A 56,796-nucleotide genomic window follows, 5' to 3' on the forward strand; every position below is an offset into this window, starting at 1 on the left:
CTCAGCCGCGGCCGAGGTTCCGGAGGGCCTCGGCGAGGCTGACGACGTCGGCGTACTTGGCGTCGAGGTCCAGCAGGTTGGCTTCCTGCAGCCGCGGGTCGCGGTCTCCGCAGGCATCGGCCACCACCATCGGCCGGAAGCCGTGCTGGAGGGCGTCGGTCGCCGAGGCCCGGACACACCCGCTGGTGGTCAGCCCGCAGATGTAGAGCGTGTCGATACCCCAGGTGCGCAGCGTGGAGGCGAGGGACGTTCCGAAGAAGGCGCTGGCGTACTGCTTGACCACCACGACATCCCCGTCGCGCGGCGCTGGGTCGACGGCGAACGCACCGAGCGGGCCGTCTCCTTCGAAGAGCGCGAGGGCCGGCACCTTGCGCCGGAACAGCCCCCCGTCCGCGCCTCCGGGCGTCAGGCGCACGGTCGTGAAGACGACGGGCACGTCGGCATCGCGGGCGGCCGAGACCAGTTCGGCGGCTGCCCGGACGGCATCGTCGACGGGAGCCCGCAGGATCGACCCGTCGTCCAGGTAGGCGCGGACGATGTCGACGACGAGGACGGCCGGCGAGTTCCCCGGTCCCAGCCTCGCGGCGAAGCCGGACGCGAGGTAATCGGCGCGGAGGTCGGTCATGCGGTCACCGTCCTGACGTCGACCGGAGGAGCGGGCGCCGGCAGGCCGGTCTCCGCAAGGCAGCGATCGAGGATAGTCGCCAGCGGCGGACCCATGTCGAACAGCGGCGGCTCGCCGCGCTCCTCGGTGAGGCGGGCGCGGAGTTCGCGGGTGCGGTCGGCGTCGACTGCACCGTCGGGGTCGCACACCACGCCGTAGCCGTCCCGGGCACCTTCGACCGTCACCAGCCCGCGGCGGACCTCGAGGCCCACCAGGTCGGTCGGGCGCTGGTACGGGTCGCCCCAGCCCCCGCCGCCCCAGGTGACGAAGTGCAGCACATCCCCTGGAGCGACCGGGATGTCATGGCACTTGCTGGGGAGGATCCGCACGGTTCCGTCGGGGTGTTCGAGCCACTTGCGCCCGCGGGCGCCGGGGCGGCCGCCGTTGACCCCCCACGGGTAGGTCAGCCACCGGTCGTCGTGGATGGCGATCGTGCCGGGCTCGGCGAAGCGGTAGGCGACGTCGACGGCGTTTCCGCCGCGGCGGAGCCCGGCACCGCCGGAGTCGGCGACGGTGTCCCAGCGCTCGATGCGCAGCGGGTAGTAGGCCTCGAGGTACTCGCAGGGGATGTTGACGAAGGACGGCCAGAGGGAGTGGCCGTCCGGCCCGTCGCCGATCGGTCGGCCGGGGATCCCGCCGAATCCGATCGAGTACAGCTGGAACCACTCCCCTGCTTGTTCGCCGGCGGTGCGGTAGCCGGAGTACATGAAGTGCGGGGAGGACGAGAAGCCGGCGGCGTTGAGGATTGCGGGATTCTTCTGGCCCAGCAGCCCGCCGAAGAGGTCGAAGACCCGCCCGATGCCGTGGTTGCGGGCGTTGAGCGCCGCGGGCCTGCGCGGCTTCCAGAAGGAGTCTTCGGGGATGGTCACGTCGATGAGCGGATAGAAGCCGTCGTTCCAGAGGATCTGCGGATCGGCGACGGTGATGACGTAGATGCCGAAGAACATCCGTACGAGGTTCTCGTTGATGTAGTAGTTGACGGGGCCGACGGCCTGCGGCGCGGCCTTCCCGAAGTCCAGGTGGATCTTCTCGCCATGGCGGGTGAGGGCGATCGTCAGCTCGTAGGGGCCGTATCCGCAGCCGTCGTCGCAGATCCAGTCGGTGAACTCGAGCGTCTCGCCGTCCTCGAACAAGGTGGCCAGCAGGGCCTTCATGGCCTGGTAGTTGCGCTCCAAGAGGGCATCGAGCGCGGACAGGTAGACCTCGACGCCGAAGCGCTCGCAGAGCTCGGAGATCCGCCGGGAGGCGGTGCGGCAGGCGGCGACGAGCCCGTTGAGGTCGGCCCGGTTCCAGTCGGGCATACGGACCTGGTTGAGGATGACGGCAAGCGCGTCCTCGTTGAGGTCGCCGGCGTCGTACAGCTTGAACGGCGGTATGACGACGCCCTCTTCGTAGATGGTCCGGGCGTCGGACGGCATCGACGAGGGTGTCTTGCCGCCCACGTCGGCCATGTGACCGAACATCGAGGCCCAGCCGACAAGGCGGCCTTGGTGGAAGATGGGCAGGACCACCAGCCAGTCGTTGGCATGGCTGATCGCCGCGCCGCAGGCGTAGGGGTCGGAGGTCAGGAGGACGTCGCCTTCGCCTATCGTGCCGCCGAATCCGTCGAGGAAGTCCGGGACGGACAGCCCGAACTGACCGACGACCATGCGCCCTTCGGGATCCGCGATGAGCGGGAACTCGTCGTGCTGTTCGCGGATACCCGGGGACAGCGCCGTACGGAAGAGGACCTCGTCCATCTCGTGGCGGGCATTGCGCAGCGCGTTCTCGATGATGTCCAGGGTGACCGGGTCGACCGGCACCGCGGCCACGGGAGCGGTGTTGCTCTGGATGATGGTGGCCACGGCTACTCCCTGGCGTCGGCGGTGTCGGTGGGGTCGAAGCCGGCGGGCGCCGCGGCGGGGCGGATCAGCAGGCAGCCTCCGGCGTCGACCGTGGCGGTGTGCCCGGGGAGGACGAGCGTGGTGGAGTCCATCTCGGTGACGATGGCCGGCCCCGGGACCACGTTGCCGGCCTGGAGCTTGTCCCGGTCGTAGACGGCCGCACGGGTGTACGCGCCGTCCGCCCACACTTCGGTCTCGCGGACGAAGGCGCCGCCGGGGTCGGTGCCGCCGGCCGCCAGCGCGCGTCCGGCGATGTTCGGACGCGGGCCGGTGACGGCCACCCGCAGGTTGATGATCTCCTTTTCGTTGCGCAGGAGGAAGGAGAACAGCCGCTCGTGCTCGACGTCGAAGGCCTCGCCGACTGCGGCCAGGAGGTCGTCCGCCTTGAGCATGGCGTCCGTGAGAGTGACCGGGATTTCGAACCCTTGGCCGTGGTAGCGCACGTCGATCTCGTGGACGGTGTGCTGGAGGGCGCGCGGCACGCCGTCCGCGGCCAGCCGGGTGCCGGCCGCATCGGCGAGTTCGGCGAGCAGGGCGCGCAGGTCGTCGGAATCCAGCATGGAGAATCGCCGCACCACGGTGCGGGCCGCCTCGCTACGGGGGCTGGTGGTCGCGTCGCCGTAGGCGCAGAGGACTCCCGGAGACGGCGGCACGATGACCGGCCAGGCACCGGTCAGCTTGCCGAGCGCGTTGGCGTGCAGCGGGCCCGCGCCGCCGAAGGCGACCAGGGCGAAGTCGCGCGGGTCGTAGCCCTGTTGGACGCTGACCAGGCGCAGCGCGCCGAACATGTTCTCGTTGACAATGTCGACGATGCCCGCGGCGGCGGCCTCGACGGATTCCAGCCCCATCGCGTCGGCGACCTCGGCCACCGCGCGGCGGGCGGCCTTCCGGTCGAGGGTGATCTCGCCGCCGGCGAGTTCGTCCGGCAGGTAGCCGAGGACCACGTTGGCGTCCGTGACGGTCGGCGCGGTCCCGCCGTGCCCGTAGGCTGCCGGACCGGGGCTGGCTCCGGCCGATTGCGGGCCGACGCGCAGGGCCTTGGTGAGTTCGGGGACGTGGGCGATGGAACCGCCGCCTGCGCCGACGGTGCGCACGTCCACGCTGGACGCGCGGACGTTGAGGTCGCCCACCGTTGTGTCGCGGCCGATCCGCGGCGTGCCGTCGAGGACCAGGGCGACGTCGGTGGACGTTCCGCCCATGTCGAAGGTGAGCAGGTCTCGGTAGCCCGCCTGTTCGGCGAACCACACGGCGCCGGTGACACCGCCTGCCGGTCCGGACAACAGGAGCGCCACGGGATCCTGGGCTGCCTTGTCGGCGGAGGTCAGGCCGCCGTCGCTGCGCAGGATCGACAGCGGCGCCTCGATCCCGCTGTCCCGCAGGGCCGCGTCGAGGTTGCGGACGTAGCGGGCGACTTCGGGCTGTACGTAGCTGTTGGCGACGGTGGTGATCGTGCGTTCGTACTCGCGCATCTCCGGGAGGACCTGGCTCGACAGCGAGACGGGTACCCCGGGGATCTCGTCGGCGGCCAACGCGGCCAGGGCCTTCTCGTGAGAGTCGTCGGCGTACGAGTTGACCAGCGCGATGGTCAGGGCTTCGATGCCGGACGCGGCCAGCCGCCGCAGTGCCCGGCGCGCCGAGTCGACGTCGAGGGGTTCGACTTCCCGGCCGTCCGCGGCTATGCGCCCGGCGACCTCCACGGTGTGCTCCAAGGCCGCCAGGGGCTCGGGTTTGGGCCAGACGATCCAGCCCGCCAGGCCTCCGGGCACGTAGGAGCGGGCGATTTGCAGGATCTGCCGGAAGCCCGCCGTGGTGACGAGTCCGACCCGCGCGCCGCGGCCCTCGAGGATCGCGTTGGTGGCGACGGTCGTGCCGTGCAGGACCTGGTCGACCTCGGCGAGGGGGATCCCGGCCTCGCCGCACGCCTTGCGGATGCCTGCCAGGACGCCCTCGGACTGATCGCGAGGCGTGGTCGGTGTCTTCGCGCGGAAGGTGGCGCCGGTGGCCTGGTCGACGAGGAGCACGTCGGTGAACGTGCCTCCGACGTCGACGCCGAGGCGGTATCCCATGGGGTTCTCCGGGGGTGGGGCGGCGCCCGGGACGGTCGGGCGGCCGCACGGGCGGATCGTGTGGGGTGTCAGACGACGCCGCGGGCGGCCAGGTCGTCGAGCTGGGCCGCCGTGAGGCCGAGCAGGTCTCGGTACACGTGGTCGTTGTGCTGCCCCAGTTCCGGCCCGAGGTGCCGGACGCGGCCGGGTGTGGCGCTGAGCTTCGGGAAGACGTTGTGCAGGGGGAACTCGCCGAGTTCCGGGTGCATGAGCTTGACGATCGCCTCGCGGGCCGCGAAGTGCGGGTCGGCGAACATGTCCTTGGCGGTGTAGATGCGTCCCGCCGGGACTCCTGCCTCGTTCAGTGTCGTCAGCAGGTCCTCTGCGGCGTGCTGCGCGGTCCACTCGGCGATGATGCCGTCCAGGTCCTCCATGTTCGCGCCGCGCGCGGCATGGCCGGCGTACCGGTCGTCGGCCGCCAGGTCGGGGCGGTTCATGGCCGCGGCGAGCCGGGTGAAGACGGTGTCTTGGTTGGCGGCGATCAGGATCATGTCGCCGCCCTTGGCCGGGTACACGTTGCTCGGCGAGACGTTCGGCAGGACCGGTCCGGTGCGTTCGCGCTGGTATCCGCCGATCGCCCATTCGGGCAGCAGCGACTCCATCATGCCCAGGACGGCTTCGTAGATGGCCGAGTCGACGACCTGTCCCTGGCCCGTCCGTTCGCGGTGGTGGAGGGCGGACAGGGCGCCGATGGCGGCGAAGACCGCGGCAAGCGCGTCGCCGATCGAAATGCCGGTGCGCGAGGGGTTCTTGTCGGGGTCGCCGGTGATGCGCCGCAGGCCGCCCATGGCCTCGCCGATGGACCCGTAGCCCGCCTGGGGCGCGTAGGGTCCGGTCTGGCCGAAGCCGGTGACCCGGACCACGATCAGTCCGGGATTGGTGCGGGCGAGGTCCGCCGGGTCCAGTCCCCAGCGTTCCAGGGTGCCGGGCCTGAAGTTCTCGACGAGGATGTCGGCGCCGTCGATGATCTGCCGGGCCAGCCGCTGGCCTTCCGGGTCCCGCAGGTTGCAGGTCACCGACATCTTGTTGCGCGCGACGACCGGCCACCACAGCGACTTGCCATAGGGGCGTTCGCGGCCCCACTGCCGCATCGGGTCGCCGGTCCCCGGCGGTTCGAGCTTGATCACGTCGGCGCCGAAGTCGCCGAGCAGTTGTCCGCAGAACGGGCCGGCGAGAAGCTGGCCCATTTCGACCACGCGCAGCCCGGCAAGGGGACCGCTCGGTTCCTCCGCACTGCGCGGGGACGGGTCAGTGGTGTTCATCGGGGCTCCGGGATCGAGTCAGGAACGAAGTGGGTCGGCGGGTGTTCTGCCGGCTGTCCGGCCGGGTGTTCGCGGGTCCGCATAAGTACGTCTTTCGCCGCGGCGATGTGTGCGGTCATCACCGCACGGGCCCAGCGCCCGTCCTTCGCCCGGAAGGCCTGGACGAGTTCGCGGTGATGCGCGCAGCTGCGCCGCAAGTCCTCGGGGCTGTAGCGGTGGTAGGTGCTCAGGACCAGCGGTACGCGGACCACGGAGCGCAGGACAGCGGCCAGGCGCCGGCTGCTTGCCGCCGCCTGAATGCAGTCGTGGAAGTCGGCGTTGATCCGGGCCACCGCCTCCAGGTCGGGCTGCGCCCGGCGCGCCTGCTGTTCGAGCTGGTCCGCCAGTCCGGCGAGGCGGACCAGGTCCTCCTCGCCGACGCGGGTGGCGGCGCGCTCGGCGGCGTGGGCTTCCAGTTCGCTCCGCAGGTCATAGAGCTCCTCCAGATCGTGCGGAGTCCAGTCGGTGACGCGGGCGCCCTTGTGGGGCGCGGTATCCACGAGGCCTTCGGCGGCCAGGCGCCGCAGCGCCTCCCGGACAGGTGTCCGGGAGGCGTTCAGCTCCTCGGCGAGACCGGTCTCCGTGAGCCGGGATCCGCCGCGGCGGGAGCCGTCGAGGATGCCGGCGCGAAGGGCTTCGTACACGCGGTCCGCGGCACGGTCCATCCGGCACCCCCTTGCCGAGTTGTATGCAACTTAGGCTCGCCGCTTGCCTTGACACAAGACTTTGGCAGGGAAATTCTCATAGGAGCACGTGAAGATGCCTCATATTGCATACGATCTGGAGGGCCGGATGGAGATCCTCGAAGTGGGACCGCGCGACGGGCTGCAGAACGAGCCGGTGGTCCTGGCGGTCGCGGACAAGGTCGAGCTGATCGCGCGGGCAGTCGCCGCGGGTGCGCGGCGGGTCGAGGCGGTGAGCTTCGTCAACCCCAAGCTGGTCCCGCAGATGGCGGACGCCGCGGAGGTCATGGCCGAAGTCCCCCGGCAGGAGGGGGTCTCCTACAGCGGACTGGTGCTCAACCCTCGCGGCCTTGACCGGGCCCTCGCGGCCGGGGTGGACGAAGTGAACGTCGTCGTGGTGGCCACCGAGACGTTCAGCCGGCGCAACCAGAACCGCGGCGTCGACGACATGTTGGCGGCGTGGGCGCAGATCGCCGGCGACGCCCGAGCGGCAGGGGCGCGCACCACGGTGACGATCGCGGCTGCGTTCGGCTGCCCGTTCGAGGGCGAAGTCGCCGCCGAGCGCGTGCTGGACATCGCGCGCCGCGCGGCCGAGGCGGGGCCGTACGAGATCGCCCTGGCCGACACGATCGGCGTGGGCACACCGGACCGGGTCCGCGTCCTCCTCGACGGCCTCGCCGAGGCCGCCCCGGGCGTCCGGCGCCGCTGCCATTTCCACAACACACGGAACACCGGCTATGCCAATGCCCTCACGGCTGTTGCCCTCGGCGTCGACACTCTGGACGCAAGCATCGGCGGCATCGGCGGATGTCCTTTCGCCCCCGCCGCGACCGGCAACATCGCCACCGAGGACCTGCTGTACGCCCTCGACCGGATGGGCGTGCCGACCGGCCTCGACCTCGCCTCGGTGATCGCCGCGGCGGACTGGCTGGCCGGTCGCCTGGGCAAGGCGGTCCCTGCGCAGCTGGGCAGGGCGGGCGTGTTCCCGGCGACGGGCTGACCGGCTCGGCTGCTTCCGCGGTCAGACGTCGTCCGGCGTAGGCGGAAGAGATCGCAGAAGCGACGACTTGGCCGCCGCGACGTGCGCCCGCATGGCCGATTGCGCCCACCGCGCGTCACGGGCCTCCAAGGCGTCCACCAGGTCGCGGTGGTGTGCCGCGCTGCGGGCGAGCTCGGATTCGGCGTACCGGTGGAAGGTGGTCAGGACGAGCGGCATCTGCACGACCGCGCCCAGCATGGTGAGCAGGCGGGGACTGTCGGCGGCCGTACGGATCAGCATGTGGAACTCGGTGTTGAGACGGGCCAGGAGTTCCAGGTCGCGGTCCTCGCCGGGGGCCGCAGCGGCTTCCATGGCCGCGGACAGTTCGCGCAGCCGGGTGACGTCGGCGTCCGTGACCCTCGTCGCGGCGCGTTCGGCGGCGAAGGACTCCAGGATCAGCCGCAGATCGTAGATCTCCGCCACGTCCGCACGCGTCCAGTTCGTCACCCTGGCGCCGCGGTGCGGGGCGACCTCGACGAGGCCTTCGGCTTCGAGGCGGCGCAGAGCCTCCCGCACCGGGGTGCGGCTCGTGCCGGTGGCGTCCGCGAGTTCGGACTCGCCCAACCGCTCCCCCGGGCCGAAGCTCCCGTCCAGGATTCCGGCGCGCAGCACCTCGTATGCGTGATCCGCGGCACGGACCATGGTCGACCACCTCCGGCCTGCATGCTACGGAGTGCGCAAGGCTGCGCGGCGCTGCGGGATGCGCCCGCGCGCCGCGCAGCCGGCCACGAAGGCAGCAGTGCGGCGCACCGCGCCGCCATTGGCCGTTCGCGACAGGTTCGCCGCACCCCGGCCACCGCCCCCGGCAAGCCGTATGGCCGAAGTCCTGCGGTGCGAATCCCTGCGGCATGACGGATCCTGCATGGCAGTCGCGTACGGCATGTTCCGCACAGCGGAAAGTCGTTGACACCTGAGGAACAGGCACGTGAATCTTCCGCAACCGGCTCAGGCCGTATCAACGAACTCCCCACGCACCTCAGCGGAAGGACGTCCTCAATGGCGCGTCGACGCGCTCTTCGGAGCCGCATTGCCCGAGTGGCCGCACTATCGGCCTTTGCAGTGGCGGCCACAGTGCAGGGCTCGGCACAGGCCGGCGCCCCGCAAGACCCGACCGACCCGGGCACCCTGTTCAAAACGCTCCAGGACCCCAATGCGCGGCTCTTCCTTCAAACCCTCGGCCGTGCTGACGGCCAGGACATGGTCTACCGGATCAGCGGTTCCGTACTGAGCCAGGTCCGCGGCAACGCGTACGGACCGGCGCTTCCCCACGGGAAGGTGCTCTTCGGATTCGAGGGCTTCAACATCCGCCAGCTCTACCGCAAGCCCGGCACCAATGACATCTACCAGTTGTCCCGGGAGATCGTCTTCTACACGGACCCCGCGACGGGCCAACGGCTCACGGAGTGGACCAACCCGCTCGACGGCAAGACGCGCCCGCTGCCTCCGGTGGACAACGAGCACGTCAACGGGCACTACCGCATCAAGGACGGCAAGCTCTTCTCCGTCTTCGGCGGCACCGAGGTCCCGCTGACGAACGCCACGGCCCCGAAACAGATCCACGACCAACTCGTGTGGACCACAGACGCGCCTCCGCTGTACAGCCTCCAGCAGCGCTACCAGATCCCCGAGACGTTCGGCCTGACGAACAACTTGTACGCCTCGTGGGAGATGTTCGACTTCATCGTCGACCGCGACGAGGCCCGCCGCCACGACGACCGCAACCACGTGCCCAAGGGGGCCATGGAGGTCGTGAACTCGTGGACCCGCAACGGCCCTTACATCCCCGCCATGTGCATTCCGGAGAAGGACAGCCCGGGCAACCTCGTGTACCACGCCCGGAGTTGGACGCTCGACTCGTTCGAGAAGCTGGACCCGTGGATCAAGGAGACCGTGCGCGCCGAATACCCGATCTACCAGCGCTCCCCTGACACCGTGAACCCGGCACCGAACGACACCACCTGGACCGCCTTCTACGCCCAGGAGCTGGCCCCCAAGGGCCTGACGTGGAAGCAGTGGTGCGACAACGGCTCCTGATCGATATGGGCCATCGCGGGCCGCCTGCGCTACCGGCGCAGGCGGCCCGCCGCCTGTCGTCGACGGATCCTCGGCCTCCAGCGGCACTTCTCGTGCCTGTCGGCCTTTGGTCGCCACCGGGCAGGTGGTGCCGGGCGTGCGGATATCGCTGGTGGATGTGCCAGGACACCGCCGCGCACACGTGGCGGACGTTGGCGGACCAAGCGCTGACGGGCGGATGCGGACAAGGCAGGCGACCGTTGCCGCCTGCCCTGTCCGCTCGGGCTACAAGGTTCGTCAGCTCACAGTCACCTGCAGCAGGTTGCCCAGGCTGCCGTTCGCGGCGGTGGTGTGGCCCTTGACCTGGCCGCTGACCGCCTCGAGGTAGTGGCGGGTGACAACAGGAACGACATAGGCGGTTTCGGTGTCGTACTGCTGCACCGCGGACCAGCCGGCCTTGGCCGCGGCCGGGTCGGTGGTCCCCACAGCTGCGTCGAGGAGTTGCTGCATTTTCGGGTCCGCGACCTTGTTGAAATTCGTCGTGGACTTATCGGCGTAGATGCCGTAACCGGAGTGGTTGGGGTTGTTGCCCGTCGGCAGCGTCGTCAGTAGCAGGTCCCCGAAGTTGTTGGTGAGGAGCTTGCCGAAGTAGACGTTCTCTTCCTGTACTTCGAGCCGGACCTTGATCCCGACGGCCTGCAGGCTCTGCTGGATGATGGTGGCCGCGTCCTTGGTGTAGGACTCGGGGGACAGTGCAAGGGCGAGTTCTTCGCCCTTGTAGGAGGACTGCGCCAGTTCGGCCTTCGCTTCGTCGATGCGGGGTGCGCCGCCGTACTTCTGTCCGACCGCAGCGTCGAAAGCGGGAGCCCCCTGAGGCAGGCCGGTGTTGACGGGCACGGCGGTTCCGCGGAAGACGTCGTCGACGATCTTCTGGCGGTTCAGCGCGAGCGCCATGGCCTTGCGGAAGTGCACGTCAGCGGTCGCCCCGTCCTTGAGGTCGGGGTAGATGAACATCTGGATGGCGCTGCTCGGCGGTTCGCCGACCACGATGCCGTTCTTGCCCTTGACCTGGGGCACCTGTGCGGGCGGCAGGTCGGCGGAGATCTGCGTGGTGCCGTTGACCAGGTTGGTGATGCGTGTGGTCTCGTCCTTCACCGTGGCGATGACGACCTGGTCGAGCTTGGGGGCGCCCTGGAAGTACGCGTCGTTGCGCGTCAGGCTGATCTGCCGGCCCCGGTCCCACTTGGCGAGGCGGAACGGCCCCGAGCCGTTCTCGGTCGTGGCGTAAGTGGCACGCGGCTCGTAGGGGGTCGATGCGCTGAGGATAGGGATGATCGCAAAGTTCGCGGCCATCGGCTCATAGGGCGTCTTCAACGTGAAGACCACGGTGAGAGGATCCGGCGCCGCCACGCCGGCCACCGCGGCCAGGGTGGAGCGCCAGATGGACCCGGCCTTGGGGTCCTTGGGGTTCATGATGGTCTCGTACGTGAACTTCACGTCTGCCGACGTGAGGTCCTGCCCCTGATGGAACTTCACGCCGGCGCGCAGCTTGAAGGTGTAGGTGCGCCCGTCGGCCGACACGACAGGCAGGTCGGCAAGTTGCGGCCCTACCTGGCCGCCGCCGCGGTTCTCCAGCAGCGTGTCGTAGAGCGCGTAGGTCAGGCGCAGTTGCGTGGAGGTGTTGTAGGCCAGAGGGTCGAGGTCCTGCGGCTCGGAAGCGGAGTCGACGCGGAGGGTCCCGGGCGCGGCTGCGCCGCCGCTGCTGTCACCCCCGCATCCGCTGAGCGCGAGTACCGCGGACAGTGCGCCGGCGACGGCGAGCACGGCGAATCGGGGCATACGTCTGGTCATCATCGGTCTCTTTTCCGGGGTCGGGGCAGGCTGGATCGACGCGGGGCACCTGAGCGGGCCGGCGGGCACCCGCCGAGGGGTGGAAGTGGTGGGAGCGGTCAGGTGGCGGCGTGGCAGGCCACCATGTGCTCGCCGTGGACTTGCGCGGCCGGGACCTGTTCGGCGCAGACCGGCATGGCGAGCGGGCAGCGGGTGCGGAAGTGGCAGCCGCTGGGCCGGTCGGCGGCATCGGGGACTTCTCCGCGGGCCGGCGCCGTGCGCCGGTGCCCGGGGTCGCGCCGCGGGACCGACGCGAGCAGGACCTGGGTGTACGGGTGCCGCGGGTTCTCGACCAGTTCCGCCGCCGGTGCCGACTCCACGATGCGGCCGAGGTACATCACCGCGATGCGGTCGGCCAGGTGCGCCACCGTGGGCAGGTCGTGGCTGATGTAGAGCAGCGCGAGTCCGAACCGGTCGCGCATGTCGGCGAACAGGTTGACGATCTGCGCACCGACGCTGACGTCCAGGCTCGCCGTCGGCTCGTCGGCGACGAGGAACTCGGGTTCCAGGGCCAGGGCCCGGGCGATCACCACGCGTTGGAGCTGGCCTCCGGACAGCTCGTGCGGATACCGGTCCAGGTGCTCCGGGGACAGGCCGACCAGGCCGGCGAGGTCGTGCACCCGGGCGCGCCGGTCGTCCGCCCGGCCGAGCTGGTGGTAGCGCAGCGGCTCGGCGATGACGTCCCGGATGAGCCGACGGCGGTTGATGGCCGCATACGGGTTCTGGAAGACGAGTTGCCGCCGTCGGCGGAGTTCGCGGAGCCGGTCGCCCGTGGCGGCGGTGACGTCGTCGCCGTGGAAGCGGATGGCTCCGGCGTGCGCCGTCTCCAAGTGGAGCAGAGCCTTGCCGAAGGTGGATTTGCCGGATCCGGACTCGCCGATCAGGGCCACAGTTTCCGATGCGCGGACGGCAAGGGACACACCGTCGACGGCGTGCAACTGGCGCCGACCGGTCCGCAGGCGTTCGCGGAGGCCGGTGTGCACGGGGAAGCGGACCGACAGGTTGTCCGCAGCGATGACGGGTTCGGCGGCGTCGGGCGCGTTCATGCCTTGACTCCTTCTACGGCAGTGCCGCCGCTGAGGGCGCTTGCTGCGTGCCGGTGGCACCGTGCACGTACGTCGCCGGGTCGCGGCAGCGTGTCCGACGCCTGCCCGGCCGGGGCCGTGCCGTGCGCTGTCCGGGCAGCGGGCATAAGCGGCACCGGCAGCAGCTCGGGCAGGTCGCGGTCGCAGACCTCGCCGAGGTGCTCGTCGCAGCGCGGTGCGAACGGGCAGCCCGGCGGCGGGGCGGCGAGGTCGGGGACCCCGCCGCGCATGGTGGGGAGGCGGCTGCCGCGCGACTCGCGGACCCGGTCGAGGTCCGGAGCCGATTTGAGCAGCGCCCGTGTGTACGGGTGGGCCGGGCTGTCGAACAGTCCGCGGATGGTCGTGTGCTCGACGAAGCGTCCGGCATACATCACGTGGACGCGGTCGCAGAGGTCGGCCACGAGTCCGAGGTTGTGGGTGACCAGGACCATGCTCATGCCCAGCTCGGCACGCAGGTCGCGGATGAGCTCCACGATCTGCGCTTCGACCGTGACGTCCAGGCTGGTGGTGGGTTCGTCGGCGAGCACCAGGGCCGGGCGGCCGGCGAGGAACGCGGCTGCGATCATGCAGCGTTGCAGCTGTCCCTGGCTGAATTCGAAGGGATGGCTGCGCGTGCGGTGCGCGGGGATCCCGACGCGGTCGAGCATCGCCGCGACGTGTGCCCGGCGCTGCTCGCGCCCGAGTTCCGGGCGGTGCAGAGCCACCAGGCGGCCGAGCTGGCTGCCCAGGGTGTATGCCGGGTTGAACGCGTTGACGGGGTCCTGGAAGACCATCGACACCGTGCCGCCGCGCACTCTGCGCATGGCGGCGGGGTCGTGGGCCAGCTGGACGCCGTCGACGGCGATGCCGCCGCTGACCGCGGCTCCGGATCCGTGCAGGCCGAGCAGCGCACGCAGCAGGGTGCTCTTGCCGGATCCGGATTCGCCGACGATGCCGACCGATTCACCGCGTCCTACCGTCAGGTCCACGTCGACGACGGCGCGGACCGGCGCGGCCGGATCGCCGTACGCCACGCCGAGTCCGGTGACGGCGAGCAGGTCGGTCGTCTTGGTGGGGGCTTGGATCACCGGATCTCCTCCTCGAGTTCGCCGTCCGCACTCCGTCCGGCCGGTTCTGTGGCGGCTTCGGGCTGCGGCGCGCGGCGGCGCGGCTTGCCGTGGAAGGTGCGGCGCATGCGCGGGTCCAGCAGGTCGCGCAGCTCGTCGCCGAGCAGGGTCAGGGCCAGGACCGCGGCCGCGATACCGAGCGTGGGGAAGAGAATGAGCCACCAGGCGCCGAGCAGCAGTTGGCTGCGGGCATCGGTGAGCAGCGTCCCCCAGCTGGCGTCCGGAGGCTGGATGCCGAGCCCCAGGAAGGACACCGACGCCTCGACGATGATCGCGACGGCAACCGAGAAGGCAGCCTGGACGACGATGGGTGTGGCGATATTGGGCAGCAGGTTGCCGAAGACCAGGTCGCGGCGGCGGGCGCCCAGGCAGCGGGCGGCGGTCATGTAGTCCTTGCGCACTTCGGCGAGTGCTGACGCTCGGGCGAGGCGGACGAAGACCGGGGTGAGCGCGATGCCGATGGCGATGGCCATGATCGCGACGTTGTCGAGTTCGACCGGGCCGACGGCGATGCCCTTCTGGGTGAACACCCCCGACAGGACGGGGACCAGGACCAGCAAAGGGAAGGCCATCACGACGTCGGTGAGCCGCATGGTGAGGATGTCGAACCGGCCGCCGGCGCGCAGCGCGGCCGCCATGCCGATCAGCGTGCCGACGACGGTTGCGGCGGCGGTGCAGACCAGCGCCACCAGCAGGGAGATCCGGGCGCCGGCGACGAATCGGGCGAGGACGTCGCGGCCGGTGTTGTCGGTGCCCATCCAGTGGTCGCCGCTCGGTGCCGTGAGCGGCGCGGCCGTCTGGGCATTGGGGTCCGGCGCGAGCCACGGGCCGACCAGGACGACTGCGGCCAGCAGGACGACGAGGACCGTCGCACAGATCCCTGCGGGGCGCCTGGTCATGAGGCGGGCGGCACGGCCGACGGGGGCGGCTGCCGCCCGAAGGCGGCCGAGGACGCGTTCCGGCCCGGCTGCGGGCCCGGAGGGAAGGGAGCTTTGGGCGGGGATCATGCTTCCCCCTTGCGGTATCCGGCGCGGATGCGCGGGTCGATGGCGCCGTACAAGAGGTCGACCGCGAGGTTGACCAGGACGAAGACCAGCGCGATCACGAGCATCACGCCGACGGTCACCGAGTAGTTGCGTTCGCCGAAGGAGGCGACCAGGAGGCTGCCCATGCCGTTGATGCCGAAGACGTTCTCGACGATGACCGAGCCGCCCAGCAGCAGGCCGGTCACGACGCCGAGTTGGGTCACCACGGGCAAGAGAGCATTGCGCAGGGCGTCGGCGGCGACCACGCGTCGCTCGGGTACGCCGAAGGCGCGGGCGGCGGTGATGTACTCCTGGGAAAGGACGTCGAGCATTCCACTGCGTGTGGTGCGGGCGACGACTCCGATCTGCGGAAACGCCAGCGCAAGGGCCGGAAGAAGCAGGTGTCGGAAGGCTTCGACGGGATCGGTTCCGTAGGCGACGAAGCCCTGGTACGGCCAGACGCCGGTGACGTACCAGCCGAACAGCAGGACGAACCCCATGCCCAGGACGAAGCTCGGAACGGCGAGTCCGCCCAGGGAGAGGATCCGCACCAGGTGGTCGGCGGCCCCGCCGCGGCGCAACGCAGCCAGTACCCCGAGCGGGACGGCGATGACGATCACGAGAACCAGTGCGGTGAGGGCAAGTTGCACCGTTGCGGGAAATCGGTCGGCGAGCAGCTCCGTGACCGGCTGGCGCGTGGTGTACGAGTCGCCGAGGTCGCCGCTCAAGGCCTCTTGAAGCCAGAGGACGTACTGCTCGGGCAGGGAGCGGTCGAGGTGGAGTTCGTGCCTGATCGCGTCGACCTGTTCCTGGGACGCGCCGACTCCGGCGAGAGTGATGGCCGGGTCACCGGGAGCGGTGCGCAACAGCGCGAAGGCGATCAGGGACACCGCGAAGAGCACGGGCACGGCCTGTGCCAAGCGCAGCAGCGTCATGCGGATCATGGGCGCTCCCCGGTGCCGTGGGCGGCCGGCGGACGCGTGGCGCCGCGCCGTCCGGAGGCTGGTCCGGACACGTCGACGAGGAACCAGCTGTGCCCGTCGGGTGCGACGAACGAGCAGCCGGGCTCCCCGAATTCGTTCGGGCGTACCGCGGTGACCCGGGTCGCACCGGCCCGGGCGGCCTGGGCCGCCATGCCTTCGACATCGGCGACGCGGTAGCTGAAGCTGGCGGGGCCCAGGTTGCCGGTGGCCGTGCGGCGCGGCGCGTCCGCCGGTTCGACGCCGTCGCGGACGGCGGTGTCCGGCGCGAAGACCGCGATCTTGAGCCGCCCGCTGCGCGCCCGCGCAGGCTCGGCGCCCGACCGCGGGTCGTCGAAGTCGTAGACGGCGATCGTGTCGCCGTCGGCGCGTTCGAAGATCTGCTTTCCGCCGGCGTCCTCGTCTCCGGAGACGTGGCCGTCGGTGACCCGGAGCAGCCCGAGCCCTTCGTCGTAGAAGCGGAGCAGTTCGGGATCCCCGTGGTGGACGAGGCCCACATGCGTGAACTGGCTGGCGGGGAAACGGGCGTCGACCAGGGCTCCATAGTGGGGGACGGTGTAGCCGTGGCGTTCGAAGAGCACCTGGCGGCTGTCCGGCCGGGCGAGGACGGCTTCGCGGATCAGCGGCAGACGGGCATGGAAGGGCCGTACACCGGGACCGTCGGCGACCCCGCCGCCGAACACCTGTTTGGCGGAGAAGACCGCGCGCACGCTTTCGCCGGCTTCCTCGGCAAGCTCGGCGTGCGACTGCAGTTCAAGGAGTGCCGTGGTCATCTGGACCGTCCACCGGCCGCCGGGGGTGCGGATCGGAGCCGTTCCGGCCCCCGGCCCCAGGGGTTCGGCCCACTCCATGAGTCGGATCAGACCGTGGTCGCTGCAGCCGTGGTACATGCGCAGCGACCGCACGGCGCTGGGGACGCCGTACAGGCTCTGCGCGGTGTCCGCGTCGGCTTCGCCGTACGGGCCCGGCCGGAAACCGAACAACTGCCAGTACTCGGCGGCGTTTTCGAGGTCCGTCACGCCGTGCGTCGCCTCGAAGACGCCGCCGACGGGTCGGTGGTCCGGATGGTGCATGAAGGCCTCTCGGCGTAGAGACGGGTGCGCGGGAAGGGGACGGGTGCGTGTCACGCGTCGGTCCCCACGGCGGCGCGCAGTCGGTCCAAGTCGGTGCGGGCGAACCGGTCGAGCCGGTCGGGAACCGCGAACAGCGAAGCCCCGGCGTGCCGTCGGGCGGCGACCCAGGACGTGAGGTCGGCCGCGCTCGACTCCTCGCCGCCGGCCACCACCAGGTCGGGCAGCAGGTGCTTCTCGGCGAGGCGGGCGGCCTCGCGGCGGTCGCCGCCGGCGTGCGCCTCCCGGACCGCGGCGGCGGCATCGGCGAGGCCTGCGGCCGTCCAGTGGCCGGCGAATTCCGGCCACACGCAGTGGTCGACGTGGTAGCTGGTCACCCACGAGCGATGGCGTTCGTCGTCGCCGGACGGCCACAGGGACTGCACGCACACCTCGAATCGGCCTGCCTGCCGGTCCGCGTCGAGGTCCCGGCCGACCGCGGCGGCACCGGCGCGGGCCTGGTCGAGCGCCCAGTGCAGAAACGCCGGTGTCGTCATCTCGAGGACGATTCCGTCGGCGCGGGCGCCGGCCAGGCGCAGCATGCGCGGTCCGTCGGCGGCGAGGACGACGGGGATGCGCCGCTCGGGAAGGGTGTCGATCAGCGCGCCCTGGACGCTGATTGCCTTGCCGCGGTAGGTGACCGCGCCGTGTTCGTCCGCTTCGGCGCCGTCCACGGGTTCTCCCCACAGTGCGCGGAGGATCTCCAGGGTGTCCCCCATGCGGGTGCGCGGGGCTTGCCACGGAAGGGCGTGGACGCGGCGCACGAGCTCGGCGACCCCGGCACCGAGGCCGAGGGTGAAGCGGCCGCCGCTGATCCGGTCGATCCACGCCGCCCCCGAGGCGAGCAGCGTCGGGCTGCGGGTCGGCGCTGCCACGATGCGGGTCATCAGCTGCGCCTCGGTCGTGGCCTGGGCCACCAGCGCGAGCGGGGCGAAGACCTCGCCGGCCGACCAGTCGGCGAGCGAGAGCACGTCGTACCCAGCGGCCTCCGCTTCCCGCGCTCGGGTGAGCAGTTCCCCGGGTCCCGTGCGGCCGCCGGAGCGCGGCGCGTGGTTCACCATGGCGGTGAACCGGGCGGGAGAAGCGGACTGGTGCAACGTGGTGCCTTCCTGGGCGGATGCGGATGCGGGTGCGGGTGCGGGTGCGGGGGCCGGCAGGGGCGCGGCGGCGGAGCGGGCCACGGGCTTTCCGCGTCTGGAAACGCTGTTCCGAATTGCCACGAGCGTAGGTGTGCTCATGGGCGGTGGCATTGGCCGAAAACGACATGTAGTTTGCCGAGAGCGACATCCGGGGCGGGCCGGTGACAGACTCGCGGCCCCCGGGTGCCGTGCCCTCGGGAGGTCCGCCGTCGGCTGCTCCGAGGGCGGCTTCACGGAACGGAGAAGACGTTGACGGTTGCGGTTGTGCTGGCCCCGCCCAGGGCGCTGGCGTCGAGTGTGGTGACCGCGCGCGACCTGCTGTGGGCCGCCGCGCGCGGCAGCCGGGGCGGCGTCGGTCACCAGGTGCTCACGGTGAGCTTGGACGGCCGCCCGGTGCAGTGTCAGGGCGGCACCGTGGTCACCGCGGACGCCGCTCTCGCGGAGGTGCCGTCGTGCAGCCTGGTCTTCGTCGCGGCCTTCACCGGCGATGTCGACGTCGCGATCGCCGCCGCGGGACCGATGCTGCGCTGGCTGCGTGATCGCGACGGTGAGGGTGCCCTGCTCACCGGAGGCGGGACCGGTGCCTGCCTGCTCGCTGCGTCCGGGGTCCTGGACGGCGGCGAAGCCACGACCTTCCCGCCGTACGTCGTCGCCTTCCGCCGGCTCTTCCCGAAGGTGCGGCTGCGGCCCACCCGGCCGATTGTCCGGTCCGGACGCGTGACCACCGCCCACGGCCTGGTGTCCAGCATGGAACTGCTGGCTCAGACGTCCGAGCAGATCTACGGCCGCGCGTCGGCCGACCGGGTGGCGAACCGGTTCGTCTTCGACGTGCCCGAGGAGCATCGGACGGCCGTACCGGGGACCCGGCACGAATCGGCGGCAGCCGCTCGCGCGCGGCCGGCCGTCCCGTCCCAGCGCTCTGCCGATCCCGTCGTGGTGGCCGCGCAGTTCTGGCTCGAAGAGCACATCGGCGAACCGGTCACAGTCACCGAGCTCGCCCGGCACCTGGACATGACGCCCCGGACCGTGGAGCGGCGTTTTCTGGCCGCCCTCGGCACCGGCCCGCGCCAGTACTTGCGGCAAGTACGCATGGCCCAGGCCGAGTTGCTGCTGGCCGAGTCGACCGTCAACATCTCCGAGGTGGCGCGGCTCGTGGGCTACCAGGACGTGTCGGCGTTCTACCGCGCATTCGGCAAGGTCACGGGTCGGCGGCCCGGCGATCTCCGCCGGATGCCCGTGTGACGGGCGTCCCGACTGCCGTCCGCGGCGGGGCCCGCCGGGCCGCCCGTCGCGGCGGCCCGGCGGGCGGCTCTCAGCCGCGGCGGACGTACCGCCCTGAGGGCTCGCCGACGACCTCGCCGTCGCGGTAGGCGATGCGGCCGCCCACGATGGTGGTCTGAGGCCAGCCCCGCAATTCGACTCCGTCGAAGGGGCAGTGGTCCTGTCCCGAGAGCAGCAGGTCCGTGGTCACGGTCTGCTCCTTGTCCACGTCGACGATCACGATGTCCGCGTCCGCACCGACCATGAGCGAGCCCTTGCCGGTGAGGCCGTAGGCCTTGGCCGGGTTGGCGGAGACCAGTTCGGCGATCCTCCGGAGCGGCAGGCCGCGCTTGTGGTGGCCCTCGGAGAGCAGCACCGGATAGAGCAGCGCCGTACCGCCGAACCCCGGCAGCGCAGGCCACAGTTCGTCGCCCTTGTGCTCCTCCATGCAGCAGGCGTGGTCCGAGGCGATCCAGTCGACGGTGCCGTCCAGCACGCCGGCCCACAGCGCCTCGTTGTCGTCGCGGGTGCGCAGCGGTGGGTTCACCTTGGCGCCCAGGCCGGCGCCCGCGGCGTCCAGACTGGCGTGGTCCAGGCACAGGTGGTGCAGGGTGACCTCGGCGCGGACGTCGAGGCCGGGGTGGGTGCCCCGGGCTATGCGCGCCGCGTCCAGGGCGTCGGCGCTCGACAGGTGGAGCAGGTTGATCGAGCAGGCGGCGGCCTGGGCAAGGGTGGTGGCCTCGCCGATTGCGACGCGCTCGGTCAGCGGCGGCCGGCCCTGGTGGTAGGCCTCCAGCGTCTGGGGATCGCCGTTTTTGCGGACGCGTTCGATGAACAGCCGCATCAGTTCGGATTGTTCGCAGTGCAGCGACAGGGAGATCCGGCGGTTCGGGTCGGTCGCGCCGGCGGCGGCCACGCCTTCCATGAGCTCGAACAGGTGCCCCAGGTCGTACTCCTGGCCTTCCTCGGCCATGCGGAACGACTTGGTGTCGCGCGAACTCGAGGCGAGGTTGAAGCCCTTGTAGAACATGTAGTACTTGAACGACGTCACGCCGTGCTCGGCGATCAGCGACGGGATCTCGCCGATCTGGTCCGTGGTCATCGGCGCGAGGTGGAAGCCGTAGTCGGTGAAGGCCCGCCCGGACACGGCCTTGAGCACCTCGGGGAAGATCTCCGCGTAGGGGCCGGTCCGGTTCAGGTAGTGCTCGCCGGTGCGGAAGTACGAGAGCACGGTGGTGGCGCCGCCGACGAGCGAGGACCGTGTCTCCTCGTAGGCGTCCAGAGCCAGATCCCGGTAGATCCCCATGTGGTAATGGGCGTCCACCGCGCCGGGCATGAGCACACGCCCCGTCGCATCGATGATCTCGTCGGCCTCGGCGGCTGCGAGGTCTGCTCCGAGCGCGGCGATGACGCCGTCGCGGACCGCCAGGTCCGCACGGATTTCACCCACACCCGGTTGAACGACGGTGCCGTGCTTGATGATCAGGTCGTAGCGTGCCATGGGTCTCGGCTGCCGCAGGGGGCAGCCCACTCCTCTCAGATTGCGCGGGCGAGCGGTCGGGACGAGGCGGTGGTGCCGCCCGGTGCCGGCGTCCGGGGAAGGGAACCGGGCGTACGGCCCGGTGCCCGCTCAGCGGGTGGGGGGCATGCAGTGGGCGGGCGCTCCGAGGCGCCGCGAGAGCCGGCCGGTGGCGTCGAGTAGCTGCTCCAGGCACTGGCCGACCACGGACGCGAAGCGGTCGGCAGGCCCGCAGACGCTGACGACGGCGACCGGAGCGGCCCGGTGGTCGAAAACCGGGGCGGCCACCGAGCCGGCTCCGGGCTGGCGTTCGCCTGCCGAGCGGGACCAGCCCCGGGCGCGGATCGCCGCGAGTTCGTTGGCCAGGCGCCGCAGCGACGCACCGTTCGCGAGTGTGTCGTCCATCCCGGTGTCCGCCGACGGCGTGCCGGTCCTGGGCGATCGCGGCGGGTGCACGGACCGGCTGCTCCGCACCAGCCGGGCGAGTTCCCGGGCGTCGCGGGCCTCCGGCAGGAAGGCCAGGAGCGCCTTGGACGAGGCACCGACATTCAAGGGGTACGGGGCGCCGAGGCTGACCGACATGATGACCTCGCGGTCGGGGGTGACCTGGTCGATGTAGAGCCGGCTGTCGCCGGAGCGCACGGACAGCGTCGCGGTCTCCCCCGTGGCCTCGGACAGCACCTTCAACTCCGGGAGCGCCACGGCGCGGACGTCCAGGCGGGCCAGGTAGGAGAGCCCGACCCTGGCCGCGGCCGGGCCGAGAGCGTACCGGCGGGTGTCCGGGTCGATCTCGACGAGCCCTCGGCTGCGCAGCGAACCGAGCAGCCGGTGCACGGCCGCCTTGGACAATCCCATGGCGTCCGCGATCTCGGTGATCCCCAGGTCGCCCCGGCGTGCGTCGCAGAAATGCAGCAGCACGTCGGCGGCGCGTTCGACGACGGCGACCGTCTGGCTCGCCGAGGCAGCCGCGTCGCCGGGGGCGGCGGCCGCCCGGGAACCGCCGTCAGCCGGCACGGCTCAGACCGACGGGCACCGGCGGGTCGGTCACGATCCTGGTGTCGAGGAACTCCCACCAGTCGTCCTGGGACACGCGCTGCGACTCCCAGCCGTGGTCCCGCTTGAGGCCGGCGAGCGCACTCCGGTAGGCGCCCCAGGCCGCTTCGTCGTCGAACGCCGCCCAGTTCTCGATCGTGTAGACGTCGCCGACGACGCTGTAGTACCACCGGACTTCCTTCACCATCGGCAGGTCCTGGTAGAACCAGCTCTCCCGATCCTCCAGCCACGCCCAGAAAGCCTTCTGGTCACGCCGCGACTTCTCGCTGAGCTTCATCCGGTAGACGAGGTAGATCACGCGCAGTCCTTTCGGGGGCGCCATTCGCAGGACGGGCCCGACCGGCACATTCTCTCGGCGTGTTTCGCCTGTGCAAACTTTGTTTCTCTATCGAGAGCCCGTGCTCACATGCTAACTTCTGGAACCCTGTTCCACAATGAGGAACAGAGTTGCCGTTCGCGACATCCTTCGAGGTGAGATTCATGCCCAACGGACCCCTGCGCGGGGTCACTGTGCTGGACTGCGCAACCTTGTTCGCCGGCCCCCTCGCCGCCACGATCCTGGGGGACTTCGGCGCCGAGGTGATCAAAGTCGAACACCCGCGCAAGCCCGACCCGGCCCGCACCCACGGCCCCGCCAAAGACGGCGTCGGGCTGTGGTGGAAGATGCTGGGCCGCAACAAGCACACCGTGACCGTGGACTTCGGCCGGCCCGGCGGAGCCGCCTTGCTGCAACGCATGGCGGCCGAAGCGGACGTGCTGATCGAGAACTTCCGGCCGGGGACGCTCGAACGCTGGGGCCTCGGCCCCGACGTGCTGCACGCCGTCAACCCGCGCCTGGTCATCGCCCGCGTCACCGGCTTCGGCCAGTTCGGGCCCTATGCCACGCGCCCGGGCTTCGGCACGCTGGCCGAGTCGATGAGCGGGTTCGCGGCGATGACCGGCGAACCCGAAGGCCCGCCCACGCTCCCGCCGTTCGGATTGGCCGACGGGGTGGCTGCGCTCACCCTCGCGGGCGCCGTCCAGACGGCGCTCTACCACCGGGACGTGCACGACGCTCCCGGGCAGGTGGTGGACCTGGCCATCATCGAGCCGCTGCTCACGCTGCTCGGCCCCCAGGCGACGGTCTACGACCAGTTGGGCCTCGTCCCGGAGCGGACCGGCAACCGCTCGACCAACAACGCCCCGCGCAACACGTACCGCACGCGCGACGGCAAGTGGCTTGCGGTCAGCACCTCCGCCCAGTCGGTCGCGGAACGGGTCCTGACGCTGGTCGGGCACCCGGAGGTCACCCAGGAGCCGTGGTTCTCCAGCGGCGCAGGGCGCGCGGCTCATGCCGATCTGCTCGACGCCTTCGTCGGCGGCTGGATTGCCGAACGCGACGCCGCGGTGGTCGCCGACGCGTTCGAACAGGCCCAGGCGGCGATAGCGCCGGTCTACGACATCCGGGACGTGCTGGCGGACCCGCAGTATCAGGCGCTCGACTCGATCACCACCGTCCCGGATGCCGACCTCGGCCCCCTGCGCATGCAGAACGTCTTGTTCCGCCTGTCGCAGACCCCCGGCGAGATCCGCTGGACCGGCCGCGCCCCCGGGGCCGACAACGACACGATATTCGCCCGATTCGGACTGTCTCCCGAGGACGTGGCCGTACTCCGCAAGGAAGGTGCCGTTTGAACCGCACGCTGTGGGAACTGACATCCGAGGCAACCGTGTTCGACCTTGCCCAGCCGATGCGCCGCGGCATGCCCCAGTCCCCGAACCACCCGCCGTTCCGCATGTTGCTCGAACGCCGCCACGGAGACATGCGCCGCGTGGACGGCGGATCGGCCGCCAACGAACTGATCGTCACCGGCGGCCACGTCGGCACCCACGTCGACGCCCTCGCGCACGTCTCGCACGACGGCTATGTGCACGGCGGCATCCCGGCTGCCGAACTGCAGAGCCATGACGGCTTCAGCGCCTTGGGCATCGACGAGTTCGCGCCCTTCGTCGGACGCGCCGTGCACCTCGACGTGGCCCGCCTGCATGGCGTCCAGGTGCTGCCCGCCGGGCACCGGATCACTGCCGACGAGCTCGCCGCGGCGGAAAAGGCGTCCGCTCCCGTCCGCCCCGGGGACGCCGTGCTGATCGGCACCGGGTGGTCCCGCCTGTGGGACGACGGCCCGGCGTTCATCGGCCACGACGACGGAGTGCCCGGGCCCGGGCCGGACGCGGCCCGGTGGCTCGCCGACCGCGGTGCCGCCGTGGCAGGCGGCGAGACCATCGCCTTCGAGCACATCCCGGCAGGAAAAGGCCACGCCACCCTTCCCGTCCACCGGATCCTGCTCGTCGACGCGGGCATCAACATCGTCGAGACGATGCGGCTGCACGAGCTCGCCGACGCCGGCGCCACCGAGTTCCTGCTCGTACTCGCTCCGCTTCCCGTCGTGGGTGCCACCGGTGCCCCGGCACGTCCGCTCGCGGTGGTTCCCCGTGGCTGAGCTCTCGCCCGCCGCCGGGCCCCTCGCCCACCGGCTCGCCGCATTCGCCGCCGGGGCCCGCGACCGCCCGCTCCCCCACGCCGTCTGGGAGGACGTGGTCGGCCGCGTCCTCGACACCGTCGGCAACTGCGTGGCCGCATTGGAACTTGACGCAGAAGACGAACCGCACCTCGCCGTACTGCGCGCCGCACGCCGGTCAGGCGGCGTCGCCGAAGCGTCGGTGATCGGTTTCGGCGACCGCATCCCCGCGGACCGCGCCGCGCTGGTGAACGGCACGCTCGCGCACGCCCTGGACTTCGACGACACCCACCTGCCCTCCGTCCTGCACCCCTCCGCATCCGTGGTGCCCGCGGCGCTCGCCGCCGCCGAGGCCGCCGGTGCGACCGGAGCCCGGCTGCTGGCCGCCGTCGCCGCCGGCGACGAGGTATGCGTGCGCCTCGGCGTGGCCTCGTACGACCCCGCGCTGCGCAATTCGGTCTTCTTCGAGAAGGGCTTCCACGCGACGTCCATCTGCGGAACGGTCGGCGCCGCAGTCGCCGCCGGACTCCTCTACGGCCTGGACGCCGAGCGCCTGGCGCACGCGATCGGGATCGCGTGCTCGATGGGTTCCGGGGTGATCGAGGCGAACCGCACGGGCGGCACGGTCAAGCGGATCCACTGCGGCTGGGCCGCGCACGCCGGGGTGACCGCCGCGCAGCTCGCCGGCGAAGGCGTCACCGGACCGCCGACCGCCTTGGAGGGACGCTTCGGCTTCCTGCGGGCCTACCTGGACGATTCCTGGGACGGGGCGGCGCTCACCGCCGGTCTGGAGCGCATGGACGACCCCGCGTCATGGGAACTCCTCCGCACCGTCTACAAGCCCTATCCGTCCAATCACTTCACGCACCCGGGCATCGACTGCGCGCTCGCCCTGCGGGCCCGGGGTCTGGACCCCGACCGCATCGAGAGCATCGAACTGGGCGTGGCTGCCGCGCCGTTGCGGACTATCGGCGAACCGCGGGAGCAGAAGGTCAGACCGACCACGCCCTACCACGCGAAGTTCTCGGGCCCCTACACCGTTGCCTCTGCGCTGATCGGCGGCGGAGGCCTCGGCCTGCACCTGGACGATTTCGCCCCCGCTGCATTCGCCGACCCGCGCCGGCTGGCCTTGACCGAACGCGTAACCGTGGTCGAGGACGCGCAGTGCAACGAGCAGTTCCCCCGGGCGTTCAGCGCGGTGCTCCGCGTGCGGTGCCGCGACGGGAGCTTGTGGGAGCACCGGGTCGACTCCTCCCGGGGCGGGCCGGGCAGTCCGCTGAGCCTTGACGAGCTGGAGACGAAGTACCGGCTCAATGCCGAACGCGTCCTCGATCCCGCCGCGGCCGCGGACCTAGCCGCACGTATTCGCGCGCTGCCGGATCTCCCCGAAGTCTCCGGCGTCCTGCCGCACTTGCCAGAAACAGCGCGCTCCGGCCTGGTCGGCAACTCCGGGCCCGCATAGCCCCGGGTCCATCCGGACGGCGCGGCCCGATCCGCCGGCAGGGCAGCGGGAAGTCTCCTCGCTGAACCGCCGGCGGACGGGGTCCGCGTCGTACGCCGGTGCTCAGCCGGTGCGGACCAACAGGCGTCCGTGCCATGCCGGTCGTGCCCGGGAGGCCTCGGCGGGACGCCAGCGCCATCGGGACACGTCGGTCACGGTGGTGCCAGGGCACAGCAGCGCTGCGGGCACGTCGTCCGGGCATGCGAAAAGCGCTGTGGTGCCGTGCGCCTCACCGGGCCTGCCGCCGCGCAGCACAAGGCCGTCGCGCGGTGGGACCGCAACAGTCCGGACGTTGGTCCTGGTGCTGGGTCCGGTGGGCACGTCGTCGTCGGACGCGGTCCACCGCACCGGGCCGGAGAACCAGGCCACGGCCAGCGCTCCGCCGTCGGTGCCGGAACCGTGCCGCAGGGCGCCTGCCGGGATCCAGGCGAGGTCGCCCGCCACGTGTCGGGTGCCGGAGACGTGCAGTTCGCCTTCCACGACCAGGAATTCCTCGCCGACGCCGTAGTGCCCTCGTTCGGGTCGGCGCCATCCTTTCGGGAAGCGCACCAGGGACAGCGAGGCCCCGGTATCGGGGTCGAGGGCAAGCCTGGCCATGCTGACCGGTGCGGTGGATCCCGGCATCGTGTAGGGCTGCGCCGCGGGGTGGGCGTCGGCGAGTTCGACGATCAAGGCCGGCTCCCGGCGGCGACGACACGGCGGGCCTGGCGGACGACCGCTTCGTCGACCATCCGCCCGTCGTCGCCGACAAGCACGGCCTCGCCTGCCGCGACCGCCGCGTCGAAGCGTTCGACGAGCCGCCGGGCGGCGTCGAGGCGCGCCTCGGATGGCGTGAAGACCGCATGCACCGTGGGAAGTTGCGCCGGATGGATGCACGCTCGGGAGCGGTAGCCCAGGCGGCGCAGGGCCTCGGTCGACCGGCGCAGTGCCTCTTCATCGCGGTAGTCGGTGGCCACGGGGCCTACTGGCGGGCGGATGCCGGCTGCGGCCGAAGCGAGCAGTACCTGGGTGCGGATGCCCAGCAACTCGGTTCCGTCGGGGCCGGGTTCGATGCCCAGCTCGGCGCAGAGGTCGGCTTCGCCGAGTTGGAGCTGCACGACTCGGGGAGCACGCGCCACGTCGGGGGCCGCCAGCACTGCGCCGGCGTCCTCCAGTAGTGGCGATACGGCGATGCGGCCTTGCGGAAGACCCGCCTGCTCCTCGGCTCGGTCCAGGACGGCTCCGAGGGCGAGGACGTCATCGGGGCCGGTGCACTTGGCCTGGCAGAGCCCGCGCAGGGCAGGCGCGGCCACGGCAGCGGCGTCCAGGTGCCCCGCCGCGCCCGGGTTGATGCGCACCCAGATCTGGACGGCGTCGGAGGGCCGGCGAGCCGCAAGCCAGGTCGCCACGTACGCCCGGGCGGACTCCTTCGCCGCGAACGGGACGGCGTCCTCCAGGTCGACGATCACGGCGTCGGCACCTCGGCCGAGCGCCTTGTCGAGCATCTCGGGCCGGTTGCCTGGTACGTACAGCCACGAACGCGGGGCCGGTTCCGGGGGCGGCGGAGACGAGGGGTGGGCGGACATGCAGACCCTCCATGCGGTGGACACCGCGGCGCGGCGAGGGCAGGGACCGTATGGCACGGAGGCACCGCGGTTTCGCTGCGCGCCCGCCGCGTCCGGGCTGGGGCGGGCCCGGCAGCACGCCGGACCGAGACCCGATCACCCTAGGCAGGGGCCATTCCGGAGGTCAACATCGCGTTTCTTGATGCGTATCACCGTTTCCTTTTCGGAGTGCAGCACTTGGCCGAGCGCGACACCGGAGGACGCAAGGTGTCGGCTACGACACCTGCCCCGCCATGATTACCGGTGTTAGCTTTCCACTCGCCGAAACGCCGTTCCGTCACGCGTGTGGAGATCTCATGGACATAAGCCGGGGGCAAACCGCCTACCGTGCCCTGGCCTTGCAGTCGCAATGCCGGGGAATCAACGCGTGCGACGACAAGGAAGCCCGCGCGTCGATCGGCGCCGCGATCGACCGCGTGGACCGGCAGATCGGCGCCAGTCTGGCCTTCCTGGGGCGCGACGTCCGGCTGGTGGTGCTGCCCGAGTATCTGCTGACCGGGTTCCCCATGGGCGAGCCGATCGACGTGTGGGCGCGCAAGGCCGCCCTCGACCCGGGTGGTCCGGAGTACGAAGCGCTGGCCGCGGTCGCGGCCGCACATGACGTGTACCTCGCGGTCAGCGCCTACGAGACCGACGCGCACTTCCCCGGGCTCTATTTCCAGGCCAGCACGATCCACAGCCCGGCGGGCGAGTGCGTCCTTCGGTATCGGCGGCTGCATTCGATGTACTCGCCGACGCCCTATGACGTGTGGGACCAGTACCTCGACATCTACGGCCCGGACGCGGTCCTGCCCGTCGCCCGTACCCCCATCGGGGCTCTGGCGGCGATCGCGTCGGAGGAGATCCTGTATCCCGAATTGGCCCGCGCCCTGGCGTTGCGGGGTGCCGAGGTCTTCGTGCACTCGTCCGCGGAAGCGGGCAGTCCGCAACCGACCCCGAAGGACGTGGCGAAGGTCGCCCGGGCCGTGGAGAACCTCGCCTACGTCGTCTCGGCCAATACCGGCGGCCACGTCGGAACCGACATCCCGGCCGCGTCCACCGACGGACTGTCGAAGATCGTCGGGTTCACCGGCCACGTTCTGGCCGAAGCCGGGTCGGGGGAATCGATGGTGGCCAACGCCGAACTCGACCTCGCCGCACTGCGCCGCTATCGCGCCCGCCCCGGCATGGGAAACCTCCTCGCGCGGGTGAAGACCGCCCTGTGGGCCGACGAGTACGCCCGGCACGACGTGGAGCGGCCTCATTCATGGAACGGCGCGGTCCCCGAGCGCCGCTACTTCGCCGACCGCCACGCCGCCGCGCTCGAGCGGCTCCGAGCCGCAGGAGTGCTCAGCTGATGCCCGATCGTCCCGAAGCCACGGCCCCCGCCCCCGAGACCGCTCCCGCCCCCGGCGCCGGGGCGGGGACCGGCCCGGAAACGAACGGCGCGTCGGCGCCGCTCGATCCCGCAATGCCCGTGCACGACCCGCGCCCCGGCCGCGTCACGCATACGCTCGCCGCGCCCACGCGCACCGAACTCGCCGACCTGTGCAGGGCGCTGCGCGTGGCGCAACCCGCCTGGGAACGCCGCTCTCCGGCCGAGCGCGCCGACGCGCTGGTCGCATTCGCGGATGCTCTCGAACGCCACGGCGAGAACGTCCTGGCCGCACTCGCCGCCGACACCGGCCGCGTCGTCGAATCGCGGCTCGAACTGGACATCACGGTGGCGGCGCTGCGTCGTTGGGCCGCCAACGCCCCCGGCCTGCTCGGGGCGGCGCCGGAGCGCCCATCGGAGATCCCGTGGATCGGGATCAGGCCTGCCGCCCGCGCCTACGAGCTGGTCGGGGTCATCAGCCCCTGGAACTCCCCCCCGCTCCTGAGCTTCATCGATGCCATCCCGGCGCTCGCGGCGGGCTCGTCCGTCGTGGTCAAGCCGAGCGAGGTGACCCCCCGCTTCGTCGCCGCGGTGCGTGCGGCGGCGGAGGAGGTCCCCGCATTGGCAGCTGTTCTCGGCCTGGTCGAAGGGGGCGCGGGCACCGGGGCCGCCTTGGTGGCGAGCGTGGACCTGGTGGCTTTCACCGGCAGCGTTCCCACGGGCCGGACCGTGGCCCGGGCCGCTGCGGAACGCCTGATACCCGTCTGCCTCGAACTGGGCGGCAAGGACCCGGCCATCGTGTGCCGCGATGCCGATCTCGACCATGCCACCTCGGCCATTCTGTGGGGCGGCACGGCCAATGCAGGCCAGTCCTGCCTGTCGATCGAGCGCGTGTACGTGCATGCCGACCGCTACGCCGAGTTCGTGGGGCTGCTCGCCGACAAGGCAGCCAAGGTCGGCCTCGCCCACCCCGACCCCGCGCTCGGCGGCCTCGGTCCGATCATCGATCCCGACCAGGCAGGGGTGATCCAGGAACACCTGGACGACGCGTACACCCAGGGCGCCCGCGCGGTCTGCGGGGGAACCCTGGAACGCATCGACGGGGGCACCTACTTGCGCCCTACGGTGCTGACCGGAGTCCATCACGGGATGCGCGTGATGACCGAGGAGACCTTCGGCCCGATCCTCCCGGTGATGCCCTTCGCCACCGAGGACGAGGCGGTGGCCCTGGCGGAGGACAGCCCCTACGGACTGTCGGCCGCGGTGTTCGCCGCCGACGCCGAGGCGGCGGTGGCATTGGCGGCGCGGCTGTCCGCCGGCGCCATCAGCATCAACGACGCGGCGCTGACCGCGGTTCTCCACGAAGGCGAGAAGAACGCCTTCAAGCAGTCCGGCATCGGCGGCTCGCGTATGGGCCCGGCATCGCTCGCCAGGTTCCTCCGCCGCCAGTCCCTCCTGGTCCACCGCGGCAGTGTCGAAGACCCGTGGTGGCACCGCCTCTGAACCCGTACGTGCAGGAAGGAAGCACCCCATCATGGCCATTCGCCAGGAGATGAAGACACTCGCCCGCCACGAAGGCGACTGGGAAGGCGTCTACACCTATATCAACGAGGACGGGACGGTCACCGACCGGCACCATGCGCACCTGACCTGTGCCTTCCCGGACGAGGGCGAGTACCCGTACATGCAGACCAACCGCTACCGCTGGGACGACGGGCGGCAGGAGGAGTTCCGTTTTCCCGCCACCTATGAAAACGGGCAGATCTGGTTCGACACCGAGCGCATGGCCGGACATGCGTGGGACATCGACGACAAGATCACCGTCCTGACGTGGACCTACAAGCACGATCCCACCGGCTACTTCTACGAGATGATCCACCTCTCGGATGACGGCAACTCGCGCTGCCGCACCTGGCATTTCATCCAGGACGGGCGCTGCACGCGCCGCGTCGTCATCAACGAGACGCGCAAGCAGGACTGACGGTCGTACTTGGGGCGCTGCCTGGCCTTCCGTGGAACGGAACGCCTGGCAGCGCCTCGTCGTCTCCGCATGCCGGACGGCGCGCGAAAAACACATGCCGCTAACGGGCAGGGCCCGGAGACGCCATCGTCTCCGGGCCCTGCCCTTCGGGGTCTACTGGTAAGAGGGGTTCTCCCACTGCCCGATGCTGCGGGACCGCACCGGCTCGACGAACCTCGGGCCCGCGGACTGCGGGTACTCGGGGCCCCAGTTCGTCGCTTCGCCCTCCATGACCACGCGCGCGTTGTCGGTGTACCAGTCGACCAAGTCGCTGTCCGACCGCAGGATCCAGGTGCACCCCTGCTCGGCGTCGGCGGTGAAGTCGCCATGGCGGATCAATGCCGGCCGCCAGAAGTAGGTGCCGGGCCACATCTTGCCGTAGTTGTAGTCGAAGGCGCCGTCCAGGCAGTACGCCTCTTCGCTGCACGGGTGGTGCGCGAGCGGCGTTTCGCGCCAGCCCGGCTTCGCCTTGATCAGGCGCGTGTAGAAGCCGGTCTTCTCGTCGCGGTGCAGCATCTTGATGTACAGCCCCGGGACGGGCGTGCCGCCCAGGTCGAAGCGCATCGGGCTGCCGTCGACGACATCGATCCACGGCATGGCGGCGCTGTCGAGCACGACGAGTTTCTGGTCCTCGCGCACCGTCGGCAGGTCGGCTTCGGCGAGGTCGAACGACCAGTCGCCGTATTCGCGGAAGAGCAGGATCTCCGTGCCTTCCGCCACGGTGATCGGCGGAGTCCAGACCCCGGCGGGCGCCATCCAGTAGCCCTCCGGGCCGAGGACCGTGTCGCCGAGGGTCACCTGTCCGGACAGGACGTACCACTCCGTCTCGGCCTTGTGCACGCCGGCCGGCCGAGACCAGTCGCCGGTGAACCTGACCTTGAGCGAAGCGGAGCCGTCCTCCTCGTCGTAGCTGAGGTTGCGCTGCTCCGCGGTGCCCGACGCGTGCTCGAACTCCGCTATATGCCAGATGAGATCGCGTTCGTCGATGATCTCGACGTGCGGACGCATGATGCCTCCCAGGATTGATTTCCGATTCAGAAAGTACCGGTTATGCATTCCCAGGACAAGGTGTACCGTTAACTCTTATGCCCCGCCCTGGACGGCCTGCCGGCCCTGCCCCCGACACCTCGACGGTCGTCTTGACGGCTGCCCTCGAACTCCTGCTCACCGAAGGCGCGGCCGCACTGACGCCCCAGCGCCTGCACACCGCGACCGGGGTCTCGCGGACGACGATCTACCGTCATTGGCCCACGCCGCACGCCCTGTTGTGCGATCTGATCGAGGTGGCTCCCGCGCGCACCCATGTCCCCTCAGGTGATGTCCGCCGCGACCTCCACAGCGAAGTCGACCTCCTCTGCGACCGGCTGCGGGACAAACCCGTCGGCGGCTTCCTCCAGGCCCTCGTCGCTGCGGCATCGGTGGATCCGGACACTGCTGAACTGCGCCGCCGCTACGTCGAGGACCTGCTGGCCCCGTTCCATGCGGCGCTTGCGCACACCGCTCCGGACGAGGCTGCGCGCACCGACGCAGCCATGTCGATCGCCGCGCCCTTGCTGGTCGACGCACTCCTGCTCGGCCGGCCCGCCCACCGGGACCGTGCCCACCGCACGGTCGACGAAGTCCTGGAAAGGGTCCCCCGCACATGACCAACACCGTCGGTCCCCGCGCCGTCTTCGGCGTCGTCGTACCCAGCACCAACACGGTCGTCGAGCACGACTATTGGAAAGCCGGCATCGACGGCATCGCCTACCGGGCGGGCTCGATGTACATACCCAGCCCGGTGATCCGCGACGATGCCGACTTCGAGGCGCTGCTCGGCCAGATCAGGGCATCCATCGACACCGCGGTGCGGGACGTGCTGACCGCAGAACCCGAACGCCTGGTCATGGGGATGTCCGCGGAGACGTTCTGGGGCGGCGTGGAGGGCAATGCCGCGTTCGAACAGCGACTGCGCGACAGAACCGGCCTTCCCGTCACGACGGGTGCCAGCTCGTGCAAGGCCGCCCTGGACGAATTGGCCTGCCACCGCATCTCGGTGTTCTCGCCCTACCAGCCCATCGCCGACCGCGAAGTAGGGCGCTATTTCACCGAAGCCGGCTTCGACGTCGCCGCGATCACCGGCCTGCGCTGCCCGACGGCGATGGACATCGCCCGGGTTCCGGACGACCGCCTGCGCGAAGTCGTCGCCGAACTGGACGGTCCCGACGTGGACGCCATCGTCCAGGTCGGGACCAACCTCTCCTTCGTCGCCTTGGCCGCCACCCTCGAAGCCGAACTCGGCAAGCCGGTCATCGCCATCAACACCGCGACCCTGTGGCACGCCTTGCGGGAGCACGGCTTCTCCGACCAACGCCCCGAACTGGGAAGCCTGATGCGCGACCACTGAAGCCTGCCGACCGCGTTCCTCGCCGCGACCGGCACGTGTTTCGTGCTGTTCGCCGCCTTGGTGTGGGCAGTCGGCACCCGAACCCCGCTGCACCGCAACGCGGTTCGGGCCGTGGTCGCCGCGAACCTGGCGTGGGTCGCGGTCGGCTCCGCGGCGGCGGCTTACGGATGGCTCGACCCGACCACGACTGGCGCGGCCGTCGAGCGGCGCGCTGATCCGCCGTTGGCGGCAGCAGCGCCGCCTCAGCCAACTGGAGCTGTCGGTGCAGGTGGGGATATCCACCCGGCACCTCAGCTTCGTCGAGACAGGACGCTCCGTGCCCAGCCGCGCGATGGTGCTGCGGCTCGCCGAGTACCTCGCGGTACCGCTGCGCGAGCGCAACCGGATACTCCTGGCGGCGGGGCACGCCCCGGCGTACACCGAGAGTCGCCTGGACGCGCCCGCGCTGCAGGCGGTCATGGCCGCGGTGCGGCAAATCCTCGCGGCACACGAACCGTTCCCCGCGCTGATCGTCGACCGGGCGTGGAACGTCGTAGACGCAACTTCGAGCATCGCCCTGTTCACCGGCGACGCGGCCCCCTGGCTGCTCGAACACCCGATGAACGCCTACCGGATAGGCCTTCATCCGGACGGCCTGGTCTCGAGGATCGTCAACGCCGAGCAGTGGCGTGCGCACCTCCTGCACCGGCTGCGCCGCGAGGCGGCGATCACCGGGGACCCACTGGTCGAGGCACTGTACGAGGAGGTGTCGGGCTACCCGGGCTGCTCCGGAAAGCCCGAACCGGCCATCACGGGGGCCGGCGAACCGGCTCTCCCCCTGCTCCTCCGGCACGGCGGCGAGGTCCTGTCGTTCCTGAGCACGGTGGCAACCTTCGGGACCGCGGTCGACATCACCGTCGCGGAGATCTCGATCGAGGCCTTCTACCCGGCGGACCGGCGCACGGGTGAAGGGCTGCGGGAGATCTTCGGCGGCTGACCTCACGGAGGTGCAGCCGCGACCGCGGACACTCGGGCATCGGGCCTCGTTCCGGAGCAATCACGGCACCGCCTCCGCACCACGGTTCACGTCATGGTGTCGAGGATTTCGTGGACCATGTCCATGGTGGTGTGGGGGTGGAGGAAGGCGAAGCGGGCGACGGTTTCGCCTTCCCAGCCGGTGGGGGTGACGAAGCCGACCTGTCCGGCGAGGAGCCGGTCGGACCAGGCGGTGTAGTCCTCGGCGGTCCAGCCGGTGCGGCGGAACACGACCGCGGACAGCTCGGGGTCGCGGATCAGCTCCAGATGCGGCGTGGTGCGGATGACCTCAGCAGTCTCCCGGGCCAGGGTCAGCGCGGTCTCGACGGCGTCGGTGTAGGCCTTCACGCCGTGGACGGCGAGGGAGAACCACAGCGGCAGGCCGCGGGCGCGGCGGGTGAGGTGGTAGGCGTAGTCGGTGGGGTTCCACTCGTACTTCTCGCCGGTGTGCAGGACGTCGAGGTAGGAGGCGTCCTGGGTGTGCACGGCCTTGGCCAGGTGCGGGTCCCGGTAGACCAGCGCGGCGCAGTCGAACGGCGCGAACAGCCACTTGTGCGGGTCGATCACGAAGGAGTCGGCATATTCGATGCCGTCGTACTTCGCCCGGACCGAGGGAGCCAGCAAGCCCGCGCCGCCGTAGGCGCCGTCGACGTGGAACCACAGGTCGAACTCGGCGGCGACCTCGGCGAGTCCGGCGAGGTCGTCGACGATCCCGGCGTTCGTGGTTCCCGCGGTGCCCACGACGCCGATCACGTTCGCGGGGTCGGGGTCGGCGAGCAGCGCCGTGCGCAACTCGGCTCCGGTGAAACGGTGATCGCGTGGGGCGACGACGAAGGGCTCGACGCCGATGATCCGCAGGGTGTTCCCGATCGAGGAGTGCGCCTGGTCCGAGACCGCGATGCGGACCCGGTCGCAGGGGCCGAAGCCGCGGGTGCGGCGGGCGGTGTCGCGGGCGACGACCAGCGCGGAGAGGTTCCCGGCGGAGCCGCCGGACACGAAGCAGCCGCCTGCTTGGGCGGGCAGTCCGGCCAGGTCCGCGATCAGGCGCAGGACCTGGTTCTCCGCGGCGATCGCCCCGGACGCCTCCAGCCACGAGATGCCCTGGATCGACGCGCACGAGACGACCATGTCGAACAGCAGCGCGGCCTTGGTCGGCGCCGCCGGTATGAACGAGAGGAACCGCGGGCTGTCACACGAGATCACCGTCGGCGCCAGCTGCTCCGCATACAGCCGCAGCACCTCCGCCGGGTCGTTCCCCTCCTGCCCGATCAGACCTGCAAGGGCCCGGTCCAGCTTGTCCTTGTCGCCCGGATGGTCCAGCGGCACCGGATCAAGCTGGAGACGGTCACGCATGTACGCGAAGACCAGTTCGGTGAGTTCGGGGTCATGGTCGTGCATGCGCATCAGGATCGGTGCTCTCGTCTCGAGGTGGCCGGCCCCGCGGAGGGGCCGCGGGGCCGGCAGGTGTTGATTCAGCGCTGCTGCGGGGCGATGTCGAGGCGCAGGCCCACGACCGTGGTCGCGGCGGTGCCGTCGCCCGTGTAGGACCTTGTCGTCGGCCGCTTGGTGAGGGAGACAGTGAACCGCGGCGCGCTTTCGTAAGTGCGGGCTCGCGCGGTGCTGTACACGCGGTTCGCAGCAAGCGCACGTGCGGTGCCGAGCAGGCTGTAGGGGGTGCCTGCGGCGTTGTCGATCGAGTAGAAGACGTCGTCGTTGATGGGGACGGGGGAAGTTCCGGTCGGGGTCAGGCGCTTCTTGTCCGCGCCGGCTTCGGCCTTCCAAGCACGCGGGTCGTACTTGTCGCCGTCTGTCAGGTACGTGTAGCGGGCGTTGCTCAGCGTCCAGCCGGCAGTGGTGGTGCGGCTGTCGGCGTGCCGGAGGTCGAGGACGGTGACGCCCCTGGTGCCGGTGACGTGCATGGTCTCGCGGCGGGTGCCGGCGTGTTCGACGACCAGGGCGGTGTCCTCGTCGAGTGCGAACACGCGGTCGTGGCCGGTGTCGGCGGCGAGGCGCAGGGAGCGGCCTTCGCGGCCGTTGGTGCCGGTGTGGGTGTCGATGAGGCCGGAGTTCAGGAACCCGAAGCCGCCGGCGGGGATGTAGCCGAGCTTGGCAGGGTCGTCGAAGTAGCCGGGGGCGCTGCCGTCGCGCAGGGCCTGGTAGGAGTCCCCGCCGGTGACCATGTCCCGGCCGGCGGCGATCTGGGCCCCGGCACTCGTGCCGGCGACGACGGCCCCGGCGGCGAGCTTCGCGCGGATGGCGGCGAGGACCTTGGAGTCGGTGTGGCGTTCGCCGTGCATCAGCGAGGTCAGGTACCGGTACTGGTCGCCGCCGCCGAAGAAGAATCCGGTCATGGCGTTCACCTGTGCGACAACCGCGTCGGAGTCCGCGTTGGCGATGTGGTCGAGGTCGATGGGGATCCAAGCGGCCTCGGCGGCCCCGTGCGACTTGAACAGTCCGGCGTAATAGGCGCCGTTGCAGGCCGAGTTGCTGCACTTGTCGGGGTCGCCGGCGTCGGGGTCCTGGCTCTCGGGGACCGAGGCGGCGGTGAGGATGCCGATGCGGGCCGAGGATCCTCCGGCGCGGGAGATGATCTCGTCGTAGACCTTGTCGTTGGAGGGCTTGAGGGCGCCGCCGATCAGGACGAGGGTGCCGCCGGATCGTGCCGGTCCGGACGTGGCTCCTGCCGTGGGGGCGGTGGCCGTGGTGGCGGCGACCACGATGAGGGTGGTGGCGAGGACGGCCTGCGGGGTTCTGCGGGTCGGGCGCACGGAAACCTCCGAGTGGAGTGGCCAAAGGCGGGGTCGGCCCGGGCATGCCGGGCGGACCCTGTGGGGCGGCGGGGATGTGCGGAAAGAGGGCGCCTTGCTGTGCGGTCGGTGCAGCCGCCGGATCAGTCGGCGGCGCGGCCGAGTCGGGCGATCAGTGCGGCCAGGACCGCGGTGCGCGTGGGGACGGACGCGACGTCGAGCCATTCGTCGGGGGTGTGGTCGGCTCCGCCTACCGGGCCCAGCCCGTCGAGGACGGGTACGCCGAGCCCGGCGACCAGGTTCGCGTCGCCGACGCCGCCGGTGGCCACCGCGTCCAGTTCCAGACCTATTTCGGCGCCGATGTCACGGGCGTGGGCGAGCATGGCGCGCGCCGCGGGGGTGTCTTCCATGGGCGGGCAGAGGTCGAGTTGATGTACGTCGACGGTCGTTCCGGGCACGGTGGGCCAGGCGGCCGCTGCGTGGATGGCCTGGGCGGCCTGGTGGATGCCCTCTGCCGTGCTGGAGCGGACTTCGACGCGCAGCTCAGCTTCGGGGCACACGATGTTGGTGCGGTTCCCGGCCCGGACGACGCCGACGTTCACCGTGACGCCGGGCCAGTGGCCGTTCAGGCCCTGCAGGGCGACCACCAGGTGGGCGGCGGCCAGGGCGGCGTTGGCGCCGCGTTCCGGTTCGATGCCCGCATGCGCGGCGCGTCCGGTGACGGTGACGAGGAAGTCCGCCACGCCTTTGCGGGCGATCACCAAGTCGCCGTTCTCGCGCGCGCATTCCAATGCCAGGGCGTGGTCGACGCCTCGGGCGACCTGTTCCACGGCCGGACGGCTGGCCGGTGAGCCGATCTCTTCGTCCGGGGTGACCAGGAAGATCAGCTCCGCGTACTCGTCCGCGCCCGCGGTGTCGAGGATCTCCACGGCGGTGATGCCGGCGAGCAGGCCGCCTTTGTCGTCGCTGACGCCGGGTCCGTGGGCGGTGGTGCCGCGGAGGGTGAACGGCCGTGCTGCGGCGGTGCCGTCCTCGAAGACGGTGTCGGCGTGGGCGAGCAGGAGCACGCGCCGCCCGCCGTCGGAGGGGTCGGCCCGTCCGTGCTTGCGCGCGACCAGGACGTCGCCCACCCGGCGTCCCTGTTGGGCGGGTACGTTGATGCGTTCGATGGTGAAGCCGAGTCCGGCGAGGCGGTCCGCGGTCCAGTCGAGGACCCTGTCGACGCCTTCAGGGCTGTAGGACCCCGAGTCGATGGCGACCAGGTGGGCGAGGTCGGCGAGGTAGCGCTGCAGGCGGGCTTCGGCATGCGGGAGCAGTGCGGCGGCCGAGACGGCCTCGAGCGGGCAGCGCGGGGTGGCGGTCACAGGACCTTGGACAGGAAGGCGCGGGTGCGCTCCTGCCGGGGCTCGACCAGCACCTGGCGGGGGTCGCCGGCCTCGACGACGACGCCTTCGTCCATGAAGACCGCGGTGTCGCCGACCTCGCGGGCGAAGCCGATCTCGTGGGTGACGACGACCATGGTCATGCCGTCGGCGGCGAGTTGCCGCATGACGTCCAGGACATCGCCGACCAGTTCCGGGTCGAGTGCGGACGTGGGCTCGTCGAACAGCATCAGTTTGGGCTCCATCGCCAGGGCGCGGGCGATCGCGACGCGCTGCTGCTGGCCGCCGGACAGCTGGGCCGGATAGTGCCCGGCTCGGTCACCGAGTCCGACCCGGTCCAGCAGTTCTTGGGCTCGGGCACGCGCCTCGGCTTTGCCGGCACGGGCGACCCGGACGGGTGCCTCCATGACGTTCTCGAGCGCGGTCATGTGCGGGAAGAGGTTGAAGCGCTGGAACACCATGCCGATGTCGCGTCTGCGGGCGGCCACTTCGCGTTCGCGCAGTTCGTACAGCTTTCCTCCGTGCTGCCGGTAGCCCACCAGGTCGCCGTCGACGGCCAGCCGGCCGCCGTCGATCTTCTCCAGGTGGTTGATGCAGCGCAGCAGCGTGGACTTGCCTGATCCCGACGGCCCCAACAGGCAGCAGACCTGGCCGCGTTCGACGGTGAGGTCGATGCCTTGGAGGACCTCCAGCCGGCCGAAGTTCTTGCGCACGCCTTGCGCGTGCACCATGGGCGCGGTCACCGCTCCCCCTTCTTGCGGGTCGTCCGGAGGCGCAGGCTGGCGCCGGCGAACATCCGGGCGAGCGGCGAACGCCGGTGGTGGCCGGTGCCGCGGCCGTAGTGCCGCTCCAGCCAGGCCTGGGGGATGCTGAGCAGGGTGACCAGGGCCAGGTACCAGATCGACGCCACCATGAGCATCGGGATGACCTGGTAGTTGCTGGCGTAGACGTCCTGGATGTTGGACATCAGGTCGTGCGCGGCGATGACGGACACCAGCGCGGTCATCTTGAGCATGTTGATGGTCTCGTTGCCCATCGGCGGGATGATCACGCGCATCGCCTGCGGCAGCACGATACGGCGCATGGTGAGCGCAGGACGCATGCCCAGCGAGTGGGCCGCCTCGGTCTGGCCCGGGTCGACGGACTGGATGCCGGCCCGGACGATCTCACTCGCGTAGGCCGCTTCGTTGAGGCCCAGCGCGAGCAATGCGGCGACCGCCGGGGTCAGCAGGTCGTTGGTGTCGGCCCGGATGAAGGTGACGTCCGTGAACGGGATGCCGATGAGGAGTTCCTTGTAGAGCGCGCCCGCGTACCCCCAGAAGATGATCTGGACGAGGAGCGGGGTGCCGCGGAACACCCACACGAACAGCGTGGCGATGCCGTAGAGCACCGGGTTGTCCGACAGCCGCATCACCGCGATGAGCGTCCCGACGCCGAGGCCGATGGCCATCGACGCGGCGGTCAGCCACAGGGTGGTCTGCAGGCCGTCGAAGATCAGGTCGGCGAACAGGTAGTCGCCGACGATGTCCCAGCGCAGATTGGCGTTCTTGGCAAGCGATCCGATCAGCCCGGCGAGCGCAGCGACTGCGGCGACCGCCGAGATCCAGCGGCCCCAGTGCCGGACGGGAACGGCGACGAGTTCTTCCGGCGGCAGGGCGGGCCGGCCCGGGCGAGGCTTGGCGGCGGACGCCGCGACTGATGCCATGTCAGGACACCGCTGCGTTCTTGGTGGCCTCCTTGACGGCGATCGAGGCGACACCGTACTTGTCGCAGATCTTGGTCAGCGTGCCGTCCGCGATCAGCGCCTGCAAGGCCTTGTGGATGGCGTCGGTGAGCTGGGGCTGGTTCTTCGCGACGCCGATCCCGTTGGGTGTGGCTTCGTAGCCGCCGGGGGCGGCCGGGTCGTCCACCACCTCGAAGGTGTTCCCGCCGTCGGCGGAGCGGGCGGTCCATCCCGCGGCGGGCTTGGTGAGCACGTCCGCGACGACCCGGCCGGCGCGCAGGGCGAGCTGGGCGTCCGAGTCCTTGGGGAAGCTCTGGATGTCGATGCTGCCCAGGCCGGCGGCCTTGCACTTGTCCTGGTGCTTTTCGAGGACCTTGACCTGGTGAGTGGCGGCCTGCACGCCGACCTTCTTGCCGCACAGGGAGTCCAGCCCGGTGATCTTCTCCGGGTTGCCCTTGGCGACCATGATCCCGGAACCGGACACCGTGTAGTCCACGAAGTCCAGGACCTGCTGGCGTTCCTTGGTGTCGGTCATCGCGGACATCGCCACGTCGTACTTGCCGGCCTGGATCGCGGGCACGATGCCGTCGAACTTCTGCGGGGTGAAAACGAACTTCACGCCCAGCTTGGCCGCGAGCGCTTGCCCGAGGTCGTAGTCCAAGCCGGTGAGCTCGGTCTTGCCTTCGGCCACGAACATCTCGAACGGCGCGTAGGGGACGTCCGTGGCCACCTTCACGGTTCCCGACTTGCGGATGCCCTCCGGGAGGAGGCCGTGCAGTGCCGGGTCCTGGGCGATGTCCACACCCGCCACCTGGACCGTTCCTGCCGTCGACGGCTTGGCGGCGTCCGCACCGGGCTTGGCGTCCTTGCTGTCCTCACCGCAGGCAGTCAGCAGAGCGGCCAGCGTGGCGGCCACAAGCACGGCCGCGCCCATGCGGGTGGAACGGATGGTGTGCATGACGTCGATACCTCTCTCAAAGGGGGGAGCCGCCAACAGGCACTACGCCGTCAGCAGGCATGGAGAAGTTACATCCAAGGCGACTGTTTGACTAGATGTAACATTCGTTACTGACGACAAACGCGGTGTGAACTCGGCTTCGAGGCCCCGTCTTTCCGACGTTCCGCCCGCTTTTGCCCATCCTGAAGATGCTCATCGACGGCGAAATGAGCGTTACAAGATCGCAGTCTTGGATTGCATGTGTACGTTCCGTTCCTGCCTGGATGGGCCGGGCGCACAGACCCCGGCAACGGCACCTACTCCGTCGTATCCGGCGCCTGCCGGGGTCCGGGCACCCGGCCCTGCCCCTGAACCGTCGGGTGGGCCATCCCTAGCGGGTCCAGGATGCGCTCGGCCTCGGCGGGGGTCAGCAGGGACTCCTCTACCGCCAGGTCGCGGACACTGCGCCTCGTCGCCGAAGACCGCTGGGCAAGTTCGGTGGCCTTGCCGTACCCCAGTACGGGGTTGAGCGCGGTCGCCAGCCCGGGCGACCGCTCGGCCAAACCGCGCGTCCGGTCGGCATCCGCGCCGATACCCGAGACGCATTTTGCGCCCAGCACGCGGCACGCGGCGTCCAGGCGCTTGACGGCGGTGAGGAGATGGTGCGCAATCAGGGGTTCGAACGCGTTCAGCTGGAGCTGGCCGGCCTGCGCGGCCAGAGTCACCGCGGCATCCGAGCCCACGACGTCGAAGCACACCTGGTTGACCGCTTCGGGGATCACCGGATTGACCTTCCCGGGCATGATGCTCGATCCGGCCTGGACGCTGGGGAGGTGAAGCTCACCGAATCCGCCCTGCGGTCCCGAGGCGAGGAGTCTCAGGTCGTTGCACACTTTGCCGAGCCGCAGCGCGAACCGGCGCAGTGCCCCTGACAGTTCGAGGAATCCACCGACTCCCTGCGTGGACTCGATCGGATCCCTGGCCGCGAGCACGGGAACACCTGACAACGCGGCCAGGGCCGCCACCGCCGCCTCCCGGAACCCCCGGTCGGCGTTCAGACCGGTGCCGATGGCAGTGCCGCCGAGATTCACCTCGCACAGCGCCCCCGCGGCGCGGCGCACGACCTCGGCGTCGTCGGCCACCGTCAGGGCGAAGGCCCGGAACTCCTGCCCCAAGGTCATGGGCACTGCATCCTGCAGCTGGGTGCGCCCCAGCTTCACCACCCCGGCGAACCGCGATGCGCGTTCGCCGAAAGCAGCCGCCAGCCCCTCCATGGTGTCGGCGAGTTCGGCGGCCGCACTGTACAGGGCCAGCTTGACGGCGGTGGGGTAGACGTCGTTGGTGCTTTGACCGCGGTTGACGTCGTCGTTCGGGTGCAGATGCCTGTAGTCGCCGCGGTCATGGCCCAGCAGTTCGAGACCGCGGTTCGCGATGACCTCGTTGGCGTTCATGTTCGAGGACGTTCCTGCCCCGCCCTGGAGCACATCCACCGTGAAGAACTCGTGGAGCCGGCCGGCGCGGACCTCCGTGCATGCCGCAGTGATCGCACCCGCCCGGCCCTCTGGCAGCGTCCCCAGCGCGAGATGCGCTGCCGCGGCGGCCTGCTTCACACAAGCAAGTGCGGAGACCAACCCCGGATGCCACGACAGGGGCACCCCGGTCAGCGGGAAATTCTCCATCGCCCGGAGGGTGTGGATGCCGTAGTAGGCATCCCAGGGAATCTCCCGCTCCCCCAGCAAGTCGCGCTCCACACGCATCGCAGTAACCACGCCATCACTCCTCGCCGCGGGCCTCGGGCAGGCCGCTCGGCTGAGCGTAACGTTCATTACAAATCAGTTCTACATGATGATCTTGTATCTCATGTTACGCCGACTCGGCTCCCGTGCTGTCAGTACAGTCCGGCTCGCCGAGCTGCTTCCTCGCCTGCCTTCATCCGCTCGTGCGCGTCCGCGCCGAGCGAAGTCAGGACTCCGGCGACTACGGCCTCCACGACGGCGAGCGTCGGCACCAGACTGTCGTAGGCCGAGGGCGACTCGACCCGGCAGGGCAGTACGACGTCGGCATGGGCCGTGACCGGCGACAGCCACGTGTCGGTGAACAGGATCACCTTGCCGCCGCGCTCACGGATCATCTGGGCCACGGCCACCTTGTCGGGCTCGTAGCGTCGGTAGTCGAACACCACGGCGACATCCCGACGGCCAAGCGATGCCAATGCGGCCGCGCGCTCGACGTCGGCGCCGGGCAGCATGTGCACATCGTCGCGCATCTGCATCATGTGCAGCCCCAAGTAGCGGGCCAGGAGGTCGGTGAACCGGCCTCCCGCAACCGTGACCCGCCGACGTCGGTCGACGAGTAGTTCCACGGCCCGTTCAAGGTCGTGCGGCGGCAACTCGAGGAACGTGCGCTCGATGGCCCCGGAGAACAAGCTGCCGCTGGACTGCTGGAGCCCGACGACCGAACCGGTATCGGCCCCGGTACCGGGCGCGCCCACCAGCGTCACCGGCGACGCGTTGCGTTCGTCGAGTTCCTCGCGCAGAGCCGCTTGGAAGTCGGGGAACCCCCGGTATCCCAAGCGGTTGACGAATCGCAGCACAGTCGGCGCACTCACCGATGCCTTGGCGGCCAGGGCGGCCACGGTCTCGAAGCCGGCAGACGGGAATCCCGCGAGCAGAACGCGGCCCACTTTGCGCTCGGCAGGGCTGCAGTCCCCGAGGCCCTGCCGAATCTGCTCGGCGAGCCCACCAGAAACCATCGTCTCCAGGTCCTTTCTTCGCAGTTCCCCGCGGTTGCGGACCCCCGAGCCTAGTTTGCCCGGCCGGGGCGCTGCCTGACGCGGCAGCCCCCAGGCTCACACGTCCCGCAGTCACTGCCTCGGGATCCGCCGGCCGACGTTCGCGTCGCGCCGTTCCGCTGCCGTGGGCTCAGGCGATCCGGGTCCGCCCGCATGCGCCTCCACGGTCGGGTGGCCGTTGCCCTCTTGCTGAGGCTATGTATCCGCCAGTAAAACTATGTTTCCCTAGAGAGAACGATGTCACGGTGGGGTGGAGGCGGCCTGCCCCGCTCCGAGAAGGGCGGTTGGCGTCATGGACCATTCCCTCGAAAGCCCCCCGAGTCCTCCTCCGCGTGGCACCGACACGCCCGCGGACCCGGCGGCCATCGCCGCCGGCAAGCGATCGGCCTTGCTGGACAACGCCGTTCGCGGCGCGGCGGCCGCGGGGCTGGGACTGCTCCTGGGTGCCGGAGTACTCCTGGTCGATGCCATGGGCGGCGTGGTCGGCATGCCGGGCAAGGCCGTGCGCTACGTGTTCCTCACCGCAGCGGTCGTGGCCTGGGCGGTCGCCGCCGGTTCGGGCAGGTGGGTCGAGCGGTCCCGCAATGCGGGGCGGGTCTACGGAACCGCCGCGGCGTCGACCGGGCTGCTGTTCGCGCTGTGCGCCTACATTCCCTCGCCTGTCGCCATGAGCGTCGCCGCCTGCGCAGCGGGAATCCCGGCAGGCATCGCGGTACGAGCGAGATGGTGTATGGCGGGCGGCGCCAAGGCCGTTTCTGTCGTGACCGGCGGAGCTCTGTGGCTCGGCGTGGCGGCAGCCGGCGTCATCTGCGGACGCCTGGCCTTTCACCCCGAAGCGGCACTCGCTGTGTGCGGCGCGGGCATGCTCCTGCTGCATGTGCCCGCAGTGGCCGTCTCCCGGCGCACAGACGCTCCCGGATCCGCCCCGGCACTCACGGAGCCCGAGCACGGACGCGGCGACGCAACTGGAGTGGTGCTCGGCGCCGCGGCGTTCGCCGCGACCGGCAGCGTCGTGACGTTCCTCGACCTCCAACTGTTCCAGTGGAGCGTGCTCGGCGGCGGACAGGCCGACCGGCTGGCTGTGGGGGCCGCATTCGCGGCCGTCATCGTCGTCGGGGGAATCCGCCTCCGCCGCAGGCGTGGCGCGCGGCCCGAGCGGCCCGGGGGCCCGACGCCGTTCCTGCTGCTGGCCGCTGCCGCCGGGCCGGTGGCGACCGCCACCGCGGGGGGCAGTCGGACGGCAGTGCTCGGGCTCGCTGCGGCCGCCGGGTTCGCGACCCTCGCGGCGACCGCTGCCGCCGCAGGCTCCGGCCCACTCGTCCGGCCGCGGGCCGTACCCGTCCTGTCGATGGTGTTCGCCGGATCCCTCACGGCGATTGCCTGGCGATGGGGAGCCGGGCAACTGGTATCGCGCGAGGATGCGACCGTCCTGCTGGCGATACCGCTCGGCGCGGTCGCCCTGGGCATCTCCCTGCGCTCGGGCCGCCGTCGGCGTCTTGCGGACCGGCGGGCCCTGCCGGTGGCATCCGCCGCCGCAGTTGTCGCGGCGCTGCTGTTCGCCATCGGGGCCGTTCCCAGCGCCGGCGATCGCGCCCATGCGGCGCAGACCGCGAGCATCGAAGTGACGGCGTCGACCGGGCTGGTGCCCGGCCAGAAGATCACCGTGACCGGACGCGGCTTCCAGCCCGGTCTGCGGGCGGTGGCCGTCGGGCAGTGCTCGGAGGGCTACACCGGTCCCCAGCACTGCGACCTCAAGGCCGGGGCGACCTTCGTCAACGTCGATGCCGACGGCAGACTGCCCAAAGTCGTTCTCACCATGGTCACTTCGGTCCACGGCGTGGACTGCATGACCCGCCAGTGCGTCATCGGCGTCGGTCCGCTTCCCGGCACGAACCCGAAGCCGCTGGTGGATGCGAACACGGTCAACCTGCGCATCGGATTCGCCGGCGGTTCGGTCGCCGGCGACCAGCAGCCGAACGCGCAGACCGCACCGGCCCCGGCCGGCACCGGCGGCTCGTCCGACGACGGCCCCACCACCGCGCTGTGGGCGGGGACCATGGCGTTCCTGGTGATCTGCCTCGCGGCCGCAATCCGGCGCCGTGACGCGTTCGAGGCCGATGCCGTACCTGAGGACCCGTCACCCGCGGCCTGATCGGCGAAGGGTCGCCGTTCGGCCGGGGGCGGTGTCCGGTGCCCGCTCGCGCACCGGACACCGCCCCGGCCCCGACTCACGGCCGCGCGGCCACACGGCGACGACGTAGCAGCCATACCGCGGCGCCGGCCAGGACCACGACTCCTGCCCCGACACCGACGGCGACCGGCAGGATGCTGTCGTCGTCGGACTCGTCCGCGGCCGCCGCGGAGGACAACGTCATGAACGGCGCGGGGCTCGCCGGCTCGCACGGCACGGTGATAGGCCGAGGCTGCCGCTGGACGTCCACCACGAGCGCACCGGGGGTCACCGTGATGGGCCCGTCTCCGGCCAGGGTCGCCGTGCCGGTCATTTCACCGAGCGGCAGCGGCGACCCGGCAGGGACCGGCGGATTCGCACGCGGTCCCATCATGCGCACCGTGGATTCCGCGGCGCCGGAAAGCGTCAGTACAGCGGTCACCTGGATGGAATTCGCGTCGTACGCCACGGGCCCGGCGAGTTGGGCCACGGGTTCGGACTTCCACGTGAAGGTGACGGCCTCCCCCGCCTTCGGATTCCGCGGAGTCGCGGTGAGGGACATCGTCACCGCTGCCTGAGTGCTGCCCACGACGGGGACTTGGCAGGTGTAGGTGACGGTGCTGTCCTCGGCATGTGCTGCTGCGGGTGCCACGATCGGTGCCACCAGGCCGAGCGGGATCACGGCGAGTGCAACGGCTCGGGGTGTTCTCATGGACTGCTCCTGGGGTCGGGGTTGCCGCAGACTGGGGTGCCGCGCGTGGCGCGCGTGCGGCCGAGCGCCACGAGGATTCGGAGGAGTACAAGGGCCGGAACGCCCCAGAGGAGGATGCGGAACACGGTGAGGCCCCAGGGGGATTCGAGGTCCACAGGCCAGGCCGTGATCGGCTCACGCACCCCGGTGGCATCGACGAGTGCGACGGTGACGACCCAGCGGCCCGAGGCCGCGGACGGCAACTCCACGCGGAACGCGATCTCGGTACTGCTGCCGGGCGCGATCGGGCCGGTACGGGCACGGTCCTGCCAATCCGGGTCCGCACCGTCCCGGCCGACCGAGACCTGGATGGTCGATGCGGCCGCGGAAGCGTTCCCTGCGTTGCCCAGGCGAAGTCGGACCGTGCGCCGCGCGGGCGCCCCGAATGCGGTCAGCAGTCCGTCCTTGCCGCTGAGTTCGGACATCGACAGGACATACCGGGAGTCCCCGGGCGGGGGCGGCCCGCCGGTGACAGGATGCGTGGACAGGACCACCGGTACCGAGGCCTCGGCGGCATCCGCACCGGAGACCATGGGGGTGTAGGCACGGACCACACACGGGCACGGCACCGGCGGAGCGGTTGCGACGAGCCGGCTGCGGAAGCGGCCCTCGTGGTCGGCGTAGGCGGTCACCGCGCCCGCGGCCGCGCAGTCTGCAGTGCCGCGCACGCGCGACGGCCCCTGACCGCACAGCATGATGCGCACGTGGGTGCGGACGGGCCAGCCTTCGCCCGCCACCGCAACCTCGGCGCCGGCCTTCAAGTCGGCTCCCTCCAGCAGAAGTTTCGCCGGAGCGAGGGAATCGGCCGGCGCCGCTCCGGCCGTGGCCCCCGAGCAGAGCAGGAGCGCCGCTAGGCAGGCCAGACCCGTCCACGCGCGGCCGACCGCCGGCGAGTTCAGGTCCGTTCCCGGGTCGTCCGGGCGGCGCCGACGGGTCGCCCGGACTCCTCGGTGGGTGCGCCGCCGAGCTCGTCGAAGGCCTCCTCGTTTGCCGGGTCCGTGCAAACGGCTAGGCGGCGGCGGGCGCGTCGGCGTTCCCAGCCGACCAGGAGCCCGCACAGGACCACGGCCGCTGTGCCGAGCGCAGGCCAGGGAATGATGCGGAGGTCCACGGTCCTGGCGGCCGCCACACCGGTCGCGGGATCGTCGACGTGCACGCGCAGTTCGAGCAGGTCGGCGAAGGGCGGTCCGTCCCAGGTCTCGGTGACGGTCATGGACTCCCCGGGGAACAGTTGGCGGCCCAGGGAGCGGGGGTCCCGCTGGAGTGCGCGCCCGAATATGCCTTCGGCGCGCAGGGAGGCGGACGGTGTGAGGATCAGCCGGCCGCGGTTGACCACCGTGAACGTCACTTCGACTCGCCCTGTATGGCCTGGGAGGGCGAACGGCGGTGCGTCATGGTGCACGCGTACGTCCCGCAGTTCGAGTGCGGGTGCCGCGGGCCCGGGGACTCTCAGGTAGATGCGTGCACCGATGCGGTACTTGACGGCCAACCCCGAGCCGTCCTTGGGGACCGCCGACGGTTCGGCGTCCTCGGCGATCACGGCACCGATGTGGTCGCCTGCCGAAGTCCCGGGGGGAACGTCGACGGTGAATTCGACGTTCGCTTTTCCCCCAGGGGGCAGGGTCACAGTGGAGGACGCCAGGCGGACCCACGCGGCCACGTCGCGGGCGGGCTCGGCCGCCGTGCGCAGGGCGAACGAGCCGTCGGCGGTGTGGTAGGCATCTGCTGCGTAGAGCCGGAGGGTTCTCGCCGTCTGCGAGTGGTTGGAGATCTCCACCGCATCACGGATGCCGGTGCCGCTGCCGGCCTCGAGGAAGAAGTACTGGCGGTCCGGCGTGCCGGGAAGTCGCACCGGTGTGACGCCGACGTCGCCGCTGTCGGCTGCGGACGCGTCCGGCGGTGCGGCGGCGAACAGAACTGCCAGCAGTGCCACGGCAATCCCGAACACGGTGTGGAGGCGTCCGGCGCCGGTGGTCCGCCGCTTCGCACGGGTCACCGCGGACCGCCTGTTGCCGCACCTCGTCTGCGGCGCCACGTGATCACGACGGCCGCGGCTCCCGCCAAAAAGACGGTGCAGCCGAGAGCCGTCAGGGCCGTGATGTCGTCCAGTGCGCCTGTCTTGGGGAGGTCGCCGCTTCCTGCGGTCGACCCCGCGGCCGAGTCCGCTCCGGATGCCCCGCTTGCCGCTCCGGACGTCGCGGTGCCCTTGGTCGCGGGTGCGCTGGTGGTGACGGACACGCCGATCGGGGTACCGCTGCTGCCTGCCGCTCCGATCGTCAGTGCCACGGGCGGGCTCTTGGCCTGGCAGGGGATGACGATCGACCGGCCGCTGTAGAGCACGTCGATGGAGAAGTCGGCGGGGGTGATGCGGACCGCGCCGGCCGCGCTGATCTTGAGAGTCCCGGTCATGTCCGCCACTGGGAGCGGCGAGTTGGCGGGAACAGCCGCGTTCTTGCGGGCACTGGCCACTTCCAGGGTGCCCGACTGCGCGCCCGCCACGGTCAGTTTGGCGGTGGTTCGGATCGTGTCCGCCGCGAAGGCGATGGGGCTGGCCAGTTGCGTGACGGGTTCGGTCTTCCAGGTGACGGTCACGTCGTCGCCGGGCTTGGGCTGTGCGGGCGACGCGCTGAGGGTGAGTCGGACCGCAGCGTCGACCGGACCGACCACCGGTGCGGTGCAGGTGTAGTTGGCGGTGACGGCGTCCGCTGCGGCGTCGCGGGGGGCAGCCACGGTGGACGCGGCCGCGAGGGTGAGAACGGCCCCGGCCCACAGCGCAGGGCGCTTGTGCGTGCGGTACCGCGGCATGTGCGCCGGATTGGTGGCGGGGACAGGCATGTGACGGCTCCCGTCGTACTGCGGGGTGAGGGTGGAGGAAGGCCGGTGGCCCCCGGAGCGGCCGGGCACCGCCCTGCCGGGCCGCTCGGCTCCGGCAAGGCGGTGTGTCGAGGCCGGCGGATCAGGCCAGCGTGAGGGTGAGGGTGGCGTAGTAGTCGTCGGCCTTCTGGTACGCCGGGACGACGAGCGCGAGGCCCGCCTTGGCGTCGAAGTCGCCGCCGGTGACCTTGCCGTCCGGGCTCACAGCCTGGTTGCACAAGGTGCGAGCGTCGGTGGAACTGAGCGCGCCCGCCGGGCCGGACTTGACCTGGCTGGGCGAGTTCGATCCGGGCCGTGCCGCGCACGCCGGTGTCCAGGCGAGGTTGCCCGCCGGGATCTTCTCGCCGAGCTCGGTACCGACGAAGTCGGTGACCGTGCCGGTCAGCGACCAGCCCAGCGTGCCGCCGCGGAAGTCCTGGACGCGGACGGGGACCAGGTCACCCGAGGAGGTGTTGTCGCGGCCGTTCAGGGTCACCTGGGGCAGCGTGACGGCGGCCTCGGGGTCGCTGATCAGCGTCAACTGCCCGGGGCGCACCGGCTGGCCGATCGTCGTGGCCGCGTCGCCCGGGTCCACGACCGGGTCGACGGTGTACGGCCGCGAGGCCTTCAGCCCGGAGGGCTCGGAGGCGGTGATCGTGTCGGTCGCGGGGTCCGCGACCGTGTACGGGACCGCGAAGGCACCGGAGGCGTCGGCGGTCGCGGTGACGGCGGCGTCGCCGGACCGCGCGGCGCCGACGTAACCGGCGACGGTCACCGCTGCCCCGGGGGTATACCCGGAGCCGGTGACGGTGGTGGCCGCCCCTGCCGGACCGTGCGTGGGGGCCAAGGACAAGGTCGCGCGCGGTGCGGCGGCGACGGTGAGCGTCAGGCCCGTCACCGGGCCGGCGGCCGTGCACGGGATCACGATGCTGTTGCCGTTGTACAGGACGTCGAGCGAGAAGTTGCCGGGTGCGATGTTGACCGTGCCGGCCGCGGTGAGTTCGACGCTTCCGGCCATGTCGCCGACCGGGAACGGGGTGTTCGGCGTGTACGCCGGGTTGGCCCGCGGGCCGCTCATCGCGACACTGCCGCTCTGCGCACCGGACAAGCCGATCGAGCCGGAGGGCTTGATCGTGTCGGCGGCGAAGGGCAGCGGGCTGGCCAGTGCGGCGACCGGCTGCGTCTTCCAGCTCACCGCCAGAGTGTCGCCGACCTTCGGGGTGGTGGTCGGCGCGTCGAGGGTGATCTGGACGGATGCCGCCGTGGCTCCGATGACGGGAACGGTGCAGGTGTAGTTGACCGTGATGGTGGCGGCACGTGCCGCGGGAGCGGTCACCGCGATGCCCGCCGAGGCCAGCACGAGCGCTGCCGTCGACGCGGGTGCGGCCTTTCTTGCGGCGGCCACCGCACGTCTCGTTCGTGATGCTGCCATGGTGATGCGAGCCCCTCTCGAAGGACCTGGCCCCGCGCGGACTGCGCGGAGCCGTCCGCACCGAAGCAGCCGCCGCGTCGCAGACAGTCGAGGACGCGGCGCATATCCTGCGTATGGCGCTTCGGTGCCGTGCGCGACCGGCCGTCCGCTGTCCCGGCGAGGTACTCGGACGGCCGGTCCGTCCCTCCGCCGGCGGCGGAGGGAATCCTGGAGTGCGTGGTCACCGGCGCCCACGACCGGCCTTTCCCGCAGGCCGCCCGCCGGCTCGCACCCGGCGACGAGCACCCTTAGCGTTTCGTTCTAGGTAACGACGTTTCCCGTCTAGCGCCAAAGTGAACTGGCTTGCGACCGCCGCGTCAAGCGTGCGGGTCGCCCTGGCGCCGCGCACTGCAGCGGATTTCGACCTGTGCCCAGGGACTTCCTTTTGTCTCCCACATCGATACTCTGTCTTCCACAACGAAACACATGTCAGATCGCTCAGTGTCCCTCCGCCCGTACCGGCCCCCTCCAAAGCGGCCGCTCGTTACCGGGAGTGCCATGAAACCGACCTCGACAACGCGGGGAATCCTCGCCCGAAGCGCGCTCGCCGTCGGCGCGTGCCTTGCCCTGACGCTGGGTGCCGCGGCACCCGCTTCGGCCGCCGCCGCGGTCACCAAGGTGGAGAACTCCGTCGAAGTGCGGTGTGCGGCCTTCGTCTACCACCGCAGCAGCAATTGGTACTTCCCAGCCGGCACGCCCAAGGGCACCGTCTGGCTGCAGCACGGGTTCAGCAGGTCCAACGACCGGCTCGACGACCTCGCGCGGCGCTACGCCGCGGCGGGATTCGTGGTGTTCGCCCCGACGCTGCCGTCGGCCGACCTGTTCGGCTGCACGGTCTCCAACCTGGGCAACAACACCGCGTTCCTCAACAACGTGGCCGACCTCTTCGGCAAGTCCGCCGATCCCGGCGACAAGCTGGGCCGCAGTTTCGCGGACGCCAAGGCCGAAGCCGGACGGCCCGAACTGGCCCTGCCCCAGAAGCTGGTGTTCGTCGGCCACTCCGCGGGCGGGGAAGCAGTGTCCTACGCGGCCAACCGGCTGCGCACGAACTACCCCGCGGCGTTCGCCCGCCTGGGCGGCGTGGTCCTGCTCGACCCGGTCAACTCGTTCACCGGGCTCAACATGGCCAACGCGCTGAACGGGCTCGCCACCACGACGACCCCGATCCTCGCAGTGTCCTCACCCCCGTACGCAGCCAACGGAAACGCTTCCGGCACCGTGGAGTTGACCACCGACGTGCACCGGCCGTTCCTCGGCGTGCGCCTCACCACGGGAAGCCACTGCGACGCCGAAGGCGCCAGCACCGATGCGCTGTGCACCGCCCTCAACGGAGCGCCGCAGGCCGCGAACGTGGCAGTCCTGCAAACCCTCGCCGTCGGCTGGGCGCTTGACTTCGCGGCCGGCACCACGACGGCCGCCTACTACCCCGGCGGCTCCTATCTGGAGCCGCTGCGCGCCGCAGGCGTGACGGAGTTCCTCAGCGGTACCTGACCCCACTGTCCGCACTACGCCCCACGGGGCCGGGCCGCACGCCCCGCCGGGCACGGCCCGGCCCCGCCGCACGCACCCCGAGGAGTCACGCACGGCATGGGCGCCCACACGCACGGCTGGTGGATTCTGCTCCACCTGCTCCTGTTCGTCTTCTGGCTCGGCGGCGACCTCGGTGTCTATGTCTCCAGCCGCTTCATCCTCAAGCCCGGTCTCGGCGTCGAGGCGCGCGCCACCGCACTTCGCATCATGCTCGCTCTGGACCTCGGACCACGGGTCTGCCTCGTGCTGTTCCTGCCCAGCGGGGTCACGCTCATGGCGCTGGAGCCGCACGGCGCGACGGTGTTCCGCTGGTGGAACGTCGCGGCCGTCTGGCTCGTATCCGCGGTCTGGCTATGGGCCACGATCCAGGACCACCACCATCCGGGACGCTTCCGGTTCGTCCCCCTGACGGACCGCGTCATCCGTGTCGGTGTAATGGCAGGCATGTTCGCGGGCGGGATCTACACCGTCGCCGTCCATGAGCCGTTCGGGGTGACGACGAACCCCCGCTGGCTCGGTGCCAAGGTCATGTTGTACGCCGCGGCCATCGCTTGCGGACTCGGGATCAGGCACACGCTGCGGGCCTTCGGGCCGGCCTTCGCCGCGCTCTCCAAGGACGGCTCCACGCCCGAAGTGGAGCACCGGCTGCGGAGGTCCGTCGACGGGTGCCTGCCGTACGTCTTCGGGATCTGGGGCAGCGTCCTCGCCGCCGCCGCGCTCGGCGTGCTCAAGCCCGGCGCGGCCCTCTGACCGGTCGCCGCAAGGCAACAAGAGGCAACGAAGAGAGGGGTGGGGGGGGGGGGGGGGGGGGGCCCCCCCCCCCGGCGCCCCCCCCGCCCGCGCGCACCCGCCCCACCCCCCCCCCCCTGTCCCCGCTTTGGGGGGGGGGGCCCGCCCCCCCCCCCCCCACCCCTCGGGGGTTCACCCTCGCTACGGCGTCACTCCCCCTTGTCGCCGTACCCGAACTCCGCGGACAGCCGCTGCGCCGCCGCGACGACCATAGGGGCGCACTCCGCCATACGCGTGCGGAAACGCGACTGGGGTCCGGTCACGCTCAGCGCGGCGATCATGAAGCCGTCGTAGTCCAGCACCGGAGCCGCGATCGCCGCCGCGCCCTCCTGCCGTTCGCCCTGGGAGGTCGCGTAGCCGCGCTTGCGGATCTGCGCGATCTCCTTCCGGAGCTTCGCGGTGTTGGTGATCGTGCGGTCGGTGAGCGCCTCCAGGTTCCGCTGCGTCAGGAACACCTCGATCTCCTCGTCGGCGAGGAACGCGAGCATCACCTTGGACGACGCGCCGGCATGCATCGGATAGGGCGTGCCGAGGGCGACGTCGATGCGCAGGTCCTGCGGCGGGACGACCTGGTCCACGTAGAGCCGGGTGTCCCCGCGGCGCACCGAAAGCGTGGCGGTCTCCCCCGATTCCGCGGACAGCGCGCGGAGCTCGGGCGCGGCGAGCAGCCGCAGGTCCGTGCGGGCCAGGTAGGCCCGGCCCAGGGCGACTGCCGCCGGGCCGAGCGCGTACCTGCGCGTGGTGGGGTCGGCGCTGATGAGGCGGCGGCTGCGCAGCGCGGTCAGGATGCGGTGGACCGCGGCCTTGGTCAGGCCGAGCTCGTTGCCGATCTCGGTGACTCCGAGATCCGGCTGGCCGCTGCGGCCGAACAGGAGAAGCACGTCCATTGCGCGCTCCACCGAGGCAATCGACCTGCTGCCGCTTTCTTCCTGTTCGTCCACCACCGTGGCCATCGCGTCGGCTCCGCCCTTCTTGTCGACCATGGGTCCAGTGTATCGCCGAACCTCCGCATGGTTTCCCTCTGCGGAACATCGTCATGGCTGACGCCGATCCGGGGAGTCAGTGGTCGCGCAGGAGGCTCCCGGCTCCGTGGACGCGGTCGTCGATGCCCTGCGAGCGCAGGGCCATCCACCACGTCGCGGCGTTGATGGCCAGGACAGGCTTGCCCAACCATCGTTCGGCCTCGTCCGCGAGGCCGACCATGGACAGGTTGGTGCCGCACTGGACCAAGGCGTCGACGTCGGGTGCGTCCAGCTCGACCAGCGCCTCGCGCAAAGTGCGCTCGTCGACGTGGGCGATGGACACCGCGGTCGGGCAGCGCAGGCCCTTGACCGCGACGACATCGAAGCCGAGTTCGGTGAAGAACTGCCGGACATTCTCGTCGGCGACGGGCTGGTACGGGGTCACCACCGCGATGCGGCGGGCTCCGTAGAGGTTCAGCGCGCGCTCGCAGGCCTCCGCTCCGGTGGTGACGGGCAGACCGGTGAGGTCGTGGATCTGCTTGACGAAGGCACGATTGCCTTCGACACCGCCCCAGAAGGTCTCGGCGCTCATTCCCATGACCATGGCCTCGGGTTCGCAGGTCAGCACGCGCTCGCAGGCCGCGCCGATCTCGGCCCGGATCTGTTCGAGAAGGCGCTCGAAGCCGGCGTCGCCGTCCATGCTCTGGTCCCGGATGTGGATCCGGGAGAAGTGGGCGGTGACGCCCGGGACCGCCATGCGGTAAAAGTCGGGTTCGACGATGGTGTTCGTGCTGGGCGCGATCACTCCGAACTTGCGCCGCCAGCCGAGGGCATCTGTCACGGGTGCACCGCCGCGGATTCGAGGGAAGGGTTCACCGGAGCCGTACGCCGGGCGAGCCGCCACGCGCCGAGCGCAAAGAGGCCCTGCGTGGCGGTGTTGCACAGTTGCTCGACCCATTGCAGGGCCACGGTCTGATCCGCGCGGCCGGCCAGCGGTCCGAGGATCAGCATCCCGGCGAGCCAACCCGCGAAGAGACACGCGGCCGTCGTGTCCCCATCCCGCTTGGCCCGCAGGACCAGCATGACCGCAGTGGCGGTACTGGCCGCGACGGTCAGGAGAAGGACCGGCCACGTGGCACGGACCAGAGCGGCGGCGGTGATCGCGAGGACGCACAGCCCGAAGACCGCCCACGGCGTGTACCTGGCAGGGGGAACGCCGGCGGACTCGCGGCGCATCTCGTACAGCGCAAGGCCCACCAGCGCGAACCCGGTGCCCAGGCAAGGGAAGAGCAGGCTCTCCAGCCAGACCAGGTCGGGGCCGTCGGCGGCGACGATCAGCTTCCATACGGCCTTGGCCGAGCCGCCGAGGACGACAAGAGCTGCGCCCGCCCCGGGAAGCCACCGCCTTGCGGCCGCGCCCGACCGCACTCTCGCAAGGTGGCCGACCAGCAGGGCCAGCCCGGTGCCGGTGAGGGCGACGGGGACGAAGTCCTCCAAGGCGAGCGCAAGCGGGTAGTCCTGGGTGCTCACGCCGCGGCCTCCGAGGGGGCGAAGGGATCGCGTCGGCGAATGGGGGCGGCGAGGAACCTGCCCATGGCCTTCCGCCGGGTCAGCCATGCCACGCGCCCACCGTTCCGGGCGCCCTCCAGGACGCGGTCGGCAAGCCACGGGGCGACCGTCTCGACGCGGTCCGCCAGGATCCTGAACACCTTTGCGGCCTGCGCGAGTTCGGCATCGGAGTAGTCGTGCGTCAGCAGATCGGTCACGACCATGCCCGGAGACAGATGGGCGACGCGGACGCCGGTGCTGTGGGCAGCCGCTTCCTTGGCGAGGGCCGTGGTGAGGTACGTGACCGCGCGCTTGGTCGATCCGTACGTCGCCAGGCCCGGCAGCGTGCGGCCGTCGGACCCGAACCCCTCCATGTTCCACAGGTCGCCGGAGCCTTGCGCGGTGAAACCGGCGAGGGCGACCGCGGATCCGTGCGCGACCCCGAGGAGGTTCGCTGCGACCACGGTGTCGACCTGGTCCGCGGGCAGCTGCCATAGCGGCTTGCGCGAGGTAGTTGCCCCGGCGTTGTTGATCCACACGTCGACCCGCCCGTACGCGGCAGCAGTAGCGTCCCAGAGTTCTTGGACCTGGCGGCGGTCCGCCACGTCGGCGCTCCGCCCCAGGACGCGGTCGGCAGCCGCATCCAGCGCGGCCACGGCAGCGGCCACCGAGGCCTCGCTCCGGCCGCAGAGCGCGACGCGGCAGCCGCGGTCGAGCAGTGCCTGCACCAGGCCCAGACCGATGCCGCGGGTACCCCCGGTGACGACGACCACGCGGCCGTCCTGTCCCGCGGTCACGCGGCCGGCTGCCAGGTCAGGGTGCCGTGCAGCACCGACTCCAGGCGGTTCCCGGCGGACAGCTCGTAGACGACGGCGAGTTGCCGGCCGGCGTTCATGCCGGGGGCGGCGTCC

52 protein-coding genes (1 of these 52 only partly in view) are annotated in these 56,796 nt (G+C 70.9%); 15 read left to right on the forward strand and 37 right to left on the reverse strand.

Features of this window, described 5'->3' with window-relative positions; translation table 11 throughout:
- Position 1 precedes the first annotated feature (1 nt).
- The 5 genes from LZ495_RS30370 to LZ495_RS30390 form a co-directional block, all read right to left on the reverse strand.
- Positions 2-625: an isochorismatase family protein gene (locus tag LZ495_RS30370; protein ID WP_235056142.1), complete on the reverse strand. Its 624-nt coding sequence runs from the start codon at positions 623-625 to the stop codon at positions 2-4.
- Positions 622-2,508, reverse strand: a complete 1,887-nt coding sequence (locus LZ495_RS30375; protein WP_235056143.1) for a hydantoinase B/oxoprolinase family protein — start codon at positions 2,506-2,508, stop codon at positions 622-624. Before LZ495_RS30375 ends, LZ495_RS30370 begins: the two co-directional genes overlap by 4 nt.
- A gap of 2 nt (positions 2,509-2,510) precedes the next feature.
- Positions 2,511-4,613 carry a hydantoinase/oxoprolinase family protein gene (locus LZ495_RS30380; protein WP_235056144.1) on the reverse strand — a complete coding sequence of 701 codons (2,103 nt, stop codon included), beginning with the start codon at positions 4,611-4,613 and terminating at the stop codon, positions 2,511-2,513.
- Between the two features lie 68 nt (positions 4,614-4,681).
- Positions 4,682-5,914, reverse strand: a complete 1,233-nt coding sequence (locus tag LZ495_RS30385; RefSeq protein ID WP_235056145.1) for a CaiB/BaiF CoA transferase family protein — start codon at positions 5,912-5,914, stop codon at positions 4,682-4,684.
- On the reverse strand, positions 5,911-6,618 hold the full coding sequence (locus LZ495_RS30390; protein ID WP_235056146.1) for a GntR family transcriptional regulator: 708 nt from the start codon (positions 6,616-6,618) through the stop codon (positions 5,911-5,913). The genes LZ495_RS30385 and LZ495_RS30390 overlap by 4 nt, the downstream gene beginning before the upstream one ends.
- 94 nt (positions 6,619-6,712) lie before the next feature.
- Between LZ495_RS30390 and LZ495_RS30395 the strand changes: the two genes are divergently transcribed.
- Entirely contained in the window at positions 6,713-7,636 is a 924-nt protein-coding gene (locus tag LZ495_RS30395) for a hydroxymethylglutaryl-CoA lyase (protein WP_235056147.1), read from the forward strand.
- 21 nt (positions 7,637-7,657) lie between these two features.
- On the opposite strand, the gene LZ495_RS30400 is transcribed toward LZ495_RS30395, so the two are convergent.
- The gene (locus tag LZ495_RS30400; protein ID WP_235056148.1) at positions 7,658-8,317 is read right to left on the reverse strand and encodes a GntR family transcriptional regulator; all 660 of its coding nucleotides are present in this window, start codon (positions 8,315-8,317) and stop codon (positions 7,658-7,660) included.
- Between the two features lie 417 nt (positions 8,318-8,734).
- Between LZ495_RS30400 and LZ495_RS30405 the strand changes: the two genes are divergently transcribed.
- Entirely contained in the window at positions 8,735-9,709 is a 975-nt protein-coding gene (locus tag LZ495_RS30405) for a DUF1838 family protein (RefSeq protein WP_235056149.1), read from the forward strand.
- A gap of 276 nt (positions 9,710-9,985) precedes the next feature.
- On the opposite strand, the gene LZ495_RS30410 is transcribed toward LZ495_RS30405, so the two are convergent.
- The 7 genes from LZ495_RS30410 to LZ495_RS30440 all read right to left on the reverse strand — a co-directional run bounded on the left by LZ495_RS30410 (position 9,986) and on the right by LZ495_RS30440 (position 18,064).
- The gene (locus tag LZ495_RS30410; RefSeq protein ID WP_235056150.1) at positions 9,986-11,527 is read right to left on the reverse strand and encodes an ABC transporter substrate-binding protein; all 1,542 of its coding nucleotides are present in this window, start codon (positions 11,525-11,527) and stop codon (positions 9,986-9,988) included.
- 110 nt (positions 11,528-11,637) lie between these two features.
- Positions 11,638-12,624: an ABC transporter ATP-binding protein gene (locus LZ495_RS30415; protein WP_235056151.1), complete on the reverse strand. Its 987-nt coding sequence runs from the start codon at positions 12,622-12,624 to the stop codon at positions 11,638-11,640.
- Positions 12,621-13,730, reverse strand: a complete 1,110-nt coding sequence (locus LZ495_RS30420) for an ABC transporter ATP-binding protein (protein ID WP_235056152.1) — start codon at positions 13,728-13,730, stop codon at positions 12,621-12,623. The genes LZ495_RS30415 and LZ495_RS30420 overlap by 4 nt, the downstream gene beginning before the upstream one ends.
- Positions 13,727-14,668: an ABC transporter permease gene (locus LZ495_RS30425; protein ID WP_235056153.1), complete on the reverse strand. Its 942-nt coding sequence runs from the start codon at positions 14,666-14,668 to the stop codon at positions 13,727-13,729. Before LZ495_RS30425 ends, LZ495_RS30420 begins: the two co-directional genes overlap by 4 nt.
- 104 nt (positions 14,669-14,772) lie before the next feature.
- Positions 14,773-15,738, reverse strand: coding sequence for an ABC transporter permease (locus LZ495_RS30430; protein ID WP_235056154.1), 966 nt, complete (start codon positions 15,736-15,738; stop codon positions 14,773-14,775).
- Positions 15,735-16,847 carry a hypothetical protein gene (locus tag LZ495_RS30435; protein WP_235056155.1) on the reverse strand — a complete coding sequence of 371 codons (1,113 nt, stop codon included), beginning with the start codon at positions 16,845-16,847 and terminating at the stop codon, positions 15,735-15,737. The genes LZ495_RS30430 and LZ495_RS30435 overlap by 4 nt, the downstream gene beginning before the upstream one ends.
- Positions 16,848-16,897: 50 nt before the next feature.
- Positions 16,898-18,064 (reverse strand): LLM class flavin-dependent oxidoreductase, encoded by a 1,167-nt coding sequence (locus tag LZ495_RS30440; protein ID WP_235056156.1) that lies wholly within the window; start codon positions 18,062-18,064, stop codon positions 16,898-16,900.
- Between the two features lie 207 nt (positions 18,065-18,271).
- On the opposite strand from LZ495_RS30440, the gene LZ495_RS30445 reads away from it, so the two are divergent.
- On the forward strand, positions 18,272-19,264 hold the full coding sequence (locus LZ495_RS30445) for a GlxA family transcriptional regulator (RefSeq protein WP_235056157.1): 993 nt from the start codon (positions 18,272-18,274) through the stop codon (positions 19,262-19,264).
- 70 nt (positions 19,265-19,334) lie between these two features.
- Here the strand turns inward: LZ495_RS30445 and LZ495_RS30450 are convergent, their stop codons facing one another.
- The 3 genes from LZ495_RS30450 to LZ495_RS30460 form a co-directional block, all read right to left on the reverse strand.
- Positions 19,335-20,783: a dihydroorotase gene (locus LZ495_RS30450; RefSeq protein WP_235056158.1), complete on the reverse strand. Its 1,449-nt coding sequence runs from the start codon at positions 20,781-20,783 to the stop codon at positions 19,335-19,337.
- A gap of 129 nt (positions 20,784-20,912) precedes the next feature.
- Positions 20,913-21,815, reverse strand: a complete 903-nt coding sequence (locus LZ495_RS45030; RefSeq protein ID WP_235056159.1) for an IclR family transcriptional regulator — start codon at positions 21,813-21,815, stop codon at positions 20,913-20,915.
- The gene (locus LZ495_RS30460; RefSeq protein WP_235056160.1) at positions 21,805-22,152 is read right to left on the reverse strand and encodes a hypothetical protein; all 348 of its coding nucleotides are present in this window, start codon (positions 22,150-22,152) and stop codon (positions 21,805-21,807) included. The genes LZ495_RS45030 and LZ495_RS30460 overlap by 11 nt, the downstream gene beginning before the upstream one ends.
- 182 nt (positions 22,153-22,334) lie before the next feature.
- Here LZ495_RS30460 and LZ495_RS30465 point away from each other — a divergent pair, with 182 nt between their 5' ends.
- The 3 genes from LZ495_RS30465 to LZ495_RS45035 are packed head-to-tail and all read left to right on the forward strand — an operon-like array spanning position 22,335 to position 25,814.
- On the forward strand, positions 22,335-23,528 hold the full coding sequence (locus tag LZ495_RS30465; protein ID WP_235056161.1) for a CaiB/BaiF CoA transferase family protein: 1,194 nt from the start codon (positions 22,335-22,337) through the stop codon (positions 23,526-23,528).
- Positions 23,525-24,334 (forward strand): cyclase family protein, encoded by an 810-nt coding sequence (locus tag LZ495_RS30470; protein WP_235056162.1) that lies wholly within the window; start codon positions 23,525-23,527, stop codon positions 24,332-24,334. The genes LZ495_RS30465 and LZ495_RS30470 overlap by 4 nt, the downstream gene beginning before the upstream one ends.
- Complete coding sequence (locus LZ495_RS45035; protein WP_235056163.1) at positions 24,327-25,814, forward strand: MmgE/PrpD family protein; 1,488 nt, start codon at positions 24,327-24,329, stop codon at positions 25,812-25,814. Before LZ495_RS30470 ends, LZ495_RS45035 begins: the two co-directional genes overlap by 8 nt.
- 102 nt (positions 25,815-25,916) lie before the next feature.
- Here the strand turns inward: LZ495_RS45035 and LZ495_RS30480 are convergent, their stop codons facing one another.
- The gene (locus LZ495_RS30480; RefSeq protein ID WP_235056164.1) at positions 25,917-26,525 is read right to left on the reverse strand and encodes a cupin domain-containing protein; all 609 of its coding nucleotides are present in this window, start codon (positions 26,523-26,525) and stop codon (positions 25,917-25,919) included.
- A complete protein-coding gene (locus LZ495_RS30485) occupies positions 26,522-27,418 on the reverse strand; it encodes an HpcH/HpaI aldolase/citrate lyase family protein (RefSeq protein WP_235056165.1) in 897 nt (298 codons plus the stop codon). The genes LZ495_RS30480 and LZ495_RS30485 overlap by 4 nt, the downstream gene beginning before the upstream one ends.
- A gap of 335 nt (positions 27,419-27,753) precedes the next feature.
- Here LZ495_RS30485 and LZ495_RS30490 point away from each other — a divergent pair, with 335 nt between their 5' ends.
- Genes LZ495_RS30490 through LZ495_RS30500 form a run of 3 tightly spaced genes read left to right on the forward strand, consistent with a single transcriptional unit; the run spans position 27,754 to position 30,792 of the window.
- Positions 27,754-28,794: a nitrilase-related carbon-nitrogen hydrolase gene (locus LZ495_RS30490; RefSeq protein WP_235056166.1), complete on the forward strand. Its 1,041-nt coding sequence runs from the start codon at positions 27,754-27,756 to the stop codon at positions 28,792-28,794.
- Positions 28,794-30,314 carry an aldehyde dehydrogenase family protein gene (locus LZ495_RS30495; RefSeq protein ID WP_235056167.1) on the forward strand — a complete coding sequence of 507 codons (1,521 nt, stop codon included), beginning with the start codon at positions 28,794-28,796 and terminating at the stop codon, positions 30,312-30,314. Before LZ495_RS30490 ends, LZ495_RS30495 begins: the two co-directional genes overlap by 1 nt.
- Positions 30,315-30,345: 31 nt before the next feature.
- Complete coding sequence (locus LZ495_RS30500) at positions 30,346-30,792, forward strand: DUF3598 family protein (RefSeq protein ID WP_235056168.1); 447 nt, start codon at positions 30,346-30,348, stop codon at positions 30,790-30,792.
- A 153-nt stretch (positions 30,793-30,945) separates the two neighbouring features.
- On the opposite strand, the gene LZ495_RS30505 is transcribed toward LZ495_RS30500, so the two are convergent.
- The gene (locus LZ495_RS30505; RefSeq protein WP_235056169.1) at positions 30,946-31,839 is read right to left on the reverse strand and encodes a DUF4437 domain-containing protein; all 894 of its coding nucleotides are present in this window, start codon (positions 31,837-31,839) and stop codon (positions 30,946-30,948) included.
- Between the two features lie 77 nt (positions 31,840-31,916).
- On the opposite strand from LZ495_RS30505, the gene LZ495_RS30510 reads away from it, so the two are divergent.
- The 3 genes from LZ495_RS30510 (at position 31,917) to LZ495_RS30520 (ending at position 34,193) form a co-directional block, all read left to right on the forward strand.
- Positions 31,917-32,477 carry a TetR-like C-terminal domain-containing protein gene (locus tag LZ495_RS30510; protein WP_235056170.1) on the forward strand — a complete coding sequence of 187 codons (561 nt, stop codon included), beginning with the start codon at positions 31,917-31,919 and terminating at the stop codon, positions 32,475-32,477.
- Entirely contained in the window at positions 32,474-33,217 is a 744-nt protein-coding gene (locus LZ495_RS30515) for a maleate cis-trans isomerase family protein (RefSeq protein ID WP_235056171.1), read from the forward strand. Before LZ495_RS30510 ends, LZ495_RS30515 begins: the two co-directional genes overlap by 4 nt.
- Before the next feature lie 214 nt (positions 33,218-33,431).
- Positions 33,432-34,193 (forward strand): helix-turn-helix domain-containing protein, encoded by a 762-nt coding sequence (locus LZ495_RS30520; protein ID WP_235056213.1) that lies wholly within the window; start codon positions 33,432-33,434, stop codon positions 34,191-34,193.
- 86 nt (positions 34,194-34,279) lie between these two features.
- Here LZ495_RS30520 and LZ495_RS30525 read toward each other — a convergent pair whose 3' ends face one another.
- The 8 genes from LZ495_RS30525 to LZ495_RS30560 all read right to left on the reverse strand — a co-directional run bounded on the left by LZ495_RS30525 (position 34,280) and on the right by LZ495_RS30560 (position 43,772).
- Positions 34,280-35,629: a pyridoxal phosphate-dependent decarboxylase family protein gene (locus LZ495_RS30525; protein WP_235056172.1), complete on the reverse strand. Its 1,350-nt coding sequence runs from the start codon at positions 35,627-35,629 to the stop codon at positions 34,280-34,282.
- A gap of 74 nt (positions 35,630-35,703) precedes the next feature.
- Entirely contained in the window at positions 35,704-36,999 is a 1,296-nt protein-coding gene (locus tag LZ495_RS30530) for a cyanophycinase (protein ID WP_235056173.1), read from the reverse strand.
- A 122-nt stretch (positions 37,000-37,121) separates the two neighbouring features.
- Positions 37,122-38,342, reverse strand: a complete 1,221-nt coding sequence (locus tag LZ495_RS30535; RefSeq protein ID WP_235056174.1) for a M20 family metallopeptidase — start codon at positions 38,340-38,342, stop codon at positions 37,122-37,124.
- Positions 38,339-39,091, reverse strand: coding sequence for an amino acid ABC transporter ATP-binding protein (locus LZ495_RS30540; RefSeq protein ID WP_235056214.1), 753 nt, complete (start codon positions 39,089-39,091; stop codon positions 38,339-38,341). The genes LZ495_RS30535 and LZ495_RS30540 overlap by 4 nt, the downstream gene beginning before the upstream one ends.
- 8 nt (positions 39,092-39,099) lie before the next feature.
- Complete coding sequence (locus LZ495_RS30545) at positions 39,100-40,065, reverse strand: amino acid ABC transporter permease (RefSeq protein WP_235056175.1); 966 nt, start codon at positions 40,063-40,065, stop codon at positions 39,100-39,102.
- Position 40,066: 1 nt separating this feature from the next.
- Entirely contained in the window at positions 40,067-41,041 is a 975-nt protein-coding gene (locus LZ495_RS30550) for an ABC transporter substrate-binding protein (RefSeq protein ID WP_235056176.1), read from the reverse strand.
- A gap of 296 nt (positions 41,042-41,337) precedes the next feature.
- The gene (locus LZ495_RS30555; RefSeq protein ID WP_235056177.1) at positions 41,338-42,846 is read right to left on the reverse strand and encodes an aspartate ammonia-lyase; all 1,509 of its coding nucleotides are present in this window, start codon (positions 42,844-42,846) and stop codon (positions 41,338-41,340) included.
- Between the two features lie 62 nt (positions 42,847-42,908).
- A complete protein-coding gene (locus tag LZ495_RS30560) occupies positions 42,909-43,772 on the reverse strand; it encodes a MurR/RpiR family transcriptional regulator (RefSeq protein ID WP_235056178.1) in 864 nt (287 codons plus the stop codon).
- 331 nt (positions 43,773-44,103) lie between these two features.
- Between LZ495_RS30560 and LZ495_RS30565 the strand changes: the two genes are divergently transcribed.
- Positions 44,104-45,963: a neocarzinostatin apoprotein domain-containing protein gene (locus tag LZ495_RS30565; RefSeq protein ID WP_235056179.1), complete on the forward strand. Its 1,860-nt coding sequence runs from the start codon at positions 44,104-44,106 to the stop codon at positions 45,961-45,963.
- 76 nt (positions 45,964-46,039) lie between these two features.
- Here the strand turns inward: LZ495_RS30565 and LZ495_RS30570 are convergent, their stop codons facing one another.
- The 5 genes from LZ495_RS30570 to LZ495_RS30590 form a co-directional block, all read right to left on the reverse strand.
- Positions 46,040-46,693 (reverse strand): hypothetical protein, encoded by a 654-nt coding sequence (locus LZ495_RS30570; protein WP_235056180.1) that lies wholly within the window; start codon positions 46,691-46,693, stop codon positions 46,040-46,042.
- Positions 46,690-47,493: a hypothetical protein gene (locus LZ495_RS30575; protein ID WP_235056181.1), complete on the reverse strand. Its 804-nt coding sequence runs from the start codon at positions 47,491-47,493 to the stop codon at positions 46,690-46,692. Before LZ495_RS30575 ends, LZ495_RS30570 begins: the two co-directional genes overlap by 4 nt.
- A 134-nt stretch (positions 47,494-47,627) precedes the next feature.
- Positions 47,628-48,728 (reverse strand): WxL protein peptidoglycan domain-containing protein, encoded by a 1,101-nt coding sequence (locus LZ495_RS30580; protein ID WP_235056182.1) that lies wholly within the window; start codon positions 48,726-48,728, stop codon positions 47,628-47,630.
- On the reverse strand, positions 48,725-49,567 hold the full coding sequence (locus LZ495_RS30585; protein ID WP_235056183.1) for a hypothetical protein: 843 nt from the start codon (positions 49,565-49,567) through the stop codon (positions 48,725-48,727). Before LZ495_RS30585 ends, LZ495_RS30580 begins: the two co-directional genes overlap by 4 nt.
- 121 nt (positions 49,568-49,688) lie before the next feature.
- Positions 49,689-50,990, reverse strand: a complete 1,302-nt coding sequence (locus LZ495_RS30590; protein ID WP_235056184.1) for a beta-xylosidase — start codon at positions 50,988-50,990, stop codon at positions 49,689-49,691.
- A gap of 564 nt (positions 50,991-51,554) precedes the next feature.
- Here LZ495_RS30590 and LZ495_RS30595 point away from each other — a divergent pair.
- Together LZ495_RS30595 and LZ495_RS30600 are read left to right on the forward strand one after the other, a co-directional pair.
- Positions 51,555-52,547, forward strand: a complete 993-nt coding sequence (locus LZ495_RS30595; RefSeq protein ID WP_235056185.1) for an alpha/beta hydrolase — start codon at positions 51,555-51,557, stop codon at positions 52,545-52,547.
- Between the two features lie 96 nt (positions 52,548-52,643).
- The gene (locus tag LZ495_RS30600) at positions 52,644-53,336 is read left to right on the forward strand and encodes a hypothetical protein (protein ID WP_235056186.1); all 693 of its coding nucleotides are present in this window, start codon (positions 52,644-52,646) and stop codon (positions 53,334-53,336) included.
- Positions 53,337-53,524: 188 nt separating this feature from the next.
- Here the strand turns inward: LZ495_RS30600 and LZ495_RS30605 are convergent, their stop codons facing one another.
- From LZ495_RS30605 to LZ495_RS30625, 5 genes are all read right to left on the reverse strand, one after another.
- Entirely contained in the window at positions 53,525-54,358 is an 834-nt protein-coding gene (locus LZ495_RS30605) for an IclR family transcriptional regulator (protein WP_235056187.1), read from the reverse strand.
- Between the two features lie 76 nt (positions 54,359-54,434).
- Positions 54,435-55,178 carry a maleate cis-trans isomerase family protein gene (locus tag LZ495_RS30610; protein WP_235056188.1) on the reverse strand — a complete coding sequence of 248 codons (744 nt, stop codon included), beginning with the start codon at positions 55,176-55,178 and terminating at the stop codon, positions 54,435-54,437.
- Positions 55,175-55,867, reverse strand: a complete 693-nt coding sequence (locus LZ495_RS30615; RefSeq protein ID WP_235056189.1) for a hypothetical protein — start codon at positions 55,865-55,867, stop codon at positions 55,175-55,177. Before LZ495_RS30615 ends, LZ495_RS30610 begins: the two co-directional genes overlap by 4 nt.
- Positions 55,864-56,682, reverse strand: coding sequence for an SDR family oxidoreductase (locus tag LZ495_RS30620; RefSeq protein WP_235056190.1), 819 nt, complete (start codon positions 56,680-56,682; stop codon positions 55,864-55,866). Before LZ495_RS30620 ends, LZ495_RS30615 begins: the two co-directional genes overlap by 4 nt.
- Positions 56,679-56,796: the final stretch of a hypothetical protein gene (locus LZ495_RS30625; protein WP_235056191.1), read on the reverse strand. It continues 866 nt past the right edge of the window; only the last 118 of its 984 coding nucleotides appear in the window; its start codon lies off the right edge, out of view; the stop codon is at positions 56,679-56,681. Before LZ495_RS30625 ends, LZ495_RS30620 begins: the two co-directional genes overlap by 4 nt.

The organism is Yinghuangia soli, from assembly GCF_021502675.1.
GTDB lineage: Bacteria > Actinomycetota > Actinomycetes > Streptomycetales > Streptomycetaceae > Yinghuangia > Yinghuangia soli.

Coding starts and splice junctions, on each gene's coding strand:
- LZ495_RS30560 (WP_235056178.1), bottom strand. CDS start 43,772: ATGGTTTCTGGTGGGCTCGCCGAGCAGATTCGGCAGGGCCTCGGGGAC.
- LZ495_RS30525 (WP_235056172.1), bottom strand. CDS start 35,629: ATGCACGACCATGACCCCGAACTCACCGAACTGGTCTTCGCGTACATG.
- LZ495_RS30435 (WP_235056155.1), bottom strand. CDS start 16,847: ATGCACCATCCGGACCACCGACCCGTCGGCGGCGTCTTCGAGGCGACG.
- LZ495_RS30500 (WP_235056168.1), top strand. CDS start 30,346: ATGGCCATTCGCCAGGAGATGAAGACACTCGCCCGCCACGAAGGCGAC.
- LZ495_RS30540 (WP_235056214.1), bottom strand. CDS start 39,091: ATGGTGCACGCGCAAGGCGTGCGCAAGAACTTCGGCCGGCTGGAGGTC.
- LZ495_RS30425 (WP_235056153.1), bottom strand. CDS start 14,668: ATGACCAGGCGCCCCGCAGGGATCTGTGCGACGGTCCTCGTCGTCCTG.
- LZ495_RS30510 (WP_235056170.1), top strand. CDS start 31,917: ATGCCCCGCCCTGGACGGCCTGCCGGCCCTGCCCCCGACACCTCGACG.
- LZ495_RS30370 (WP_235056142.1), bottom strand. CDS start 625: ATGACCGACCTCCGCGCCGATTACCTCGCGTCCGGCTTCGCCGCGAGG.
- LZ495_RS30515 (WP_235056171.1), top strand. CDS start 32,474: ATGACCAACACCGTCGGTCCCCGCGCCGTCTTCGGCGTCGTCGTACCC.
- LZ495_RS30550 (WP_235056176.1), bottom strand. CDS start 41,041: ATGCACACCATCCGTTCCACCCGCATGGGCGCGGCCGTGCTTGTGGCC.
- LZ495_RS30395 (WP_235056147.1), top strand. CDS start 6,713: ATGCCTCATATTGCATACGATCTGGAGGGCCGGATGGAGATCCTCGAA.
- LZ495_RS30600 (WP_235056186.1), top strand. CDS start 52,644: ATGGGCGCCCACACGCACGGCTGGTGGATTCTGCTCCACCTGCTCCTG.
- LZ495_RS30565 (WP_235056179.1), top strand. CDS start 44,104: ATGGACCATTCCCTCGAAAGCCCCCCGAGTCCTCCTCCGCGTGGCACC.
- LZ495_RS30555 (WP_235056177.1), bottom strand. CDS start 42,846: ATGAACGTTACGCTCAGCCGAGCGGCCTGCCCGAGGCCCGCGGCGAGG.
- LZ495_RS30485 (WP_235056165.1), bottom strand. CDS start 27,418: ATGTCCGCCCACCCCTCGTCTCCGCCGCCCCCGGAACCGGCCCCGCGT.
- LZ495_RS30595 (WP_235056185.1), top strand. CDS start 51,555: ATGAAACCGACCTCGACAACGCGGGGAATCCTCGCCCGAAGCGCGCTC.
- LZ495_RS30585 (WP_235056183.1), bottom strand. CDS start 49,567: ATGCCTGTCCCCGCCACCAATCCGGCGCACATGCCGCGGTACCGCACG.
- LZ495_RS30495 (WP_235056167.1), top strand. CDS start 28,794: ATGCCCGATCGTCCCGAAGCCACGGCCCCCGCCCCCGAGACCGCTCCC.
- LZ495_RS30400 (WP_235056148.1), bottom strand. CDS start 8,317: ATGGTCCGTGCCGCGGATCACGCATACGAGGTGCTGCGCGCCGGAATC.
- LZ495_RS30490 (WP_235056166.1), top strand. CDS start 27,754: ATGGACATAAGCCGGGGGCAAACCGCCTACCGTGCCCTGGCCTTGCAG.
- LZ495_RS30605 (WP_235056187.1), bottom strand. CDS start 54,358: ATGGTCGACAAGAAGGGCGGAGCCGACGCGATGGCCACGGTGGTGGAC.
- LZ495_RS30505 (WP_235056169.1), bottom strand. CDS start 31,839: ATGCGTCCGCACGTCGAGATCATCGACGAACGCGATCTCATCTGGCAT.
- LZ495_RS30430 (WP_235056154.1), bottom strand. CDS start 15,738: ATGATCCGCATGACGCTGCTGCGCTTGGCACAGGCCGTGCCCGTGCTC.
- LZ495_RS30410 (WP_235056150.1), bottom strand. CDS start 11,527: ATGCCCCGATTCGCCGTGCTCGCCGTCGCCGGCGCACTGTCCGCGGTA.
- LZ495_RS30465 (WP_235056161.1), top strand. CDS start 22,335: ATGCCCAACGGACCCCTGCGCGGGGTCACTGTGCTGGACTGCGCAACC.
- LZ495_RS30415 (WP_235056151.1), bottom strand. CDS start 12,624: ATGAACGCGCCCGACGCCGCCGAACCCGTCATCGCTGCGGACAACCTG.
- LZ495_RS30380 (WP_235056144.1), bottom strand. CDS start 4,613: ATGGGATACCGCCTCGGCGTCGACGTCGGAGGCACGTTCACCGACGTG.
- LZ495_RS30385 (WP_235056145.1), bottom strand. CDS start 5,914: ATGAACACCACTGACCCGTCCCCGCGCAGTGCGGAGGAACCGAGCGGT.
- LZ495_RS30390 (WP_235056146.1), bottom strand. CDS start 6,618: ATGGACCGTGCCGCGGACCGCGTGTACGAAGCCCTTCGCGCCGGCATC.
- LZ495_RS30570 (WP_235056180.1), bottom strand. CDS start 46,693: ATGAGAACACCCCGAGCCGTTGCACTCGCCGTGATCCCGCTCGGCCTG.
- LZ495_RS30450 (WP_235056158.1), bottom strand. CDS start 20,783: ATGGCACGCTACGACCTGATCATCAAGCACGGCACCGTCGTTCAACCG.
- LZ495_RS30545 (WP_235056175.1), bottom strand. CDS start 40,065: ATGGCATCAGTCGCGGCGTCCGCCGCCAAGCCTCGCCCGGGCCGGCCC.